Source organism: Bradyrhizobium erythrophlei, assembly GCF_042430365.1.
In the GTDB taxonomy this organism is placed as follows: Bacteria; Pseudomonadota; Alphaproteobacteria; order Rhizobiales; family Xanthobacteraceae; genus Bradyrhizobium; species Bradyrhizobium erythrophlei.
Genome location: NZ_JBHMET010000185.1, coordinates 57,499 through 110,503 on the forward strand (window position 1 = coordinate 57,499; position 53,005 = coordinate 110,503).

Annotated in this window: 38 protein-coding genes; 16 read left to right on the plus strand and 22 right to left on the minus strand. The window is 59.0% G+C overall.

The features are described 5' to 3' along the window. Positions 1–51 precede the first annotated feature (51 nt). Entirely contained in the window at positions 52–402 is a 351-nt protein-coding gene (locus ACFFWD_RS26195) for a hypothetical protein (protein ID WP_376970024.1), read from the plus strand. 248 nt (positions 403–650) lie between these two features. Here the strand turns inward: ACFFWD_RS26195 and ACFFWD_RS26200 are convergent, their stop codons facing one another. Beyond that, positions 651–1,136, minus strand: coding sequence for a hypothetical protein (locus ACFFWD_RS26200; protein ID WP_376970026.1), 486 nt, complete (start codon positions 1,134–1,136; stop codon positions 651–653). Between the two features lie 175 nt (positions 1,137–1,311). On the opposite strand from ACFFWD_RS26200, the gene ACFFWD_RS26205 reads away from it, so the two are divergent. Together ACFFWD_RS26205 and ACFFWD_RS26210 are read left to right on the plus strand one after the other, a co-directional pair. Further along, positions 1,312–1,833, plus strand: coding sequence for a DUF4189 domain-containing protein (locus tag ACFFWD_RS26205; protein ID WP_376970028.1), 522 nt, complete (start codon positions 1,312–1,314; stop codon positions 1,831–1,833). Positions 1,834–2,405: 572 nt separating this feature from the next. Next, on the plus strand, positions 2,406–3,707 hold the full coding sequence (locus ACFFWD_RS26210) for a hypothetical protein (RefSeq protein WP_376970030.1): 1,302 nt from the start codon (positions 2,406–2,408) through the stop codon (positions 3,705–3,707). A gap of 1,554 nt (positions 3,708–5,261) precedes the next feature. Here the strand turns inward: ACFFWD_RS26210 and ACFFWD_RS26215 are convergent. From ACFFWD_RS26215 to ACFFWD_RS26235, 5 genes are all read right to left on the minus strand, one after another. Then, positions 5,262–6,035 (minus strand): metallophosphoesterase family protein, encoded by a 774-nt coding sequence (locus tag ACFFWD_RS26215; protein ID WP_376970032.1) that lies wholly within the window; start codon positions 6,033–6,035, stop codon positions 5,262–5,264. After that, entirely contained in the window at positions 6,014–6,961 is a 948-nt protein-coding gene (locus ACFFWD_RS26220; RefSeq protein WP_376970034.1) for a hypothetical protein, read from the minus strand. Before ACFFWD_RS26220 ends, ACFFWD_RS26215 begins: the two co-directional genes overlap by 22 nt. Before the next feature lie 988 nt (positions 6,962–7,949). After that, positions 7,950–11,216: a hypothetical protein gene (locus tag ACFFWD_RS26225; protein ID WP_376970036.1), complete on the minus strand. Its 3,267-nt coding sequence runs from the start codon at positions 11,214–11,216 to the stop codon at positions 7,950–7,952. Further along, a complete protein-coding gene (locus ACFFWD_RS26230; RefSeq protein WP_376970038.1) occupies positions 11,216–16,543 on the minus strand; it encodes a hypothetical protein in 5,328 nt (1,775 codons plus the stop codon). The genes ACFFWD_RS26225 and ACFFWD_RS26230 overlap by 1 nt, the downstream gene beginning before the upstream one ends. A gap of 859 nt (positions 16,544–17,402) precedes the next feature. Next, the gene (locus ACFFWD_RS26235) at positions 17,403–17,687 is read right to left on the minus strand and encodes a hypothetical protein (protein ID WP_376970040.1); all 285 of its coding nucleotides are present in this window, start codon (positions 17,685–17,687) and stop codon (positions 17,403–17,405) included. Between the two features lie 342 nt (positions 17,688–18,029). Between ACFFWD_RS26235 and ACFFWD_RS26240 the strand changes: the two genes are divergently transcribed. The 4 genes from ACFFWD_RS26240 to ACFFWD_RS26255 all read left to right on the plus strand — a co-directional run bounded on the left by ACFFWD_RS26240 (position 18,030) and on the right by ACFFWD_RS26255 (position 22,446). After that, positions 18,030–18,452 carry a MarR family winged helix-turn-helix transcriptional regulator gene (locus ACFFWD_RS26240; protein WP_376970042.1) on the plus strand — a complete coding sequence of 141 codons (423 nt, stop codon included), beginning with the start codon at positions 18,030–18,032 and terminating at the stop codon, positions 18,450–18,452. 53 nt (positions 18,453–18,505) lie between these two features. Further along, a complete protein-coding gene (locus tag ACFFWD_RS26245; protein ID WP_376970103.1) occupies positions 18,506–19,690 on the plus strand; it encodes an ABC transporter substrate-binding protein in 1,185 nt (394 codons plus the stop codon). A 102-nt stretch (positions 19,691–19,792) separates the two neighbouring features. After that, positions 19,793–20,788 (plus strand): methyltransferase, encoded by a 996-nt coding sequence (locus ACFFWD_RS26250; protein ID WP_376970043.1) that lies wholly within the window; start codon positions 19,793–19,795, stop codon positions 20,786–20,788. A 650-nt stretch (positions 20,789–21,438) separates the two neighbouring features. Then, a complete protein-coding gene (locus ACFFWD_RS26255) occupies positions 21,439–22,446 on the plus strand; it encodes an NAD-dependent epimerase (RefSeq protein ID WP_376970045.1) in 1,008 nt (335 codons plus the stop codon). A 10-nt stretch (positions 22,447–22,456) separates the two neighbouring features. On the opposite strand, the gene ACFFWD_RS26260 is transcribed toward ACFFWD_RS26255, so the two are convergent. The 12 genes from ACFFWD_RS26260 to ACFFWD_RS26315 form a co-directional block, all read right to left on the minus strand. Next, positions 22,457–22,792, minus strand: coding sequence for a lipid-A-disaccharide synthase N-terminal domain-containing protein (locus ACFFWD_RS26260; RefSeq protein ID WP_376970047.1), 336 nt, complete (start codon positions 22,790–22,792; stop codon positions 22,457–22,459). A gap of 152 nt (positions 22,793–22,944) precedes the next feature. Next, positions 22,945–23,913 (minus strand): glycosyltransferase family 2 protein, encoded by a 969-nt coding sequence (locus ACFFWD_RS26265; RefSeq protein ID WP_376970049.1) that lies wholly within the window; start codon positions 23,911–23,913, stop codon positions 22,945–22,947. Then, complete coding sequence (locus ACFFWD_RS26270) at positions 23,873–24,775, minus strand: carbohydrate deacetylase (RefSeq protein WP_376970051.1); 903 nt, start codon at positions 24,773–24,775, stop codon at positions 23,873–23,875. Before ACFFWD_RS26270 ends, ACFFWD_RS26265 begins: the two co-directional genes overlap by 41 nt. A gap of 13 nt (positions 24,776–24,788) precedes the next feature. Then, positions 24,789–26,414 carry a glycosyltransferase family 39 protein gene (locus tag ACFFWD_RS26275; RefSeq protein ID WP_376970053.1) on the minus strand — a complete coding sequence of 542 codons (1,626 nt, stop codon included), beginning with the start codon at positions 26,412–26,414 and terminating at the stop codon, positions 24,789–24,791. Positions 26,415–26,693: 279 nt separating this feature from the next. Then, positions 26,694–27,743 carry a phosphotransferase gene (locus ACFFWD_RS26280; RefSeq protein WP_376970055.1) on the minus strand — a complete coding sequence of 350 codons (1,050 nt, stop codon included), beginning with the start codon at positions 27,741–27,743 and terminating at the stop codon, positions 26,694–26,696. A 117-nt stretch (positions 27,744–27,860) separates the two neighbouring features. After that, positions 27,861–28,607, minus strand: a complete 747-nt coding sequence (locus tag ACFFWD_RS26285; RefSeq protein WP_376970057.1) for a polysaccharide deacetylase family protein — start codon at positions 28,605–28,607, stop codon at positions 27,861–27,863. Positions 28,608–28,629: 22 nt separating this feature from the next. Then, positions 28,630–29,721 (minus strand): hypothetical protein, encoded by a 1,092-nt coding sequence (locus ACFFWD_RS26290; RefSeq protein ID WP_376970059.1) that lies wholly within the window; start codon positions 29,719–29,721, stop codon positions 28,630–28,632. A gap of 310 nt (positions 29,722–30,031) precedes the next feature. Then, on the minus strand, positions 30,032–31,804 hold the full coding sequence (locus ACFFWD_RS26295) for an ABC transporter ATP-binding protein (protein ID WP_376970061.1): 1,773 nt from the start codon (positions 31,802–31,804) through the stop codon (positions 30,032–30,034). 48 nt (positions 31,805–31,852) lie between these two features. After that, entirely contained in the window at positions 31,853–34,390 is a 2,538-nt protein-coding gene (locus ACFFWD_RS26300) for a glycosyltransferase (protein ID WP_376970063.1), read from the minus strand. 77 nt (positions 34,391–34,467) lie between these two features. Then, entirely contained in the window at positions 34,468–35,523 is a 1,056-nt protein-coding gene (gene galE / locus ACFFWD_RS26305; protein WP_376970065.1) for a UDP-glucose 4-epimerase GalE, read from the minus strand. 110 nt (positions 35,524–35,633) lie between these two features. Next, positions 35,634–36,608 carry a UDP-glucuronic acid decarboxylase family protein gene (locus ACFFWD_RS26310; protein ID WP_376970067.1) on the minus strand — a complete coding sequence of 325 codons (975 nt, stop codon included), beginning with the start codon at positions 36,606–36,608 and terminating at the stop codon, positions 35,634–35,636. A 937-nt stretch (positions 36,609–37,545) separates the two neighbouring features. Beyond that, positions 37,546–37,668 (minus strand): hypothetical protein, encoded by a 123-nt coding sequence (locus ACFFWD_RS26315; RefSeq protein WP_376970069.1) that lies wholly within the window; start codon positions 37,666–37,668, stop codon positions 37,546–37,548. A gap of 465 nt (positions 37,669–38,133) precedes the next feature. Between ACFFWD_RS26315 and ACFFWD_RS26320 the strand changes: the two genes are divergently transcribed. From ACFFWD_RS26320 to ACFFWD_RS26335, 4 genes are all read left to right on the plus strand, one after another. Beyond that, positions 38,134–39,462, plus strand: a complete 1,329-nt coding sequence (locus ACFFWD_RS26320; RefSeq protein WP_376970071.1) for an efflux RND transporter periplasmic adaptor subunit — start codon at positions 38,134–38,136, stop codon at positions 39,460–39,462. A gap of 10 nt (positions 39,463–39,472) precedes the next feature. Next, positions 39,473–40,207, plus strand: coding sequence for an ABC transporter ATP-binding protein (locus ACFFWD_RS26325; RefSeq protein WP_376970073.1), 735 nt, complete (start codon positions 39,473–39,475; stop codon positions 40,205–40,207). After that, positions 40,204–41,505, plus strand: coding sequence for an ABC transporter permease (locus ACFFWD_RS26330; RefSeq protein ID WP_376970075.1), 1,302 nt, complete (start codon positions 40,204–40,206; stop codon positions 41,503–41,505). The genes ACFFWD_RS26325 and ACFFWD_RS26330 overlap by 4 nt, the downstream gene beginning before the upstream one ends. A 152-nt stretch (positions 41,506–41,657) precedes the next feature. Then, positions 41,658–42,935 carry a nucleotide sugar dehydrogenase gene (locus ACFFWD_RS26335; protein WP_376970077.1) on the plus strand — a complete coding sequence of 426 codons (1,278 nt, stop codon included), beginning with the start codon at positions 41,658–41,660 and terminating at the stop codon, positions 42,933–42,935. Between the two features lie 365 nt (positions 42,936–43,300). Here ACFFWD_RS26335 and ACFFWD_RS26340 read toward each other — a convergent pair whose 3' ends face one another. Further along, complete coding sequence (locus ACFFWD_RS26340) at positions 43,301–44,698, minus strand: efflux transporter outer membrane subunit (protein WP_376970079.1); 1,398 nt, start codon at positions 44,696–44,698, stop codon at positions 43,301–43,303. Positions 44,699–45,286: 588 nt separating this feature from the next. On the opposite strand from ACFFWD_RS26340, the gene ACFFWD_RS26345 reads away from it, so the two are divergent. From ACFFWD_RS26345 to ACFFWD_RS26355, 3 genes are all read left to right on the plus strand, one after another. After that, a complete protein-coding gene (locus ACFFWD_RS26345) occupies positions 45,287–45,541 on the plus strand; it encodes a helix-turn-helix domain-containing protein (RefSeq protein ID WP_376970081.1) in 255 nt (84 codons plus the stop codon). Continuing rightward, positions 45,541–46,851: a type II toxin-antitoxin system HipA family toxin gene (locus ACFFWD_RS26350; RefSeq protein ID WP_376970083.1), complete on the plus strand. Its 1,311-nt coding sequence runs from the start codon at positions 45,541–45,543 to the stop codon at positions 46,849–46,851. The genes ACFFWD_RS26345 and ACFFWD_RS26350 overlap by 1 nt, the downstream gene beginning before the upstream one ends. A 751-nt stretch (positions 46,852–47,602) precedes the next feature. Beyond that, entirely contained in the window at positions 47,603–48,067 is a 465-nt protein-coding gene (locus ACFFWD_RS26355; RefSeq protein ID WP_376970105.1) for a c-type cytochrome, read from the plus strand. Between the two features lie 159 nt (positions 48,068–48,226). Here the strand turns inward: ACFFWD_RS26355 and ACFFWD_RS26360 are convergent, their stop codons facing one another. From ACFFWD_RS26360 to ACFFWD_RS26370, 3 genes are all read right to left on the minus strand, one after another. Next, on the minus strand, positions 48,227–48,472 hold the full coding sequence (locus tag ACFFWD_RS26360) for a hypothetical protein (protein ID WP_376970085.1): 246 nt from the start codon (positions 48,470–48,472) through the stop codon (positions 48,227–48,229). Positions 48,473–48,501: 29 nt separating this feature from the next. Beyond that, positions 48,502–48,795 (minus strand): hypothetical protein, encoded by a 294-nt coding sequence (locus ACFFWD_RS26365; RefSeq protein WP_376970087.1) that lies wholly within the window; start codon positions 48,793–48,795, stop codon positions 48,502–48,504. 245 nt (positions 48,796–49,040) lie between these two features. Next, positions 49,041–49,724, minus strand: coding sequence for a Crp/Fnr family transcriptional regulator (locus ACFFWD_RS26370; protein WP_376970089.1), 684 nt, complete (start codon positions 49,722–49,724; stop codon positions 49,041–49,043). A gap of 504 nt (positions 49,725–50,228) precedes the next feature. Between ACFFWD_RS26370 and ACFFWD_RS26375 the strand changes: the two genes are divergently transcribed. Beyond that, entirely contained in the window at positions 50,229–51,554 is a 1,326-nt protein-coding gene (locus ACFFWD_RS26375) for an MFS transporter (RefSeq protein WP_376970091.1), read from the plus strand. A gap of 180 nt (positions 51,555–51,734) precedes the next feature. Further along, positions 51,735–52,904: a YncE family protein gene (locus ACFFWD_RS26380; RefSeq protein WP_376970093.1), complete on the plus strand. Its 1,170-nt coding sequence runs from the start codon at positions 51,735–51,737 to the stop codon at positions 52,902–52,904. The last annotated feature ends 101 nt before the right edge of the window (positions 52,905–53,005 follow it).

A 53,005-nucleotide genomic window follows, 5' to 3' on the forward strand; every position in this document is an offset into this window, starting at 1 on the left:
CATGACCGCGAAATCCGCGCCTGGCGATGCCCAAGTATGGGGAGGTGTGCCTTGAAACGACTTGCGGGAGTCACGTCGATAATCTTCTGGTTAGCCCTTTCGTTGAGGCCGATCTTAGCGCAAGAGCTGCGGATTTGCCCTCCCTGCTCCGGCCGGTATTGTCAGGCGATCCGGCAAAAGCTGATCTCGATCAACAGATGCTGGCAAAACGCGGAAACAGCACAGCTCCAGAGCCGACTAAGCGATGCAGGCTATTTCTACTGCACGAGGAAGCAGCAGTTCCGCGAGACCCCTGCCGCTGCGATACGTGGCTTTGAAACGATAAGACCTCCGCGCGACGCGACCGAAGCCGATCTCGACCAGTTCGCCGTCGAAGCTGCGGTACAAATGCTTTGCCCTTGACCAAAAAAAACATTCACGTTCACGAACCCTGATGCGTCACATCCAATCATCGGCTTGATCTTAGGCGCCGCCGTAACGAGTGGAGCTGTCGTATGAAAACGTTTCGCCCCCGATCGTGGGTAGCGACATGCACGGTCTTTGTAGTTTTCCTAACCGCCGATGCGGCCTTCGCCCAGAACATCCAATTCCAGCCACGTCCGCAGTTTCAGAACCAACCGACCAGTCCATGCAGCCGAGGACTAATCAACCTAAGCGAATGGACGCCGCTCGGAAGCGCCTTCGCGCAGGGCGCCGATCGCCTCGAGGTGTACGTCAACGATACGACCATCCAGGCTATGAACTACTTTACGCGCGCGGCCAATCGTCCGGTTTTGTACCTGAAGATTGACATTCAACTCCGCGGCGCGGCCGGTGCGCTGGCCCGCGAGAGGATCATGCTGGATGGACGGGGTCGATTCGCTCCGATTTCTGGCGCCGGTGGGCTCGTTACGGAAGGCGAGTTGCGACAGAACGTCGACAACTATCTTGAGCCCATTCCGCCGCGAAGCGCCTACGCCCTTGTAGAGCAGCATCTGCGCGATAGGCGCTGTTTCGGATAGAGCAGACGGCGGGCGAAGGTCAGGTAGGAGCGTTTTATCCCAGCGCTTGGCCCCGCCGGCGTCGATTGCCAGAATGCTCAACTCGGATTTGGTGAACGCGCGCTCGCTAGCGATAGCTACCGTTTCACCCAGCAATGCATTTGCGTTTCTCGTTGTACAACGCACTCCTAACCCACACCGTACGGGCGATTAAGGGTCAAGTGGCCGATCTCCTCTCCAAGGACTGAAAGAAAGCCAGGCCAGCAGGGATCGCGCGGGTAGTAAAATTCTGCTGTCTGTGGTTTCGTATGACAACCGGCGGGGAATGGCCATGCGGCTCGCACATCGCCTCACATTGACTTTCCTGATCGTCTCGTGCGGCATCGTTGAGTTACGGCCTGTCGCGCGAGCAGCTTGTAATAGCGTTTACGACAGTTCATGCCTCCCGGAGGAGCGCCAGCGTTTGCAAGAACGCAATCGGGAGGAACAACAAAGGGAGGAAGATTGGCGTCTGCGGCGTGATCAGGAGCAGAAAGATATCGAGCGTAGAAGCGCCTGGGGCGCCATTGCTTACAGTCCGAGCTCTGGCAGAGTGGGACGCTCTTGGAACCATTATTTCGAAAAGCAAGCGGAGCGAGATGCTCTCTCAACGTGTGGTCGTGACGACTGTGAGGCGGTCACGTTCTTTAATTCCTGTCGCGGAGTTGCGGTTGGAGACAATCCGGCACTGAATGGATGGTACGACGGCGAAGGAGAAACCGAAGAGGATGCGGAAGCTAGCGCTCGGGAAACCTGTGTGAAGAGCGGTCAGCGAAATTGCCGACCGGTCGCATCCATCTGCTCTCCGCGTTGAACAAGCGCCTTGCGAACGACGAGGAGGCGCGTCATCGATTTCGATAGGTCGCTGTGCATTCGACCCTCCGTTATCGTCTAAGACGAACGATCGAGACCCATAGCTGTGCGAATTACCGGATTCCGCGAGTGTACCTACCCTAGGCAACCGACACGCACATGAGAACAATTGTAAGCGCAGCATTCATCGTCATCGGACTACATACGCTGATCACGGGGACCCACGCACAATCCCTGAACCGACCAGAATCAGTTGATCGTTTCAACGTGAACCCTCAAGGGCCTATTCTTGCAACTCCTAAGGTTGACAATATCGACCCGGTCCGTTGCTTTGACCATGTACTGCGTGACGCGATCAACGCGACTCAAGCGTACCAGATCGTGTATGCGCCCGGCTGGACTCAGGAGGCCGAGTGCCACGGAAAAGCTTCTCATATTTCGGAGCTGGAGCCATGCTGGGTGCCTCTCCTACAGGCACGACCTCTAATCGAGCAGGCCGCTCGCTCGTTTGAGTCCGCGCGCCGGGAGCGAGCGCCAATGAGTAGCCAACTGGTTCGGGAGGGAAACGCGCTCATGAAGCAGGCCGGAGACCTGCTTGTGCAGGCACGACGATGTTTCCAGCCGGTCTTTGCTAAATGGCAGCAGAACGGCGGGCGCATTTCCGATTCGTCAGTCACCGCGCCGGTGACCCCGCAATCTGTTAACCCCACCAGCCCGACAGCACCGGCAGCGAGTGCTTCCATGGCGGATGTCTATAATGCGGCCAAGCGAGCTGCTGAAGCAATAAAGGCTGGTGACACCGGACCAAATGTGCTGGAGCCAGTTCAGAAGGCGCACCGCAATCTGCCATCCGAGCTGCCGCGCCCAATCGCCTGTTACGATTTGCTCGTTGACGCTCTCTCGAAACGCCGAATCCAGTCCGATTATGCAAGCAAAAGAGCCGACCAGGCCGTCGCTTGCTATGCAGGCGCAACTGATACTCAACAAAAGGTAACGAGTGCACCGCCAGGTACTGACCCGTTTCTGGCAGGAGTCCAGGATGGGACCAGAACGTGTGCCCAGTCCTTCGAAAATCTCGTGGGTGGGGTGCTTGCCTTTGTTCAAGGCGACTTCGTGCGGTCGCAGCAATTGCTCGGCATCGAGCACACTGACGTAGCCACCCAATTCTTGACCGCCATCGCGAATGATCTGACGACACCAGTCGCAACAGAACCGCTAACACCTTATGCGAATGGCTATCGGATTTCTCGACGTATTTGCATGTATGCGACCCTGTGGCGCCCGCGCGGTCCAAAGTCGCCTGCCGAGGCAGCCTCGCCACTGAACAATTTTCCGGCTTCGCCGGCACGTAGCTGGGAGCGTGGATTGGAATCCGGAGGGGCCAACGTCTGGAATGGACCTTATCACATCGATCCCTTCACGGGAAAGCGCTTCCCAATTATGGGACGATCACGCGTTCCGAGCTCTCATGCAACCTCAACCTATTCAAACAAAGGCGAGAGCCTCGCGTACCACGAGGCACGATTCACGCACGAAGAAATCGGCTTGCAGGCGCCCGCGGGGGCAAACGTGCCCGGCGCCGATTTCATCACGGCAGCTCGATCTAAGACAACTGCGCTGATGGAAATCATCGTCACCGACGTCAAAACCAGTATGAAGGGAAATTTCCCTGCGCCCAAGACGACCATTCCAGGATCGTGGCGCACCGAGGTTCTTGATGCCGTTGGAAGGCTTCAACTCAGCGACGCGGAGCTTGAAGCTGAAATCGCCGACGCAGTGATAAGTAACCGCATCCGGCTTCGCCAACTGAATGTCGACCTGGGGACTACGACTCAGGACATAACGCGGCAATCGGTGAATATTTCCGGATGGTAAGTATTCACCACTATCAGCCGGCAGGCTGCCGCGCGGCAATCAAGGTGGCACGGAGCATGCCAGGTCGCTGGCTTCCTCCCGAATCCGATCGGCGCTGGCCGATGCGGAATAACGCTTCTCGTCCGTTTCTCATTTAGGGTAGCTTTGCTCTCCCGCGCGCTCCAAGTTTTACTTTGAAAGTAGCGCGAGCAAGACGACGATTCCGATTATTAACCACACCAAGCGGGGATCGATAGTTGACTCGGTATCGGTGGGCGGCCGAAGACCAGGCGGGACACAGGCATGATGGTAGTATTCGGTCGCGCGTGAGGGCGCGATGTCGTGAGAAACCGTTAACCCCTCGTTTGCGATCACGCCCAATTTACACGCGGGGCAAGTATGCGTGTTGCGATACGTGTAACGGCAGACAGGACACGACTGCTCGGGCGTGGCAAGCCTGCGTGGCATCTCAATCCCGACGTGATGATAGACGAAAGGAAAGCTCTCCGGTGTGAAGCGGTGACCGCAACCCGGACAGGAGAATTCGTCGGGATCGGCAGGACGGTGCGAAGCTTCAGGGTCAGCAGGGCGGTGCGGAGCTTGGGTATCATCAGATAATTGGGGGCACTGCTCCGCCATCGGCGGCGGCTTTCCGGTCGTCTTGCACTCAAAACCGAATTTCTTTGCCGCGCGCTCACTTACGCCGCAACGTGTGCAGATCCTTTTCTCGTCAAATTCGTGAGACACCGTGGATGCATGCCTCGCAGCGATAAAGCGTTGGCGACGGCTCATGAACCGGTCGAGCAAGCTGCCGACATCCGCTTGGGGAGGCCCAAGAGGCCGCCTCGATTAGCGGCCGCAGGGCGCAATCAAATGGTTATAGAGACAGGCCTTCCACCGCGAAAGATCGGAATTTCGCATATTTGTCGCCGACTTCCCGGAGGGCAACACACTCAGGGTTGGCCGGCCAAGCCTTGATTTGCTCCATGCTATCCCAGACTAGAAAGAAAGTGGCGGAGAGTGTCAGTCAATCTCCATTGAAAGATAAAGCATTTTCGACCTTCCTACACCAAAACCCACCGTTTGAGCTAACGGAGTTCGCCCTCGACAAAAGCCTGTCCCGCCCAATGGCCGAGAAAAGACATGTCTTCCTTGGCCTGCTGTGGGTTGGTGATGCTGGGAGAGCGCCGGAGGGTACATATCAACTCGGCGGAGTGCCCTTTCAACTTTCGAAAGGTGCGGCGTGACGCGCGTACTCATGTATCATCCTCAGAATTTAAGGCTCACGACCTTTGAGTCTGGGTTGCACGGCTACGATCTTTTGGCATGTTTCGCCGGGCGCTCGTCTGGCAAATCCGAAGCATGACCCGAAGTGGACAGCCCTGGGCCACGACGGTCTGGAGCGCCGGATCGCGTCGAAACTCCGGCGCGCCTAGGTGGCGCTACGGGTCGCCGCGCGTTTGAACGAAGCCATGACTTGATCTGCAGTCGGCTACGACGGACCGGTAATTGCTGCAGAGCAGTCGGCTTAGGTGTGGTCGGTGTGTCGGTCCGGCAGCCCTTATCCCCGTTCACTCACGAACGGCCGAGGAGCATGCGGCGAAAGCGGTAGTACCGATCACGCAAAAAACCGATACGGTATCCGGCCATGGCGGCCTTCGCTTCCGTCAGAGCGTCATCATACGACACGCGCAGGAACTCGATGGTCAGCAGGACGCTGTCGAATAGTGCAAACTCCGCCAATTTCGGTTGAGGCTTGCGCGACGCGTCCAGCGATCCCGGGTTGATGAAATATTCGCGATCGGGATTCAATTTCACGACCAAGTTCGCGGGAAGCTCACGGATGTCTCTACCCTCCCCGATCTCGAAGATTCTTTGCTCGTGCACATGACCGTAGAAGCAAATCTTGCGACCCGGAAGATCCGCGCGAAGGTAAGCAACGTTCTCCGCGATATGGTGGATGCCGGTCATATACTGCTGGACGTCGCGCACGCCGCCATGAACCAAGACTGCACGATCCTCGACAGGAAGGCTTCGCGGCAGCGAACGCAGGTACTCGACGGTGCCGGGCCGGAGCGAGCGGCGCGTGCGCTTGAGAGCATGCATTGCCTTATTCGAGCAGCGCTCAAAACCAAGAATGCCGATGCCGATGAGATCGTGATTGCCCGCGATCGAGACTACCCCGCGCTCGCGCAAGATAGCAGTGCATTCGTCGGAGGCTGCGTTATAGCCAATGATGTCGCCGATACAAAGGAGCCGTTCGGGACCGTAAAGGTCGAGCGCCGTAAGAGCCGCGATCAGGGCCTCGCGATTGCCTTGGATGTCGCCTAGGATGCCGTAGAGAGCCATTGGCGCCACCATGCCATCATCAGTCTGAACAACTTGCGAACCTTCCGCACGAACGCCCGCACGAACGCCATTGCAAGCGGCGCGGGATCGCTCCACGCGAACACGTTGTAGACGGTTCGCGAGAAGAGGATCGAGGAAACCCAGTCCACGAGGGTCAACTGCCCTTGCCGCGAAAGCGCGCGATAGGCGCGCCAATCGAGCGGCAGGTAGAGCCAGCGCGTGTCGGTGCGGTAGGAAAGGCGTGGCGGCCGCCTCCCGGCCACGACGTAATTATAGGCGACCTCCATGAGGTTGAGGCCGTTCGCCGCGCCGAGGCAATGCCAGAGATTGAATCGCGCATTCACCTCCAGAGCGAAGTGCCGACCGGATAGGGCATCGGTCTTGAAGTCTATCTTGAAGGGGCCTTTCAGAGGCATCTGCTCGGCCAGTCGCCGTCCGAACGCCGCAAGTTCTTCGTCCTCGACCATCTCGATAAACGAGCTCTCGCCCGTGAGCGGCGGCGAGGTCCGCAACTTCCTGCCGACGAAGGAAGCAAGAACCTTGCCCTGCTCGTCGGAGACGCCATGGAATGACCATAGCTGGCGATCATCTCCCCGGATGTATTCCTGGAACACGAGCTGCTCCCGAAGGGGCGCAATGGAAGGATGGGCCATCGCCGCGCCGCCGTTCTCGAAAACGAGGGCCTTGCTGTGGTCGCCGAACAACCGAACCTGCAGGGGCGAATGGTGCCAATCGGACTTCGAGCGCGGCTTCGCGAGCACCGGGCCGTCGATCTGGGAAAGCATATCCCAGTCAAAGCTGCGCGGCACGGGAACTCCTCTGGCGCGCGCGAGTTCGTCAAACCGATCCTTCGTCAGCAACCCGATCGCGACGCCCGGATCGCACAGAAGCAGCAGAAACTTCTCCTGCAAGCGCTCGCGATGCATGTAGATGAGCTCGAGGAAGTAATCATCGCCATACATCAGAGGGACACGGCGGCCGAGACGGCTCGATAGTCGCTCGCCGGCGTCAAGCAGCGCATCGACCAGCGCAGTTGGTTCGCTGCGCGGCGGAAGAATGCAGCGGCCGCCGCAATAGCGTGAGGCGAATGTCGGATCATCGCCTTCGCTTGAGGCGACGATCGCCGGAATGCCCGCCATTCCCAGTGGCCGAAGCAAGACGGGGCCGGCCGCGAGCAGAACCGGTGGCCGCTTCGCGATATGGCGATCCCTCACCTCGAGCATGCTGGCCATTGCTCCTGCCCGACCACGCCGGCCAAAGCGTGTTGACCCGGCCGAGAGACCGCTAGTCCGCGCTGCGTCGCAGCATGGCCGAACGGCGGGCTTAAACTCAAACGTACTTTAAATTATGAGGAGCTTAAATTTAAATTGTGAGTTAGTTTTTGACACATATGTCAGCTTTCAGACTACCGCCGTGTCATTGGATCTCCGGATCTCCAGAAAACAGGCATTCTACCCTCGATTTCGGGCGTAAAGCCACCAAAGCCCGCGGTTGCTGGCTCGAGTTCTGCCGGCACGCTCCGAAATGGTGAGCATTCTGATCGCGCAGATGTCCGATTTGCTCGTCCCAATATCCAAATCTACGACGCGCACTTAGTCGACCTGTATCAACGGATCTTTGCGCGGTACCTCGTTGGTGTGAAGGGTGCAGAACAAAGGAAAGGGCGATTTAGCTCGGCTCTCAACCGAATTTCAGAACGGATCACGCTCGCTTTCCGAACGCTGTCCTGTCCAGAAGGAATCCTGGAGGTCAACCATCGAAAAGCAACAATTTACCTTTATATTCAATTGGATATGGCGGAGGCAGAGAATCTAGAAAGAAACTTGCTCCACCTGCTGCCTCTCAGGTCCTCTCGGTCAGGAAGAAAGCAGGAAGCAAACATTCTCCGGAGGGCCGGGACCGCTTCATTTGCGTCTAGGGCACGGGTACCAAAGCGATCTCACTCATACGCGCTAGGGGGTCCACGACAGCGAGATGCAGGGTCAGGGGGCCACTGGGATTAATACCTGCTGGGACGACGATCGAAAGCACCAGTGGCTGTCCCAGTGGCGGGAAGCTGCCATCAAGACTTTCACCGTTCACGATCCGGACAGGCTCGATCGGTTGGCCCGCCCATTGCGACCACGCCGCGAGGCAAAATTGCGCGACGGCCTTGGCATGCGCCTGCGGCGGGTTCGCAACGGTCACGGTGACGCTACAAGCTCCGCCAATGATCGTGCGGACTGCGGTGACGTTGGCCGGCGCCAGGGCCTGGGGTGGGTCGGGCGGCACGCGCATCAGAATGCGCGGAGCCGAGGGCAGGCTCACCGGTCGCGGATGGTTCGGAGGACTTGCAGGATCCAGGGCCGTCACGCCACCGGGCGGCGCGAGCGGCACGACGCCTGCCGGCAGATTGCGTTCGGGCGGCAAGCGCACTTCGGCCCAATAGGCATAGCGGACAAAGGGGACGAGGCCAGCGCCACCGTTGTCATCAGTGATATCGGCAGAAAACGCGCCATCCTTCAGTTCGAGTGGACCGGCAGCAATCTCCCGCGCGTAGATTGGATCGGGTACAACACCCGCGGCGCGGCGCATGCGGAATTTTGGCGGCTCGTTGCCCGGCGCGGCAGCATCGAACAGTCCGGGTTCGTCGCGCCGCAGGGTCACGAGGTCAAAGCCCTCGGTGCGCACGGTCAGGCTTGCGATACCGGTCACAGTATCGATCGATCCATCAATCCCTGGCGCGACCGGGCGACGGCTGTCGGGCACCGCAATCGGGACAATGCCGCAACTATCGAACGGCGCTTCGATGCCAGCGTCGGAGAGTGGGACGATCCTGAGAAACTGCACGGTCGATAAGCTGCGGGGCAGCTCAATCGTCGCAACGGCGCCGGTAGGGCCAGCCTTGATTGGCGGATCGGTCAGCAGGCGGAAGACTGTTTTGCTGACGACGGCACCTGACACAACCTTCTTCGCGCCGACTGCGCCGACCCGGCCACGAGACGGCGTGACGTCGGCCGGCGTGCCAGGTTGATGCAGGTCGGAAGCTGCAAGCCCCAGACCTTGCTGGTCAGTGAGATAGACCCGATGAAGCGAGCCATTTGCCGCCGGCCATGTCAGCTTGAGCTCGACATTTGGCGCCGGGCCTGGAGCGCTGGTCCAGAACAGACCAATACCGCTTGGAATGACTTTTGGTGGCCGTGGATCGGCAAAAGGTATGCCGACCTCTGCGGTCGCGGATTGGGCGCCGCTGTCGTCGACAAAGCGCGCCGACAAATTGAATGCCGCAGATTGCTGCGGCGACAACGCTGGCAAGGGAAGCGAGACGGATTGAAGACCAGGCGTCGAGAGATCGATCACAAGCCCGCCGAGCTCGATATGATCGATCCGGAACGCACCAGCCGCGAGGTCGTCCAATCGCGGCACCAGGATTGCTGATGCAAGACTGGGCTCCTCTGCGGCGGTGAACCGCTCCGCCGGCGGAAGACGCGGCACGGCCAGGGTGATACGGATATCACCAGGCGAAACATTCGCCGCCGAGTTCGGATCGACCGCGGCGGGCTCCACGTTGAAGCGCAGGATAGGCGGAGGCGGAACGGGACGGGCCGGAGGAGCGATCACGGCTTCGATGGTCGAGCCGAAGCGGCCGAAGAAATCGGACACCGCAAAGCGGAAGTTGCGCGTCGCTGTTTCGGCCGAAATATGCTGCTCGGAAATGATGCCGGCCGACGCGATCGTTCCGCCACCGCCGCCATAGAGCCGGATGCGCGACAGCGCTTCCATTTCATGTCCGAACGTTCGCGGTGTCGCGCGCTGCGCCGGCACATGATTGCCGACCTCGATAAAGGTATGACGTGACCTCCATAAGCCAGCCTCCTCCTCCGCAACGGCCGTCAGAAAGGCCAGCGGCGGATGCTGGAATGCAAAGCCTGCGCGGTAGCGCGAGCTGGGTGTCGTCGCGCTGCCTCTTTCCCAGCGCAGTTCAGTTGGTTGTGGTTTGGGCAGCGATGGCGGCAACCAAGGCGGTACGGGTGCGATCGCCGCCACGAAGGTTCGGACCACGAACTGCGCTCGCTGGACGCGATCGACGACTTTCTTAAGCCCATCCTCCGCCTTCCCGGTCCCGTCGTCCAAGGCGAGAAGCTGAACTTTGAACAAAGCCGATTCGCCTGGGGCCGTCGTCAACAGGTCCTTGCCGCGTTTGCCACCCTGCTCGAAGGCCTTTGGATCGATCGCGAATGTCCCAATGACGGCGAGGCAGTCCCATCCGCCGCGATCATCGAGGTCGGGCAGATCGTCAATCGTTCCGGCAAAGCCCAGGAACCGGGCAAGGCCGGGATCCATGGCCGCGAACTGCAGGCTGCTGAGGCGCGGTGTGTTGGCAAACTGCATGACCCCGGATTCGGATAGCTGCTGGTGCTTGTCGATCTGCTTCCACGGGGCCGCGCCATCGTTGACCAGCCTGGAAACCATTGCTTCGACGCCTCCGCCAGGTTGCGGTGCTGCCAGGAGCGCGTTGACTCGCGCAAGCTCATCGTCTGGTCCGACCGGATCGAACGGGCCGTCAGGCTGATCCATCACGTTCAGCCGTTGCGGCGCTCCTCGTTCGACCTGCTTCAGACCGGCGTTCCGCGTCAGCGTGCCAAAGTACCAGGGGAATACGCCCTGAATCGGAAGGCCGAAAATGCCCCCGAGCTCACCCGGCTTTTCGCGGCCGGAAACGTCTGAAATTTCAATACGCCTGGTGCTGATGCCGACGCTCGCGGCTATCCCCTCGAGCCGCAGCCTGTGCATGACTGGCGCCGAGAACATCCATCTCGGATGAGCCCGCTCGGCGATGGTCCGGCTCCGCTGGTCCAAAAGCGCCGCCCGCTTCAAGCGGTCGTCCGCATCGGGATGAAGATCGACACGGACCGTGCGCTGCTGGTCGGTATCGGCTGTCACCAGCGTCACGTTGGCGACTCCAAGATTGCCCAGGTCGAGTCCGCCCACAACATTGCCACCGCGATCGGAGACGACGATGCGCCGCGGTTCAGACTGCCTGCTCCTGATCTTGAAAACGACGAACGGCGCCAGTGGAAAACTTCCGCCTGTCCCGGCAAAAATCCTCAGATGCGTTCCCTTGGGCAGATCCTCATCGCTGCCGTCCACCGCAAAAGAATAGCCGGACATGATTTCGGGGGGAGCGAACAGCGTCGGCATTATGGCTCCTCCGCAAACGCAGGCATGGATGGAAGCGCGAGCGTGCCCTTCAGCGGGACAGCGGAAGGACCATCGTTCAAAGCAAGGATCAGGGACGGCTTGATCGTCACGAACCGAGCCCCGGGAAGGTGCAAGCCGCCGCCGATCAGCTCCCGCGTGATGACACGGAAGGGTTTGGAGGTAAGGAATATGCAGCGCGAGCCGGAGCGATCTCGGATCTGCACCTCGAATGCGACGCCGCTGCCACTGTGCCCCATGGCAAGCGCGAGCCCCTGAAGCTCCAGCCGACCCGGACGATGGATCGGTTCGGGCGACTCGACCATCAGGCCGGCGAAGAACCATGAGCCCGGTGCGTGCAAGGACCACAGCCGGCTGACACGCGGCGTGGTGGCGAGCGGCCATCCGTCCAGGCCCAGGGAGAGAAGTGCGGATTGGTACGAGGTATCACCGACTTCGCTCTGTGGGGCGCCAAAGGATGAGACGTCGCAGCGCAAATCGCCGATAATCACCGGCGGCGTCACCTGGCCGGCGACCGTGAACCCGAGGCCCGCCAGCATGTCGGTCGGGGCGCGCCAGCGCGAGGTGCGGAAGGTGACACCGGACAAACGGCCGTCCGCAACGCCTGCGTCACTGGCCTTCGCGAGCACATAGATCTCGTAGAGAGCCTGCGGCTCGAGCGGCTCGAGCACGGTGCCCGTCGTGCCCGGTTTCGGAACGGAGCAGTCCGATGCCGTCGCATAGGACAAGCGAAGCTTGTCAGTGTCCTTGAGGAAGGCGGCATCCAGATTGAAACTCCAGATCGGCGTCAGCAGCTTCGGAAGCGCATAGGCCGGACCGGGACGATCGACACGCCTGATCGCGACCTTCAGATCGAATCCATACGCTTTCGCCAGCGCAACGACATGATCCTGCGTGAAATGCGCCCGCAGCGGATCATCGCAAAAGCGGAATTCCTCGCTCTGCGCCGGCTGATAGCCGGCCAGATAGCGCTGCACCATTTCGGGCTGGAAGTTGTCCTGCTTGACGTGCAGCCATTGCGTAAATCCGGCATGACCATAAGGCAGCTTGGTGGCCCCGGCCGGAGGCTTGGGCGTGGTCTTGAAGAACAACTGCCGTTTGGATGGCGGCGCCGCGCCGCCTTTCGGGGTGTAGCCGACCTGGTCGGACTTGCTGTCTACCAACACACGCTGTCCGGTCTTGTCCTGCTTGTACAGCTCGCCCGACCAAGTCATGTCGATATCGAGACGATAGAGTTTGCCTGGTTCAAGGATTGTGCGTTGATAGGATGTGTTCGCCTGGGGATCAGTCTTGGGACCGGCCGCAGCAGCGGCGGCGGCCGCTGCGGCCGCGGCTGCGATGGCCGCATTCTCGGCGGCAGCGGCATCGAGTGCGCTCTTGGTCATTCCGCCGAGGCCGACAACGCCGAGCGCCTCACCGAGGGGCCAGGCGACGCTGACTTCGCTTGCGGGCTGGCCGGGTGGCGCCCGGAAAATCCCGGCAACCTCGCCCGTCCCCAGTGGCGCCGTGAAGGCCAGAGGCCAATTGTGTCCGCCATCATCAATTACCCGCAGACCGGCGCTACGTTCGCCTTGAGCGAAGAGCCGTCGATCGGCAACCAGAATGATCTCGCCGTCAAGAATCGCTTCGAGAAGAATTAGATCGATCCGCTGGGCAATGTATTGAATAGCCACGTCGCTGTTCAGCACCTCGGAGACCGCCGCGCCAGGGATCCACGACAGGTCGGGCACATTGAGATGACCGCGAAATTCACGTTCGATCTTGAGCGGACCAGGCCAAGCCACAAGCTGAGCCGGCGACAAGGAATAAGGTGGCGGCAGGAAGGACGGGTGATCCGGCATGATTGCCTCGCCCGTGACCGTGACGCCGAAGTGCTCCATCTCGGCCTCGACGTGGCTGTCGAGGACACCGGGCCCTGCCGGGTCGGGCGGAATCTGGAATCCGTCGCGCAGTGGCACGGCAAGATATCCGATGGCCCAGCCGCGCTTCGCCGAGACGGAGTGATGGCAAACATCCGCCGCACCAGGCAAGGGGTTGTTCGGGAGCTTTGCAGGATCTGCGACGCGATTGACCCAGAGGTCAGAGGATGCCGAGAACAGGACGAGTTCGTCGACATCCGCGCCGGGCGAGGTCGTGGTGCGTGGTGTCTGCCAGCGCGCCGCGAGCTTGGTGCCCACCTTCTTGCCCGCGCCTGCGAAGGGATCGGCTTCGCCCGTCACATCGAACAGTTCCACGCGATCCAGTCGCCAGACGTACCGCAACATGTCGTTGCCGGTTGCGGGTGCGGCCGGCAATGCACCTGGCCCCGCGATAAGCGGAAATTGCGTGGCGGCGGACGGAGCGATCTTTGGCGAAATCGAAAATGGCAGGGAGATCATGGCGTCGGGCCAGACCCGCATCTCGTCGGTGATCTGCGACGGGTCCTCAACCAGCCTCGCCACGACCCGATACGTATCGTCCGTGAGCGTTCCGAGCGAACCGAGGCGGTTGCTATTTGAGTCAAGTAGATCGAGCGGATGGCGATCCGGGTTGGGCAGAGCCAGCGCTGGCTCCGATCCGAAGGAAATGGTCACCGTTCCCTCGACGTCGAAGAAGAGGAGCTCAATCTTTCCGGTCACCTCGGCGAAGAAGTATTTTTGCGCCTGCATGACGATGAAGGCGACTTGGGCCTGCACGCCGAGCGAGAAGGGTCCGAGATTGAGGCTGCCGCCGGCGCGGCCGAACCCGGCCAGGATTGGGGGCTTGGAGCCTACGAGAATATCGACACTCGCGTAGAGCTCAGCCCATGCAATCGGTTTTGGACCGAACTCGTTCTGCAGGGCGAAGCCGAAGGCGACAACGAAGCCATCGGGCCGCGTGATCGGACCGGAAGGCATCGGTCGCTGGTACGGCCAGCTCTCGATGCCCTTGCCGCGCATCATCACATAGGCGTCGGCGCTGACATCAAGAATGCCCGGGAGGACGACCGCGGAGATCGGCCCGATGCCGCGGCCCTGGTTCGGAGCTCCACCCGGATAGCCGTCGGCGCCGAGATAGAGATACCAATCCGACGTGTCTGGCTTGAACGGAAAGTGGCCGGCGAGCGGAACCTGAATGGATAGCAGGGGCAGCAGATCCACCTGCCCAAGAACGCCAAACGACAGGGCCGCGCTGTCTACGCCGATGAATCCGAGGAAACTGATCCCGGGGCTCGGCGGATAACTGGGATCACTGATCTTGACCGCGGGCTGCAGCACGCGGCCGTTGAGCGCGCCGCGTATTGCGATATCGGGAGCGGTCACTAGGATTCCCGCTTTGGCGGAGAACGAGAAGCCAAAGTCCGGCAGTGTGCCGACCACGCCACTCAGTCCGAAGGAGAACTCGCCTTCGCGAGACGAGAACCGGCCAGGCCCATCCGGTGTCCACTGAAGTTGGCGTCGCACCGGATCAGGGTCGTCGCCGTAATTGGGCACGGCGGCGATGCCAAAAAGGCCACCGATCCCGAACAGCCCAAATCCCGAATTGGCCAGCGGAATAGGCGCGGGAAGGTCGACGCCGAGCTGCAGCAGAATCATCGGCGGCGCATACACCACGCTGGCATCGGCTGCGATGTTGAGAGGAACGACCTTTGCAGCGAGATTGGCCGCAAATCCGTTCGCAAGCAGTTGCAGGCCGCCAGTCCCATCGATCGCTCCGGGAATGCCGATGCCCGCCGATAGGCCGCGGATCGACGCGCTGATCGACCCATCATTATTATTGAGCTCGGCACGGATCGTTGCACCGGATACTTTGATCGGACCGAGGTTCAGCTTGAACCTGAGATCGACCTCAATCCAGCTCGAGCCGCGTCCCGACCGGCTTCCGAGCACATCAAAGAGCTGCTCGAGTCCCTCGACATTCCACGCACCGGGGTTTTCGACCTCCATGGTTGCGCGATCGAAATCAAGCCCGACCATCGCGAGCCCGCTCTTGCTCGGGTCGACGCTCATCCGCGCGTTTCGGATACGGATACGCATTGGTTGGTTAGGGCTCATCGAGACCGAGAGCACGCCGATGCCCACTTTGGTCACTCGTATCGCAACAGAGTAATCGAGCGTCACCACGACCGGGCCGCCAATGGGCGAGCCATGGCCGTCCGCCTCGATTTCGGCGCCGTGCAGAACGAACTTGCTGTCATCGGAGAATAGTGAGGAAAGCACGCCTCCGGCCGCGAGCAGGCCATAGAGGACAACACCCTTGGTGTCTCCGACCTGAGCGTTGCGCGCGACGTCCTTGTCGGCGATCAGGGCGGTCGCGAGCGCCGCCGTGGTGTTGAATATCTTGGCGCCCCCCATCGAATTGGCGGTAACCGACAGAATTCCGTCCTCCCCCTGCGCTGCCACGCCCAGCGTGATCCGGAATATGTCCTCGTGATTGACCGGGTTTCGTGCGAAGGCCGCACGCGTAGTCACCGGTTTTCCTGCCGCGATCGCAAAGCTCTTGCTCGCACCGTCGTTGAATATCCCCTGTGTGCCGTCGAGAGGCAGTTCCATGCTTGCGGCAATCAGCGTGGGCACAAGCCCGGACAACCCTCTCGCCGTTGGATCGCGACATTCGATCCGAATGCTGTAGCCGAGCTTCGCGGGCTGGCTGCCGGCGGCGGCTTGTGCCGGCACCTTGCTTTCGACCACCAGTTCAACGCCAGCCGCGCCAAACGAAAGCTCAAAATATCCTTTGATCGCGCGGCCGCCGAATAGCGGTACACCCGCCGGAAGATAGAAATCGAGCTCGCGGGCGACGATGCCGCGCCAGGCATTGTCATCTGCGGGAATTGCAGCCAGAGGAGGATCGAGTCCGGGAGCTCCAGCGCCTGGGGCCTTGGCGTTCTCGCTGTCGTCGATCACGAGCGCCGGGATATTGATGCCGATCCCCGAGCTGCCGAACACAACCGTGCTTGGCTCAAGTCCAAAAGCCACGACGCCTTCGGTCGAATCCGTGTCGGGCGTAAATCGCATCGATGCCGGTCCCGTGCCGTCGCCCTGGATCAGCAATGATGGGGCAAGCTGTGATCCTGCTTCGTCCGAACGGCTGACCAGGATTGGCTTTTGCAGGGGATCGCCGTTGGGACGCGGCTGAAGCGTGACCGTCCCGTCGGCATTGTTGACCAGACTGGCGCCAGTCAGGGCAAGAGCCGGCAGAGCATCCACGAATTTGTAGATGAAGAACAGCTGGCCTTGCTGAGAGACCACCAACCAGAACTTGAACGCGGTCGGGGCACCGGCAGGATCGAGCTTTAACTTGAACGGAGCAGAGGCAACTATGCCGCTGGGCAGGCCAAGTGAGAAGTCCAAGCCTGGCAAAGGGCTCTTGCTTAAGTCGCTCGTTAGCTTGACGTTTCCTGTCGTTATGCCGGCGGCTGTATTGGTCGGTCCATCGGTCTCCAGGGCGGACAGGAGTATTTCGATGTCAGACGGCAGAACAACGTGTTGGAGAACTCCGGCGCTCGCAAGCAACGACTTGATGGTTGCCATGGCCTTGCCCCTCCGCCGCACCTCTCGTGCGGCTGTAAAGAAAGAGTAGCCATCGGCGAACGAAAGAAAAAACTGTCTTAAGAACGCAATTTACGACCTGTGACGCCGACGCCTATGAATTGACTAACTCTTTTTCCTTCTTGACATAAAACGTGATGCTTCTGGACGAGCTTGATGGCATTTGTTTGATGCATTGGGAGCTTAGTTGCAATCATACACCCATACAATCAACTGTCATCAGGAAAGAGAAATGAAAGTCGCAAAAGATTGCAGATCTCGTGAGCGCTGACTCAACTACCGCGCCCGATGCGACCGCACTACCGCGCCCGATGCGACCGCGTGTTCAGTCGAACTGCCGTGTCGTAAAACCGATGTTATGGAAGAACACGGGCTTTGGCTGACTAAGCGAGTACTCGAGATTCCACCGCGCGCAGGCGCGCGACGTTCGCATCGACCTCAAAACCAGACATCCGGGCCGCCCATCGACAGGTCCACGAATGGCCACTCGGTGACCTTGCAGGCTTGGCCTTGGTCGTCCCGACGATCTATCGGGTGATCTGGCGAAAGCTGCCAATGGGCAGGACTATCCGAGCCACGCGCAGGATGGCCCTTGACAGCAAATATAATAAGTATTCTAATCATATATATTCTTACTAATACACAGAGCGAAATTCTGCATCTACAGCGGGAAATCGACCACGGGCACTCGAACCTTCAAGAAAGGAAAATCGTCATGCCAGATTCCAGCTTCAATTTCGGTCATTTTGTCAGCGATTTCGTCCACTCGCTCCCCCAGGACCCAATCACACCCCAGGGCCTGCTGGTCAGCAGCTTCGTCCATGACCTCCATCTCCACATTCCCCCAAATCCAGTATCGCCCGCTCACCTCGTCAGCGATTTCGTCCACTCGATCCCCCCGGACCCAATCACCCCCCAGGGCCAGATCGTCAACGACTTCGTCCACGAGCTGCACCACCCGACCACGACCTTGTTTGGAGTTGGCGCCGACCCCGGCTTCTTGATTACCTAGAGGTCCACCAAGGCGACCGCGCGTTGCGCATTTCAGCGCGCGGACGCCTGTTGGCACTTCTCGGACTTTGCGCGAATTCTGACTTGAGACCGCAATCTGCCTCGACGCAGATCATATCTAGCTAGCTTTCCGCTGGGGAATTTCATGCACGAGCCTCGCCCGGGACCAAAGGGCCCAAAGGCAAAGTCACCACAGGTGCTGCCGTCGCACAGAGTGCCCGCGCATCTGGCACGCCGCTTTCACCAGATCTGCCTTGGGGTAACGGCGGAGATTCTCGTGCATGAGGATCTGACACCGATGCTCTATGGGGTCATGGCCGCCATTCTGGAGGAACCCGGGAGCGGCCAGCGACAACTCGCAAACCGCCTCGGCGTCGACGCGGTCACCCTCGGCCAAATGATCGAGTTTCTCGAGCGAAAGGGGCTGGTCAAACGACAGGTGGATCCCGACGACCGGCGGGCCCGCCAGCTCTATCTGACCCGGCGCGGCACGGATTTGCGCCATCGGTTGCGCCCCTCCTTGCTCGCTGCGCAGGAGCGGATTCTGGCGCCGCTGGCGAAAGCGGAGCGCGCCGCCCTCCTCGACATGCTGGCCCGCGTGATCGAAGCCAACGACTCTTATGCCCGTCCGGGCCACGGACGGCGAAAGCCGCGACCCAAAACCGATCTGCCAATCGATGGAATAGGGAGGCGACAATGACGTTCCTGCGACAGCTGACCGCCTTAGTTCCGTGCGCCCGCTCCGGAACGTCGATGCTGGCTCGATGGTGCTGCATCGGCCTGGCCAGCCTAATGCTGGCGACGCCTTTGCCGGCGCAAACCGGTGCCGGCGAAATCAAGATCGGCAACACGATGCCCTACAGCGGCGCCGCATCCGCTTACGGTACGATCGGGCGCATGGAAGCGGCTTACTTCAAGATGCTCAATGAACGGGGCGGCATCAACGGTCGCAAGATCAATTTCATCTCACTCGATGACGGCTACAACCCGTCGAAGACCGTCGAACAAACCCGTCGACTGGTCGAGAGCGACGGCGTGCTCCTGATGTTCAGCGCGTTCGGGACAGCGACGGTCACAGCCGTACAGAAATATCTCTCGGATCAAAAGGTGCCGCAGCTGTTTTTCGTTACCGGCGCCAGCAAGTGGGAAGATCGCAAGCAACATGGCTGGATGATCGGATGGCAACCTACCTACCATGCCGAAGGAATGATTTTCGCAAGCTATCTGTTGCGCTCCAGACCGGACGCGAGAATCGGCGTACTTTACCAGAACGACGACTATGGCAAGGACTACCTGCAGGGATTGAAAGATGGTTTGGGCGCCAAAGCCTCCGCGATGATCGTCAGCGAGCTGACCTATCAGGTCAGCGATCCAACGATCGACTCGCAGATTGTCGCCTTGAAGGCCTCCGGCGCAGACGTCTTCTTCAACGTGACGACGGCAAAATTCGCGGCTCAGGCGATCCGGAAAAGCGACGAGATCGGATGGAAGCCGCTGCATCTCATCAACTCGATCTCATCGGCGGTCGCATCCGTGCTCGAACCGGCCGGTCTCGACAAATCGGTCGGCCTGATCACCGCGGCGTACGGCAAGGACCCAACCGATCCTCAATTCAAAGATGACCCCGGCGTCCGCGACTATTTCGATTTCATGCGCACATATTTCCCCGAAGGTGATGCCGTCAATATGCAGAATGCCATCGCCTACAGCCGGACCATGACGCTGGTGCAGGTGCTGCGGCAATGCGGCGATGACCTCTCGCGCGACAACATCGTGCGGCAAGCCAACAAGCTTGATCTCGAGCTGCCGATGTTGTTGCCGGGCATCAGGGTTCGCACCGGGATCGATCGCCCCTCGGCCATCGCCGAAATGCAGTTGCAGCAATTCAGCGGCCGCAGTTGGGAGCGATTTGGCGGGCTGGTTGGAATGCGGAACTAGCGTGCGACGCGTTGGAATGAAACCGCCCGCAGGGTTGTGATCAACATCATGGAGGCGACAGTGTCCAAGCCACCAGGCCCAGTGCCCGAAGCCTCGTCGCTGATGCCGATGATTACCGGCGCGTGGGCCTCGCAGGCGATCTGCGTCGCGGCGAAGCTTGGCCTTGCCGACCTGCTGCACGACAAGGCGCGCCACGTCGCCGACCTCGCCGTCGCGACAGAGACGGACCCCTCCGCGCTTGCCCGCCTGTTGCGCGCGCTGTCGGCGTTTGATGTGTTTTCGGAAATCCAACCGGACGTTTTCGCCTGCGCCGCGCTCGGCGAGCAATTGCGGACCCGCGTCCCAGGCTCATTGCGCAATTTTGCAATTTTCGTCGGCTCCGAAGATACCCGCAGTGCCTGGAGTGATCTGGCCTACAGCGTTCGCACCGGCAAGTCCGCCTTCCGCAAGGTTTTCGGGACCAACACGTTCGAGCATCGCGCAAGCCAACCGGAAGAGGCCAGAATTTTCAATGAGGCGATGGCGGAGATGACCCGTCAGGTGGGCAAGGCAGCAGTCACTGCTTACGATTTCAACCGCTTCAAGACGATCGTCGATGTCGGCGGCGGCAACGGAGCATTGTTGTCCGTCGTTCTGTCACGGTGTCCGGGCCTGAACGGTACGATCTTCGACCTCCCATCGGGCACGTCGGACGCCTCCAAGGCTCTCACCGCGGCGGGCCTCAGCGACCGCTGCCGGATCGTGCATGGAGATTTCTTCAAGACCGTGCCGCCGGGCGCCGATGCCTACATCCTAAAAAGCGTGATTCACGATTGGGATGATGCCAGCAGCCGGGACATTCTGACGAACTGCGCCGCGGCCATGACCGCCGACAGCCGACTGCTGCTGATCGAACAGGTGCTGCCGGCGCGGGTCGAGGCCATCCCTGCACACCGACGGGCCTGTCTGACGGATCTCAACATGCTGGTCATGACAACGGGTTGCGAGCGCACCGACGCCCAATATCGCGACCTGCTGGCCTTGAGCGGCCTCTCGGTTGAGACTATTGTCGCAACCGCGTCGCCCTTCAGCCTGATCGAAGCGCGCCGCATTAGCTGAATTGTCGTGGGTGGCTGGAACAAGGCAATCTTAGGCTTTGCCGCCATAGCGAAGTCAAGCTGGCACAGAACCGGGCCGCTGAGCGCGGTTCACAGCGCGACGACGCGATGTCTGCCTCGGGTCTTGGTTGCGCGAAAACGCCCTGGCAGAAGCAATGACGACTCGCGATTTCGGCGAAGTAGCGGTGTTTGGTCATCTTGCCGTGTTGGCGTCCTTTTCTGTCTGGAACGGCTCCTGATGCGGATTTCGGCCGTCTTGAGTGGCTAGGCGACCGGATACGGGCACATGTCTGCGACGACTATGCCCGCATCGCCGTAGAGAGCGAGGACTTCTGGTAGCGAATGCAGAGATAGCGGAACGATTTATGAGCCGCCATGAATTCGTGCCCGGGACGCGTACACAGAGACGGACATTGCGGCGGCGGTCTCGATCCTCGACTAAATTCTTGAACCGGATTCGCATTTGGATCATCCTTACTGCAGCTTAGGCTCCGGTTCATCGGGTTCAGGCAGCGCAGAGTGGACGTTTCAAACGGAGTTCTGTACGGCATCAAGCAGGTCTTTCCGATCGAAGCCAGCGACGCGCGAGTCTGATCTGCGACGTTGACGGAGTTCTCCGGAACCAATTCCCTCGCTTAGGAGACCGGCCGCATGAAAGTTCTTGTAACCGGTGCAGCTGGCTTTATCGGCTCGCAAACAGCAAATGCTCTGCTTGAGCGCGGTGATGAAGTCGTCGGGATCGACAATCTTAACGACTATTACGATGTTAGTCTCAAGCGGGCTCGCTTAGCGCGCTTGGAGAAGCATGCAAAGTTTCAATTTGTGCGGGCTGAGCTGGCGCACCGCGATCAAGTTGATCGGGTGTTTGCGCACAAGCCTGATCGTGTCGTCCATCTGGCGGCACAGGCGGGCGTACGTTACGCATTCAAGAACCCCCATGCATACGTCGATGCAAATCTTGCTGGCTTCCTGCATATTCTGGAGGGGTGCCGCCATCACGAGATCGAGCATCTGGTCTATGCCTCATCCAGCTCTGTTTATGGAGCCAATACAAACCTACCGTTCAGTGTTCACGACAATGTCGATCATCCGCTTAGCCTCTATGCTGCGACCAAGAAGGCCAATGAGTTGATGGCTCATTCGTACTCTCACCTCTATGGTATACCCGTCACAGGTTTGCGATTCTTTACGGTCTATGGGCCTTGGGGACGGCCAGATATGTCCCTCTTTCTGTTTACCAAGAAGATCATTGCTGGCGAGCCGATTGATGTCTTCAATTTCGGCCATCATGCTCGTGACTTTACTTTCATCGCTGACGTCGTTGAAGGTATCGTTAGGATCGTCGACAGGGTGGCAGCCCCAAGTCTTGCCTGGAATAGCGAGTGTCCAGATCCAGGAACGTCTGCTGCACCCTACCGGCTGTATAACCTCGGGAACAGCCACCCAGTCGAGCTGCTCTACGTAATCGAGTGTATTGAGACCGCAGTCGGTCGGAAGGCGCTTAAGAACATGCTGCCTCTGCAACCCGGAGATGTGCCGAGGACTTTCGCAAACATCGACGCACTGGTGGACGACATTGGGTTTCGGCCGCGGACACCAATTGAGGAGGGTATTCGGCGATTTGTCGATTGGTACAAAGATTTTTATGGCCATGCATGAGTGGTGGGGATCAGGCTGTTTTCGCCGCCTGATCGCGCCTCTCGCGATAGACAAAATACAGATTTCGCAAATAGACGAGGACGCCGAAGCCCTGGCCGAGGATGAAGACCGGATCCCTGATCAACAGCGCGTAGCAGAACAGAAGCAGGCCGCCGCCGATCGAGAAGAACCAGAAGGCGACGGGGATCACGCTCTTGCGCGCGCGCTCGGTCGCGATCCACTGCACGACGAAGCGTGTGGCGAACAGCGCTTGGCCGGCATAACCCACGAGCACGAGCCAGGTGAGCTTGACCACGAACACATTGTAAAGAAACTCTCTAACCTCGCTTGGGAAATCAACGAGCATCGCCAGAACCCTCCGAAATCTGCGGTACGCGCCTCTTGCGTCTGATCAGCCAGCGCTGGCGAGATCGAGAATCCCGGCCCGCAGCCGGTCTCACGTCCTATAGTTCGAAACGTCCTGCCGCCGTGCGCATACGCGATCTTGCAACCTAGCCGTCACGCCACCTTGTCGTGTCGGGTTGAGCAGATTTCCCTGACTGCATAGATCTTCCAGCCCTTCACCGTATGATAAATACGAGCGCTCAATTCGGCCTCCAGGCCGGCCGCGACCAGCTGGATTCCGAGGAGGAGGAGAAGCATGCCCAGGAGCAGAGAGCCCAGGTATTGATAGATGGATACGTTATAGAAGAGCTTAAGCACGGTGATGCCAGCCAGCAGCAAGAAACCCACGCCCGACATGAGCAGTCCCCACAGTCCAAAGAATTGGAGCGGTCGTTGCACATAGTGAATGAGGAACTTTACCGTCAACAGGTCAAACAGCACATGGAATGTCCTGGAGATTCCGTAATTCGAAGAGCCACGCTTCCGCAGCGTATCCTTGATAGGCACTTCGGCGATGGCTACGCCTTGCATGCTCGCTAATGCAGGGATGAAACGGTGCAGCTCCCCGAACAACTCGATGTTTTTGATCACCTCTCGCCTGTATGCCTTAAAGGTTGTCCCAAAGTCGTGGAGCGGTAGCCTCGACAGGCGGGCCATTAGCGCGTTGGCAACCAGGGACGGAAGGCGCCTTAGCAAATAATTGTCGACGCGTTTTTCCCGCCATCCACTGACGACGTCGTACCCTTCGGCTAACTTCGCCAGGAGAGAGGGGATATCCTCAGGTGAGTGTTGGAGGTCGCCATCCATCGAGACAATAACGTCGCCTTCCGCGAAATCGAAGCCGGCAGCGAGCGCACCGGTCTGCCCAAAGTTCCGCCGCAATCGGATCACATGGACCTTATCGTCCTTTGCCTGAAGCTGCGCGAGGAGATTGAACGTCCGATCGCGGCTCCCGTCATCGACGAATATCAGCTCGTAACGTTTGCCGAGGTCGACGAGAACCGGCGTTAGTCTCGTATACAGCTCCTCGATGTTGTCCTCTTCATTGTAGAGAGGAACGACGATGGACAATTCGGGATTCATCGATGCCTCCATGGTGGATGAGCTGCACCCCAAGGGTGCGAATATGCGCCCGTAGGCTGGGATCGATTAAGGCTTCCAGCTCCATTGCCCGAGAAGCCACCAGAGAAGACGTGCCCATCGTCCGGAAGGCCTCTTGGAGATCTTGGCCAACATATCCGGGATGGCACATGATCTCGGTTACGCCATCCCTGAGTTGCGGCAGGATGCCTCTAAGGACCCCTGTCGTGAGTGAGCCGGTTTCGATCAGTCCATAGAAATAGTCATTGGACATGACCACACGCCCATCGAGTTGTTTCCGGCAAAGGCTGGCGCAGGCGTTCACCAAAAGATCCTTATAAGACCGTCGGCTCCAATGGATCAGGTCGGCGGCACGCGGATACTGCCCGGTCCAACGCACGGCGTTGATCCCGTACGTTTCCGCTAGCTCCAGCACGCGTGCGAAAATAGGCGGGTACATATGGACATGCTGCTCGCTGTTCACATGCGTTGGGTGGAGGCCTGCCGCGAATGCCCGTTCTATCTGCGCCGAGAACTCGCGGCTGAGGTGATCGAGATCGACACGCTTGCGGAGAAGGTCACAACACAGGCCTATGGGTGTCCGCAGAAATCGTCCAACGGAATCCACCAAGCTCGGGATCTCGGTAGGCGGGAGAATGGCCTTGCCGCGCACGACATTGAGATGGACGCCAATTCCCAGGCCTTCGTGTGCGTGCGCAAGTTTCACCGCGTCTTCGAAGGCCGGAGCATTCACCATGATGGAAGCACTGGTGAGGATGCCCTTTTCGAACGCCTCAATGATGCCAGCGTTGACCCCCGGCGAGAGACCAAAATCATCGGCATTCACAATGAGCAATTTTGCCATCGGATGACGACCGTTATCCACGCGTGATCTTTGACACCGTCGGCTGGAGCGGATACGCAGGCAGTCGAAAAATCATGCCGTCCTCGTCGTCGACATGAAGTTCAAAATTGTTGCGTATAAAGCTCCATATTTTTCTTTCTCGTCCCCGCTTCAAGTCGTCTGCATTCAGGTAGTCATCATTGCTATTGGATATTACGAGCCATTTCGCACCCTGTGCCCAGAGCGATTTCATCGACTCGATATCAAGGTCCCCATAATCCCAGCCGAGCGCAGTGTGCCAAACCTCTGTGGGTGGAAAGGTCCAACCCCGGAGCCCGCTATAGTAAATAGTACAAGGATTCAATCCAACGGAGACAACCAAGTCGTCGGCCTTCGCTATTTTGCTGAGCGTCGACCCTATGTGATACGAAGGCGCATAAGCTGGCCTATAGGGGGTTTCTAATTTCTGTCGTCCTACAGCGCCGATAACCACAATAATCGCAACCGTCGCCGTAATCCGAAGATATTCAAAATCACGTCTCCGAAGCCATTGCGTCATCGACGCAATTGCGTGCCCGCCCATGGCTGCCGCAAACGGATTCCATAGATGCATGTTATTGGGATCCTCAACGAGGTGCTGGGCCTCTATGAGATATTGAACAACCAGGGCCGCTCCGTACCAGTGAAATAGCCAGGGTGCGGCTTTTCTTTCTGGCTCAGCTTTTTCCTGTTTTGATGGAGAACAGCACAAACCTATCAAGACCAAAACTGCCGGCGGCCATGTCCATAGCCACCCAAACAATTGACGACCGAGCTCTGGCAAAAAATACGAGCTCTTTATCCAGCGGCCGATCTTGTCAGGTGACACAAACTGATTTGCCCCCGCAAAGTGGTGGGGCGGATAAGCTAAGCTCAGGTATCTGGCCCAGAGATAATATCCTGCTGCTGTGGCGAGAATTGACGTGGCTGCCGCAAGCAAACCAAGCAATTGTTTTCGCTCCAGGGAGCGTCGGTCAAGGATGGCGTATATTGCGTAGGCAGCTGGTATACCGAGAATGATGCCAGGTAATTTAGTCAGGAGTCCCAGGGACCCAACCACCACCGAGAGAACGAGATACTGCATCTTCTCGGTCTGGCAATACGCGACCAACAGCCAAAGACTGGTGATCACCAACGCCACCATTGCTGGATCAGGTAAAAAGGAGCGTTCGATAAAAACAGCGCCGGGAAGCACCGACATCAATGCTGCACTGACCAATGCTTTTTCGTGGTCCCAAACCCGTCGCGTCAGCTGATAAAGAGCGAAAATCCCCCACAGACCGAAAGCGACGGCGACACAGCGACCCACCCAATCGTGCTGCCCAAACATCTTGTATAGAAGCGCGGCGATATAAGTGACTGTTTGAAATTCGCGTCCCTGATAGTTCGGGCCGGGGCCACCCCAGTCAACTTCCGGATACAGAATGTTCCATTGACCGCGATAGAAATTCTGCGCCATCATCGCCGTGCTGGCTTCTCGCCAGCTAAACTTATCGGCAAATGGTTGCGTAACGTGTTCAAGCCGTAGTCCAGCACCAACTAATAATATCAGGACTATCAGAGCCGCCCGCCCCAATCTCCTTTTCTCTGCATGCGGCGAAGAACTTGGAGCAGCGGTCATCGTTCATTGACTCCACTACTTCGTGATATCGCCCCTTCTCTGGGGCTTCTTTCCTTGCGCTTTGCGCCGTAGTTAAGCGTAGCCTTCGGTCGGCCTGCGACAGATCAACGTGGGATCACTGCGCGCACACCGATTATGAATTAAGTCGACCCACGCGATGAGGGGCAAAGATGAATGGCATATTTGTACTGGCCGATCTCAGGCACAATCAAATGTCAGCGCCACCACCGATGTCTCAAGGGTTACCGCTTTAGGAGAAGTCGACGCGATTTGGCTTGCTCATCTTGCTCGTCCGGGTCCCTCCACAGTTCGCAGCCAGTTGGCAAGCCCCTGCTCGTACCAACTCACCTCCTCGATGTACCAATCCGGTTCGAGGGCACGGTAACCCTCGTTAGCCCACCCCAGAGAGCTGATCAGCCGGAACATTCGACCAATCTCTGCCAGACGCTGCAGGTCTGCCGGCCGTAGACCGGGCCACGTCGCGCTCACAACTGAATGATAGGCGCCTAGATCTGGGCTCAACGACCCACCGACAAACTGGGCAAGATCAGGGGCGGGACTGCCCCAGCCGGCTCCTTCCCAATCCATGAGCAATAAATTGATGCCGGTCGAGCCGCTTCGAACCCTGGCGTTCTGAACGGCGAAATCGCCGTGGACTAGCGTTTGCGGCATCCGGTTGCAAAACTGCTCGATCCTCTCCCATTGCCGCTCCACAGCATCACAGTGGGAAATCAGCGCCCGAAGCAGGGTCGAGCCGCGGTCGCAAAAAGTGGACTTTTCGGCGATTTCCCGAATCGTCTCGCGGGATGCGAGAAGCAGCTTGCTATAAAAGCCGGGACCCCGATCCGGCAGACAGCTTGCGGCTCGAAGCTGCCGGGCCGCGACATTCATCACACCAAGCCAACGCCCGGCGAGGACCCGATGCTCTTCAACATCCAGCAAATATGGCTCTTCGCCGGCATCCTCGAGAAACAACCAGCAGAATTGAGGGTCATCATCAGCCACGAGGCCGCAATAACGAAGTGCGCTGACCGGCAGATGCGGGAGCACATTCTGGTAGATTGAGCATTCTGTCGAGGCAGCAGCAGAGTCACACCGTTTGGCAATTACGTTGCTCCCGTTAGGTCCGACACCGGTCAGCCTGTACACAAACGGCTTGCTGGTCGTACGGTAGATTTCCTCAGCCCGGTGCCCCCGTTCCTGAATTATCTCGATGCTGGGAACTGCTTGGCGATTTGTGAGCTTCCGCCAAGCCCGCGCCACGGGGCGCAGCGCTATCGCGGTGACGTCCCCCGCTTCTTCATGATCGCGCATCGGGATTGATTTCACTGGCAACTCACCTATTCAAGTGCGCTCTACTCAGTGTTTCAAACGTCGCCTCTCGCTTAACGCTGCGTTATCCGCCAAGTTTGCTCGAAATGGACACTTCCTGACGAAAGCATCCATTTAGCCTTCCCCAAGCACTGCCCCCAAATCGATATTTGGCCCCATCGCCACGCGGGATAGGCTGTAATAACTCTTAAGGGGCACTCGCTCGCGTCCGCCCCCATACGAGAACGCGGCGCGATAGCCTGCCTGGCAAAGCTCAGCAGCCGTTGTTTCCAGGCTTGAACCACCGTCGCCGTACGGAAACGAGAAGAGTGTGACGGATTGTCCCGTTCTGGCCTCGAGTGCGGACTTGGAAGCCCGTAGTTCATGCCTCAGTTCATCGAGGCCAAGCTCGGAGAGATGCCGGTGGGTAACGCCATGAGATTGGAGAGATACTCCCCTTCGCTGTATTTCTAGCAGGTCATCCCAGTCACAAATTGGTTCCTCCGGCTCAACGCCTTGATCAAAGCGATTGGTCCCACCGATAAAGCTCGTCGGGACAAAAAGCACAGAGGGGAAGCCATAGTCAGATAAGAGCGGGACCGCAGCGTGGCGCATGGAGCGGTAGCCGTCGTCGAAAGTGAGCAAGGCGGAACGTGGCGGCAAAATCTCCGGATGCGTGAGGCCTGCGACGAAGGTGTCGGCGTCGATCACCCGCCACGAGCTGTCACGCAGCCGTTTGAGGTATCCTTCAAACATGGATATGGGGATATAGAACCAGGTGTGACTGTGGCCCCCGGGCGGAACGCCGATCTTGTGAAATGCCAGAACCAAGAGCTCGCGGCTGGATTCATCGGCATGAACTTCCGGATCGATGGCATCCATTGGCTAGTCCCTCCAAAATATTTCAAGAGAGCGCCCGTTCCAGCAGTTTCTTGATGACGTTTTTCGCATCGAAATGCTCCTCCACCAATGAACGAGCGAGACGTGAATGCTTCCCGTAATCAGTCGATACTGCTTCGAGGCATTCCTGCGCCGTCTTAAAGTCTGTAAAGCGGAGTAGGCCAGCGTGGTCCGGGAGGAAACGGCTGGCGCCCGTGTGCTCAATGATGGCGGGCTTGCCACTCGCCAGATAGCAGAGGGTCCGATCACTGATCCATGCGTTCTGGAATCGTACGCACGATGGTTTGACGCAACTGAATTCACCAAGCGACTGTCGCACATATGCTTGATACTCCCATGGGGTGCCCGCGACCATCCAGGCGTCTTGCACCCGCCAGCCGTGCTTGCGCAGCAGGGTCCGATCAGCTTCGTCTTCGGGCCGAAGCTGCAATGCAAGTTCGAGGATCTGCGATGTGTGCCGCGGCAGGTCCAGGTAAGGTATAAAGCCAGTGCGTTTTTCGTTCGACCACAGCTGTCCCGTTTCATCTCTCAACCAATTGTCCGAAACCCAATGCGATACCGTAGTCAGCGGTGCCGTCTCCGTGGTTGGCACCGGGGGCCACCATGAAAGAGCAACGCAGGGCGGGGTATAGTGCCATTCGATTCCTACGTCGGGGATCTTCGTGTCGGGTTGGCCGACTGTTTCTCCGATCGTAAACAGCACGTCGTGCAGTGGGATTGCAAAGTTGTAGGATCGATCGCTCAGCCACGTTTGCAGGAGACCTGGATCGATGTCGATCAGGGCTGAGCGTCGAAACCGCTCAATGACCGCCGCTGGCGTCTGGTAATTCACGTTGACGAGTAAATCGGCATCTCCTGCAGCTTCCAACCCAATGCATTGCTCCGCCACGTGGCGGGGGACGAGTTGGTCGTCGTTGGACCAAAGGGCGATACGGTCGCTAAATCCATAAGGAGACAAACGCGTCTTCAGATCAGCCAGGCGCTGTGAAACTTCCGCGTGTCCCGGCGTCCACCCGCCTTTGACGATGCCCTCAAGCCAAACGACATCGCACCCGAGTTCCCGGAGCCCGAGAGCCCAGTTGAGAAACACCCACATGTGACCGCCGCCTTGCGGATAGTGCAATGTGTTGGCGGATAGCCATACGCTTACACTCATCGCTGCCTCACTCCCGCGATTACACCCATGCTGCTCACTCCTACAAACTGGGTGATCTCGTCGTTGCGCCAGCTGACAGTGCCATGCATTTCTCCCTCACGCCTCCAGTGCGAGCCTGATGAACGCTCAGAGTGTGCTGCGAGGTTTCGCAATGATGCCACGACCTTGGTGGGTCGGAACGGCCGCGACGCATCGCGCGCGAGCAAGCTCATCAATCGAGCATCGGAAGGCACGGGTTCAGCATCCCTTTTTAGCTTCGGCTCCACATCAACAGATGACCGTTCTCCAACTGCAGCCGAAGGTCGCAGTTCTCGAGCGTACTTAGACGGTGGGCGATCATGAATGTAGTGCGCCCGCACATGAGACGTTCCATCGCCTCGATAATTGCGGCTTCAGTTCCGACATCCACGGCACTCGTGGGTTCGTCCAGGATCAGAATCGGCGCGTCCTTGATGAAAGCGCGCGCCAGCGAAATCCGTTGGCGCTCGCCTCCCGAAAGGCGCATACCCCGTTCGCCAACCAGCGTCTGGTATCCGTCCGGCAGGCTCGCGATGAAATCATGCACGTTGGCGAGTTTGGCGCCTTTGATGATTTCCTCCTCGCTCGCCCGGGGCCGGGCGTATCTGATATTCTCGGCAATACTGGTGGAGAAAAGTACCGGCTCCTGGAGCACGATCGAAAACTGGTTGCGAAGGTCGTCGAGCTTGTACTCACGTACATCCCGGCCGTCCAACAGGATCTGGCCGGTGGTGACGTCGTGGAAACGAGGCAGGAGGCTGACCAGCGTGCTCTTGCCCGCGCCAGTGTGGCCTGCGATCCCGACCCGGGCGCCGGGAGAGATCTCAAGACAAAGGTTCTGAAGCACGGGCCGCTCGTCCTGGTATTGAAAGGAGACGTTTCGAAACTCGATGGCTCCCAGGGCGCGCGCCAACGGCCGAGCATTCGAGCGCTCAAACACCTTTGGAGGTTCATCGAGAAGAAAGAAGGCGCGCTCGGCGCTGGCAAGATGAGCTTGGAGGCTACCGACTTTCCTTCCAATGATTTTTAGTGGTTCGTACAGCTGCCCGAGGTAGGCCATCACCAAGAGCAGGCTGCCGAGAGTCAATGTGTTGGCCTGGACGTGACTTACGCCTATCCACACTACGGTCGCTGTTCCCAATGCCGTGGTCAATCCGACCAGGAGACCATAGCCGCCTTGTGCGACCGCAAGTCTCAGTCGGGCGCGCATACCTTCGGCCGAGCGATCAATGTAGCGTTCTTGTTCAAGCTTCTCTCTTCCAAACGCCTGCACGACACGCAGAGATGACAAGATCTCCTGCAGCACGGACAGCGTTGAGGTTTCCACCTTCTTGATGTGGTAGGATTGATCGCGCAACAGAGGGCGATAGATCTTGGAAAGAGCAAAGAGCACCGGCGATACCGCGAGCGCAACCAAAGATAACTGCCAATCGATCCGGGCGGTGACCCAGATCATTCCGAGCAAGGTGAGGCTTGCGGATACCATCGGTATAAAGCCGTCCACAGTGAGATACTGCAAGGCCATCGCATCGGTTTGGATGCGATAAATGGAATCGGCGGAGCCTTTTGCGTCATGATAGGAAAATGACAGACGCTGCGCGTGCGCGACCAGGCGAGCGCGGAAATCCAGGACGATCTTTTCCCCTGCATAACTGGCCAGTAACGAGGCGACGAGATCCTGTAGCTGCAGCAGTAAGCTGATCGCGATCAGAAGCGTGACGCTAAGCATCAAGATAGCGGTGGGGGAGCGAAACGCGAAGTCCGGCAGCAGCGCCGTCAGGAACGGGGGCAGCGGATGATTTGAAATCGCGCTATCGACTGCAATTTTGAGAGGCAGAGGCACAAGCAGATTGATAGCACTGCCCAGGGTGCCTAGCAGGAACAACGCGAGCAGATGCGGCCAGTACGGCTGGATTTGCTGAAAGATCCGCGCATACAGCCTCGAAGTAAGACGCCGGCGTTGCCCAGCATCCGACATGATCGATCCCTCGAGAGTTCTGTTCATGTCGTCTCCACAGAGACTTCAAACTCAACTTCAGACGGCGCGTTTGCCTCAGCCGCGCACTTGCATAGTTTGTTGCTTCGCTGTTGCGATGCCATGCGCTGCGATACTGTCCAGCATCACGGCGGATGCACGACCACATTCGAGAACTGCCTTACAAACAGAGAGAAGCGCTCCTAGAGCAAGCGGAATGGACGCCGTCACTGCTCCATCCATACCTGCGCCGGCCGATAGCAGAGCCAGCGTGAGAGAGAGGACTAGTCCTGGGGCGAAGCACTTGGGCCAGACGCGACTGCGCACGTATTGATTTCCGGCGCCGGGGTCTTCGACGGCCATGAGCAGGCGGGCACCGCCCCAAAGTCCAGCTCGAACCTGCAGGTCCCACAAGTCGCATTGCCCGCCCCGTTGGACAGGGACCCCCCTATCGCGAAGGTAGCCTTCAATGCTTTCCAACCTCGCTCGCGGAGCCTGCCACCGATCCGTCCAGATGGCCCTGCTGCGTGGCACAGGTATTGCAAAGCCGGCAGGAACGCGGCTTCGCCAAATGTTGAGGCCATGCCTTAGTCGGCCATAAAGTCGCGCCGCCGGCTGAAGCATGTGCAGGAGTGCAGTCAAGGCTCTTAGCGGGAGCTGAAACCCCTCACCTGCAAACCGGCTCCGCGCCGCGCTCGCGCAGGCATTTGCGATTGGAATGCCCGCCGAAATCGCCAGTAGAGGCAAAAAGAAAAACAAGGGACGCCAGAATATCCCCAACGCACCGATCACGACCAAGGCCAGATTCGCCAAGTACCACTCCGGCATAAGCAACAGAGATTGGACGCGTCCTGCCCCTTCGTAGAGACGTTGAAAAGGAGCGCTCCCCCACTGTCCGAAATAGACCCTTGTGACTGTTCCAAGGACACGGGGCACGCCGTAGACATGGCCAAGCCAGCTCAGATGTCCAAGGGCATTGTATTTTTGCGGCCATTTCTCCTCCAAAAGGGCTTCCGCCTTCCCATACCCCTTCTGCTGCCGCAAATAGGCGCGCACTGAGTTTCGACGATGATGCCATACCTGCGCGGAGGGACTGAGGCCAAGCTTCCATCCACGTTCTTGTATGCGCCAACAAATATCGACGTCGTCGCCGGCGACCCGGAAGCGCTCGTCAAAGCCGCCCACTGAACACAGCGCGGTTCGCAGAAAGGCCATGTTGCAGCCCGGAATGTGCTCTGCTTCTGTATCGGTGAGCAGAACATGCCGCGGCCCGCCTGGTGAGTTGTCAACGCATGCGGCGATTGGGCCATCATTCGGTGGCAGGATGTTGGGCCCGCCAACTCCCGCATAGTTACCGTCGCGGAATGTCGCGGCAATGTAAGTGAGCCAGTCCGGATCGGGATATGCATCGTCGTCGATATAGGCGATGATTTCGCCCTTCGCCGCCTGCCATCCGACGTTTCGAGCATGGCTCAAACCGTGGTTTGGGGTACGAATGAGGGTCGTGTCATACTGAGCCGCAATCGCGGCCGTATCATCTGTGGAACCGTCGTCGACAACGATCACCTCGAATGCGGGATAGCGGATTTCGCCGATAGCCTCCAAACATTCCCCGATGGTACGGCTTCCGTTGAAGCTGCAGACAACCACCGAAACGAGAGGCCAACGCAAATCAGCAGGAAACGGCACCTCGGCGAATGCCGTCCCAAGCACCGACAGGGCCGGTTTGGGCGTCCGATCACGACGGGTAATCCCGAATTCCCAGTCATCAACTTCGGCGCCGGCGCGGTGCCACTCGTCAGTCCAGGAAAACACAAACACGCCCGCACATCCTGATGCAAATGCGGCCCGTACCTGCCAGTCCAGCACCTCGGCCTGTCTGGCCTCGCTATTGCGCAAGGCGTCCAATCCGACTTCGGTCATGATGAGGGGCCTATCTCCGGCAATATTCTGCAGACGCGCGAGATAGGCCTTAAGCGGCTCCTCCGATTCCAGATAGAGGTTAAAGGACACGAGATCGAGAAACGGCAGGTCGAGGTATTCGGTCGTCGGGTAGTTGACGTAGGTGACGAGGCCGCGCGGATCTGCCTGCTTAATGACGCGATAGATCCGGTGAAGATAGCGCTCCACCCGTCGTCGCCCAAGCCATCGAGCCACAGGGGCCGGGATCTCATTGCCAATCGCGTAACAGAGCAGTGCCGGATGTCCGCGTATCGCCTGCACCTTGCTTCGAATTTCTTGCTCGATATCGGGGGATTTTTTGCGGTCGATCAGATAACCGATGAACTGTTCCGCGGACAGGCCGACCATGACACGCAGGCCGTGGCGCAGTGCGGCATCAAGGAGCGAACGTGGCGGGGTGGTATGAGGAATTCGGACGGCATTGAAGCCGTTCGCAGCCATCTGAGCGAAATCAGCCTCAATCCTGCGATGATCCTGATACTCTCTTCCTTGGTCGTCCGGCCGGAATGCTCCGTAAGTTACGCCTTTGACGTACACCTTCTCATCGCCCTCAAAGAGGAACTTTCCGCGCGCCTCAAGGCGAACATGGCTGGTGCCGGTTTCTGCTTCCGGGGTGACCGCGGGACTTTTGATGTTTGCTTCGGCTTCCAGCATGATCCGCACCCGCTTCGATCCCTCGAATGTCGAAAGTCCCCGGCCCGGAGCGGCGTCGCAGTCTCAGAGCCCCTTAGTTATGACGAAATCGCAGCGTTTCGGCTGCGCTGCTTGGCTGACGCGCGCGCGCTCTCAAGGCCGGAGGGAGGGCCGCAAGGGCGTGTTTTCTGGTGCCAGTCCCAAGCCGTCCGCACGATCGTCGACAGATCGGATCTCGAGGGCGCCCAACCCAGCACCGATCGGCCAAGTTGTGGATCGGCAATCAGCGCCGGCGGGTCGCCCGGCCGGCGAGCGCACTCCAAAACAGGAACAGTCCTGCCACTGATTTTTTCGACGGTAGAAATGACATCACGGATAGAGTAACCGCGCCCCGTGCCCAGATTGATGCTAGCGCTGGAGGCATCCGCGAGGAGCCGATCGACAGCTTTGACATGCGCATCCGCCAGATCACAGACGTGCACGTAATCCCGCACGGCCGTGCCATCGGGGGTGTCGTAATCGTTCCCAAAGACTTCGACTGCCGGATTGCTCCCCTGCGCCGCGGCGATGACAAGCGGGATCAGGTGCGTCTCGGGTGTGTGGTCCTCGCCGAGTTCGCCATCGGGATCGGCACCGGCTGCATTGAAATAGCGCAGACAAGTGTAACGAAGCCCATACGCCCGCTCGTACCAATGCAGGACGTTTTCTAAGAACAGTTTCGACGCGCCATACGGATTGATTGGCAGCTGCGGATGATGCTCGGCAATGGGCAGCTCCCGGGGGATACCGTAAGTTGCGCAGGAGGAGGAGAATACAAATTTGTCCGCGCCGGCATCGAGCAGGGCATCCAGAAGCGCGAGTGCCTTGCTGACATTATTGTCGAAGTACTTACGCGGCTCTTCGATCGATTCGCCGACATAGGCGTGAGCCGCAAAATGCACAGTCAGCCGAATCTCGAAGCGTTTGATCGCCTCTCTCACGAGGGCCCGATCGCCGATATCGCCCACCAGCAGGGGACCCCATTTCACTGCCCAGCGGTGACCGGTACTTAGATCGTCGAGTACAATCGGATTGTAGCCTGCCGCGGCAAGAGCCTTGCATGTATGCGAGCCGATATAGCCGCCTCCGCCTGTGACCAGGATGTTCAATCGCATGGGCCAATTCCCCGCTCGGCGATTTGAACTCTGACATCACTTTTGCATGACGAGGTGACCGAAATCGGAAAAGCATACACACGAAGCGAGTCCGACATGGCCAGTTCCGATCAATGCGATACGCGCAACATTAGTTCAGATACGATTTCGCCAGCGAGAACCTTTCGGAAGTATCGAATCGTCTCCTTCAGGCCCTCTTCGAGCGGCACCCTCGGCTCCCATCCGAGAAGCGACTTGGCACGCGAGATGTCAGGCCGGCGTCGTTTGGGATCGTCTTCTGGTAAGGGCTCCAATACGAGGCGAGAGGAGGAGTTGGTCAGACGCAGCACCATCTCGGCGAGTTCAAGTACAGTGAACTCGCCGGGATTGCCGAGATTAAGCGGGCCCGGGTCGACCGGCCGCGCATTCATGAAAAGGATCAGAGCATCGACCAGATCGTTGACATAGCAAAAGGATCGCGTTTGCGAACCATCACCGTAGATTGTGATCGGCTCGCCCGAGAGCGCCTGCACGATGAAGTTCGATACGACCCGACCGTCCTTCGGATGCATGCGCGGCCCATAGGTGTTGAACACCCGTGCGACGCGGACATCTAGGGCGAACTGTCGGTGATAGTCGAAGAATAGGGTTTCTGCGCAACGCTTGCTTTCATCATAACAAGACCGGAGGCCGATCGGATTGACATTTCCCCAGTAGTCCTCGTTCTGCGGATGAACGAGGGGGTCGCCATAAACTTCGCTCGTGGACGTTTGCAAGACCCTCGCCCCCAGCCGCACCGCCAGGTCCAATATGTTGATTGCACCGTGCACACTCGTCTTCGTGGTCTGTATGGGCTGCCGTTGATAGTGAACCGGCGAAGCCGCACAGGCCAGATTGTAAATCTCATCAACTTCAAGATGGAGCGGGAAAATCACATCGTGTTGTACCGGCTTAAACCCCGGGTCTGATAAGAGCCCCGCGATGTTCTCTTGCGTGCCGGTATAAAAATTGTCTACGCAGAAAACTTCGTGCCCCTCTTGGAGAAGCCGCTCGCACAAATGCGAGCCGATAAAACCCGCGCCTCCAGTTACCAGAACTGCTCTCATTGATCTGTTTCCGTCAGCAATTACGCGAAAAATTGCCATCGGCGCGACGCAACTCAAGCAGAACTATTGTGCCAGAACTATTGTGCTCTAACGTTCAAGCTAAAGTCGCCCGCACTTGATCATCGAAGAATGACAGCGTTCCGTCCTTTGAGGACGCAACAGGTTTATTTCAAGAGGCCCGTCGGAGCTTATGGAAATGCTGCTCCTTCATTGATCCTTCATGGATCGTTCATTCATTGTTCATAATGATAAACTGCTTTTACGCGCGGCATAAGTCCGGCTGCAATGGTGTTCGTCTAACTCTTAAGAGTTACCTTCAAAGTATGGACGCGTACGCATTCTACGCTGTGATGATTCGAGGTCGGCAACATGTTACCGCATTGACCAGCCCGACGATCTCGCCTGATTGTGGCAGAGATGATGCCGTCGGAGATTCCGAGATGATCTCGCCCAGCATTGCGTGATGATCTCGCCCGGCAAGAAGGCGTTCTAGCAGTCGTCTTCTGGCACAAGCCGCGGTCAATTGCGATTGCCGGCTAGCCTTGCTGCTTTAGCGCGCGCTTGCACGAACGTTAGAAGCAAAGGGACACTAGCAAGCGTGATATTCTAATGCGGTGTGGATTTGACGTTCGCGCGGAGGACTCGTAGTGAAGCTGGCGCGGAACATCGAACCACACCAGTACGTCATGCTCACCCTCACGCCGTCTCGCTCGCCTTGACGATTCGCCGCCCACGCTTCGGGCGTCGGCGCACAGGGACCCGTGGCGGAGGCGTGAAAGCGCCGCTACAGCGACGGCATCGCAAGAGTCGAGACCATCACGATCCTGACCGGCAGCGCGGCGAGCGGATCGCCGTTGAGCTGCGTCAATTCCTTGATTGCGCCGGCATGGACGGCCGTGCCCACGCGTTCCCTGTTCGCGCGCGGCGCCGATCACGGTCAGCAGCTACTGCCGCGAGCGCAGGCCGCTGCGCCCTCCCCGGCCTCGGCTTGCAGATGCGCGCCGGAGGCGAGATCGAGCATCAAGCGCACGAGATCGACGCCCGCGAGCAGGGCATTCATGAGCTCGACGACGTGCGGATTGACGTCGACGACAAGCGGCCCCGCTTCGGTGACAATGAGCCGCCACAGCGCCCCGTGCCAATCAGAGCGCCTCGGTGAGCCGCCGCAGCTGTTTCGACAGGGTTAGCAGCGGCACGCTCTCCTTCTGTAGGACTCCACTCAAAGGTATTACCCCGCATGGGTAGTTGCAACTACGCCAAGCGACAGAATGAGTTCCATGCAATCGCCAACCAGGTTCCGGCGTTCTGCAATTCAGACGCAACACCACCTTGTCGATGCTTATCGTCAAGCATAGCGTTGCGCCTTCCAAGTCGTCATCAATGATCGCATTGCCAAAGCTGGATCGATGAGCAACATCGGCGTGGAATCTCCCATAGTAGTAACTGGGACTGCAGCGACGAAACGGCGTATGGCGCCTCCGCCCAACTAGGGATTATCGTCAAACTAATAAGGCGATGGGCTCTAATGAGAATATTTGCTGGGGCCTTGCTTTTGATTGTGTTCGCCGCCATCGCGGGCTTCCTTGATGGCGGAAAAATGCAGCACGTCTATATCACCGTTCCGGTCGAGCGCGGGACCGTAAAGACGGTGATCAAGGCGACTGGGGTGCTAAACCCGGTAGTTATGATTGAGGTCGGCTCGCAGCTCTCCGGACGAATCTCGGAGGTTCTTGTCAATTTCAATGATGTTGTGAAAGCCGGTCAGGTGATCGCACGAGTGGATCCCGAGGCGTACATCGCCGCCGTCAAGAAAGCCAAGGCGGCGCTCAAGATTGCGAAGGCGACCGCCGAATTGCAGCAAGCCTCGCTGCAGAGGGCGAGGGCTGCAGTAGAGAACGCCCGCATCGCGAGCCAGGCGGGAGAGGCCGATTTGGCCGCTGCGCAGGCTAAGCAGGAAGAAGCGGAACGAGATGTCCAACGCAACACTGTGCTATCGAGAAAATTGGCCATCTCGGATCGCGAGTTCACGGCATCGCGCGCCGTTCGCGATGCCGGCGCCGCAGGCGTTACCTCCTTGCGAGCGCAACTGAGGATGAAGAACGAGGCGATCGCAATCGCCGAAGCAGAATTATCGATGGCCGAAGCCAATGTCGCGAATGCTGAGGGTGTCGTCGAGCAAAATCAAGCTGCTCTTGAGCAGGCCGAAGTTGATCTGCAATACACGCAAATTCGGTCGCCCATTGATGGCGTCGTGATCACTCGCGTGATCAATTCCGGCCAGACCGTCGCGGTAAGCCTGGTATCGAAGATGCTGTTCAAGATCGCAGACGACTTGAGGGTGATGCAGGTCGAGGGCAAGATCGACGAGGCGGATATCGGACAAGTGAAAGAAGGACAGCCTGCGACCTTTACGGTCGACGCCTATCCCGACCAGACTTTCTCTGGTCGCGTCGCTCAGGTTCGCAAATCACCGGAGCTCAGCCAGAGCGTCGTGACGTACACAGCGGTGATCTCTGCGCCGAATCGAGATTACCTGTTGTTTCCGGGGATGACGGCACGGTTGAGCATTGTGGTTGGGGAGACAGGAGCTGCGCTCAAAGTCCCCAACGCGGCGCTCCGGTTTCGTCCCCAGAGCCATGCATCCGACGGCACGCAGAGCACAGGGTTTCGCTCAGAAACCAAGACGGTATGGGTGGAACGCAAATCCGGAGAAGTCCAGCCGGTCACAGTGACCATCGGGAAGAGCGACGACTCGGGAACACAGATTCTTTCCGGCGGCCTGACCCAAGGTGATCCCGTGATCATCGGTACTTCGGACCGCGGTCAGAGCAGCATTCTCCCGACTTCGCAGTGAGGAGGTTCGCATGAACGATCCTCTGGTTTTCGCAGAGGGCCTGGGCAAGCGTTACGACATCGGCGGCGCAACCATCCAGGCGCTCGCGAATGTTTCGTTCAGCATCGCGGCGGGCGAGTTGCTGGGCGTCGTCGGCCGGTCCGGATCTGGCAAATCAACACTCATGAGCATACTGGGCCTCCTAGATCGCCCAGACGACGGGCGCTACTATCTTAAAGGCCGCGAGGTTGCGAATCTCAGTGAAGATGAACGCGCCTTCATCAGGAATCGAGAAATCGGTTTTGTGTTCCAGATGGCCTCGCTGCTCTCCCGCAGCAGTGCGATTGAAAATGTGGAATTGCCATTGATCTATGCGGGCCTCGGATCATCCGAACGACAACGACGCGCTCGCAACGCGCTCGAACGAGTTGGGCTCTCGGGTCGCATGGAGCACAGGCCTCAACAACTCTCGGGCGGAGAGCAGCAACGCGTCGCGATTGCCCGCGCGCTGGTCAATGATCCGCTTTTGATTTTGGCAGACGAACCGACCGGCGCTTTGGACAGCAAGACCGCCGACTCCGTCCTCTCATTATTCGAAGACCTCAACCGGGATGGCAGGACGATTGTGATAGTCACCCACGCTCCCGAAGTGGCCAAGCGCGTGAGCCGGCGAATTACACTTCTTGACGGCCGTGTCATAACTGATGACGGAGCTGTCAACAGCCAGAAGCTCTCCGCACACCATCGCCGGTTCGTAAATCGATGAATCTTCTCGAGACCATCCGCCTTGCGATTCAATCGCTCCGAGTCAATCGGATGCGAAGTGCGCTCACCACGCTGGGAATTGTGCTGGGCGTTGCGGCTCTCGTGTGCATGGTCGCCGTCGGAGAAGGCGCAAGGTCGCAGATCAGCAAAAAAATCGACAAATTGGGGACCAACCTGTTATTCATCGAGCCCTACTCCTACGTTGCTGGGGCGCGGCACGCTCTCACTGAAGATGAGGCGGCGGCCATGTTGCGCGATGTACCGGGGGTTGAGGTCTCGGCGCCAATCATCTGGGGCAAGGTCCAGTCGATTGCCGGTAATCGGCATTGGGGCACCACGGTCTGGGGCAACGATGGGGATTACCTGGTCGCGCGCGATTGGTCGCTGATCTCCGGTCGGTTGTTCAATCGCGAAGAGATCGGGTCCGGAGCGAAGATTGCGATCATTGGACAAGTGATCGCTGACAAATTATTCGATGGCGAGCCGCGCATGGGTGCGACCATGCGTATCAACGACGTCCCATTCACGGTAATCGGCGTTCTCGAAAGGAAAGGTGAGAGCGGATCAGGAAAGCCCATGGACGACATCATAATTATTCCATTGCGGGCGGCGAGAAGCCGGGTGCTGGGCGCTCAGCAGGAGATCGATCCCGACGAGAACCAGCTGAAATTGACCAGCGATTTGAACAACGAGAAGAAGCCAGTGCGGCCCCTCAGCTATCCACATCAGGTGAACTATCAGGCTCTTGACTACCTGGTCATGAAATATGGCACGTCTGCCTCACCGCGGCAGGTGAAGCAAGCCGTCGAAGACGCTCTCAGGGCCAGGCGCGGCATTGCACCGGGAATGAAAAACGATTTCGGCATATTCGACCCGGCGGAGGCGCTTGCGGTTCAGGAGGCGACTGCCAAGAGCTTCAGCTGGCTTCTTGCGGCTATTGCTTCGATCTCGCTCGCCGTCGGGGGGATCAGCATCATGAATACAATGCTCGTTTCGGTGACCGAACGCACGCGCGAAATCGGCTTGCGGATGGCGGTAGGCGCACGAAGGCGTGACATTCGCAATCAGTTTCTGATCGAAGCCGTGGCTCTGGCTGTACTTGGCGCGATCGCTGGGACGATCGTCGGAGGCATAACAGCGGCGATTATTGCGCGCTACGGCGGATGGCCTGTCCTGATCAGTCCGAGCGTGGTTCTGCTTGCAAGTTTTGTCACGGGGCTCGTCGGTGTCGCTTTCGGCTCGCTGCCGGCTTTCCGAGCCTCACGGCTGGATCCTATGGTAGCGCTGCGGACGGAATAGCCGGGCGGCCGTGTCCGAGATCGGCGACGGTCGAATGGGTGTTGGGAATGCGATGAGCAAGCTCGGCCGCATTTTCGTTATGCTTCATGTGGCCTCTACCAGCTCATCGCAATAGCTCTTGTACTCAATAAGGCAGAGACAGGAGGTCGGTTGTGCGACACAGGCGAAAACTTGCTGTCATCGGTCTTGGCTATGTCGGACTGCCTGTCGCCGTCGCTTTCGGCCGGCAGGGCGCGCCGGTCATCGGCTTCGATGTCGATGCCCGACGCATATCTGAACTCAAAGCCGGCTGCGATCGTACGCGCGAGGTCGATCCCCACGATCTCCGTCATCCGCGTCTATGCTTCACCTCGAATCCCGAGGAGCTTTCTCACGCGGACTTCTTCATCGTGACAGTGCCGACGCCGATTGATCAGGCGCGGCGACCAGACCTGACCGCCTTGCTGGGCGCCTCGAAGATGGTGGGTCAGGCCCTGAAGAAAGGCGATATCGTCGTCTACGAATCCACCGTCTATCCCGGTGCGACCGAGGAGGATTGCGTGCCGGTACTCGAGCAGGCTTCGGGTCTCTCGGCAGGACGTGATTTCACGGTCGGCTATTCGCCCGAAAGGATCAATCCTGGTGACAAGGGCCATCGCTTCGAGACGATCACAAAAATCGTGTCTGGCCAGGATGCGCGGACGCTCGACATCATCGCCGCGGTCTACGGCTCGGTAGTCGCCGCGGGACTGCACCGGGCACCATCGATCAAGGTCGCGGAAGCAGCCAAGGTGATCGAGAATACGCAGCGCGATCTCAACATCGCATTCATGAACGAGCTGTCGGCCATCTTTCACGAACTTGGCATCGACACGATGGATGTGCTGGCAGCAGCCAACACGAAATGGAACTTCCTCAATTTCATGCCTGGCCTGGTCGGCGGGCACTGCATAGGGATCGATCCGTATTACCTGACCTATCGGGCCGAAAAAGCTGGGTACCACCCCGACGTGATTCTTGCGGGTCGGCGCATCAATGACTCTATTGGGGTGTGGGTTGCCCGCGAGTGTCTACGCTGTCTCTTGCGAGCCGGTTTGCAGGCGGAGCGAGTGACACTGTTGGGACTGACGTTCAAAGAAAACGTTGTCGACATACGCAATTCCCGCGCCATTGATATTGTTCGAGAGTTTCAATCGTTTGGGATAAGCGTGCAGGTTCAAGACCCGATTGCCGATCCTGCGGTGGTTGTGGAGGAATACGGGCTCGTGTTGCAAAGCGACCCCCTCCCTGCCGATGCAGTCGTGATCGCGGTGGCTCACGACTGTTACCGGGTGTCGGGCTGGCCGCTGGTTACCAGACTGCTCAAAAACGGTCGCGGTCTCGTCATGGACGTCAAGGGCATGCTCGATCCACTGAAGAAACCTGCGTCCATCGAGCTGTGGCGGCTTTGATCGCCCGACATAGGCACCTTGTCCCACGGTAAAACCACGCGCTCATGTCTTGGGATGATTGCGGTTGTGCCGATTGTCTGCGGAAGCGTGAACGTCTCATACCAGAAGTGTTGGATCCTGGCTCGTGGGAGACTGCCACGGCTTATCGGCGTGGTTCGGTTGCGCTTCCAGATTCGCGGAGGAGGAAATATGGCGGCGGCGGTTGCGATGACGTGAAAGGATTACACTGCAGTGGATCCTCGCCCTGAGGCAAGGAGGGCTGACGACGCTGATGCTGCTCGACCAATGTTGGCCTTGGCGCCTGTGAGTCGAGAGCTACGTAATGCTGGGTTCGGGTGGATTTGAGCAGGGTATGTTTGGGAAGTTCACCGTGCATTCATGGCTTCCGCGGGTTTTGGCGACCAGCCCCCGCCCAGCGCCTGATACAAACTGACAACCGCCTGAAAACGCGTGAGCCGTGCCTGCACCAGTTGATCTTCTGCGGTGTAGAGCGTTTGCTGCGTCTGCAGCACCGACAGGAGATCGATGGTGCCTTCGCGCAAGCGCGTCTCGGATATGTCGAAGGCGCGGCGCGATTCCGTGACCACGTCACGTTGTAGCTGCTCCAGCTCCGCTGCCTTACGGATGCCAGTCAAGGCGGTGTCCACATCGGAGAAGGCAGAGATCACCGCCTTGCGATAGGTCTGCAATAACTCGTCCTGTTTGCCCCTTTGTAGATCGACGTTGCCTAACAGCCTGCCGCCCTCGAAAATCGGTTGCACGAGCCCGGCGGCGAGCGTGTAGAAAGCAGACTCCGGCCGCAGCAGCGTCGTGAGCAGCGCGCTCTGATAGCCGCCTGCACCGGCTAAAGCGATGCTAGGCAGAAGCTGCGCGCGCGCATTTGCGACATTGGCATTGGCGGCCGCGAGTTGGGCTTCCGCCTCGCGGATGTCGGGCCGTTGCGTCAGCAATTCGGATGGCAAGCCGGGCGTTACGCGCGGCACGGCGATGGAATTGAGCGCGCCGCCGCGAATGCGCACTTGCTCGGGCGTGCGCGCCATCAGGATAGCAAGTCCATTGCGAAATTGCGCGAGCGTCCGTTCGAGCGGCGGGATGGTGGCGCGCTGGGTTGCGACCAGGCTTTTCTGCTGTGCAATTTCCAGCGGGGAGGCCGTGCCCGCTTCGGCACGCTGCTGGATCACGTTGAGCACGCGTTGTGCGCTCTCATAGTTGTTGTGCGCGACGCGCAGCCGGTCCTGCGCCGCCAGCACCTGGAAGTAGAAATTAGCCGTCGCCACCACCGTCGACAGCGCCACCACCTCGCGGTCGAAACGGCTGGCGACAGCGGTCTCCTCCAAGGCGAGCAGCGCCGCGCGGTTCTTGCCCCAGAAGTCGATTTCATACGTGGCGGTAAGAAAAACCGAGAAATTGTTTTGCTCCGAGGCGCCGCCGCCGCAGCCGGCGCAGCTTTGCGAGGAGCGCGAATGGCTGGCGCTCGCGTTGAGATTCGCGGTCGGTAACAGCGCCGCGCCGCCAATCCGCGCATTGGCGTCGGCCTGAACGATGCGCGCGACCGCGGCGGCGATGTCGAGATTGACCTTGAGTGTTTCCTCGATGATCTCGGTCAGCTCACGCGAACGAAACGAGCGCCACCAGTCGAGCGACGGCAAGGCAGCTTCAGCTGCCTTCGGATTCTTCGGTCCGGCGCTATAAGCCTGAGGAATGTACAGCCCCGGCTCTGGTTTGTCGCCCGAGAGCAGGCAGCCGCCGAGGGGCAACGTCACTATCACACCTCGAAGCATGACCAAAATCGGATGTGCGCCCCGTTTTACTCCCGTCCCGGTTGCTCCCGCTCCGACTCGCATGGACCTCCCGCTCCGATTTGCGTGGACGACTTCCCATTGACTGAAAAGAACTTTAGCCGGTGCGATTACGGCTTGCTTGCGGATTTTTGGCTCGGCGGCCGGTCAGCGAGCGGGTGAGGTCCGGAGGGTGACATTTTTGTCGCAGCCGCGGCGAACGCGCCTTGCAAAATCCGATCGAAGCTCAGCCGCGCTGCGCGCGAACCATCACCCCCTCCTCCCGCGCCCAAGTCGAAGGGATTGGCGCGAACGCACGCCTGCGGTGAAGGCGCTATGATATCGGCCATTCCTTTACAGGGCAGGATAGCGAAGCTCCCCCGTTCAAAGACGACATGGACCAAGGTCGGGCGGGTCCGCCATAGGCTAGCAACCGACATTGCAATCTGGCGCGCAAATCCGCGGTCGCGTATATACTCATTATACTCGATTGAGTATATTTACAGTTTATACGCGATCGCGAATATTGACTATTTATACTTGAGCGCGTATATTCTGTCGCGGAGGTGGGCCATGACCCAACAGATTGCACGAACGGAGAAACAGCTCGGTGCCATCCTGCGCCGAGCTCGAAAAAAGGCCGGACTGACGCAATCCGACCTCGGGAAGAACATCCATCTGCGGCAGGCGACTGTGTCACGGCTGGAAGGTGGAGCCCCGGCCATCCAGCTTCGCACGGTCATGGAAGCACTGGCCGCGCTTGATCTCGAGCTAGTGGTCCGCCCACGGAGCAAGGCCAGCGCAGCCGAGATTGAGGATATCTTCTGATGGCCCGTCCGAGAGCCAACGCGCCATTGAACGTATTCGTGAACGGACGCCACGCAGGGGTGCTAAACCGCGAGTCCAGCGGGGCTATCGATTTCAGATACGATCCAACCTGGCTTGCCTGGCAATCGACATTCCCGATTTCGCTGTCACTACCGCTTCGTGAGGACCGCTACATTGGCGCCCCGGTGGTCAATGTCTTTGACAATCTGTTGCCGGACAGCGAGCCGATACGCAGGCTCCTCGCCGAGCGCGTTGGGACAAACGGTAGCGATGCCTACAGCATGCTCTCGGCCCTCGGCCACGACTGCGTCGGCGCGCTCCAATTCTTGCCAGAAGGCGTCGACCCGGGGCCGGCGGGAAAGACAGACGGCAAACGCGTCAGCGACGAGGACATTACCAATATCATCCAAAACCTCGCCGCAGCGCCGCTCGGCGTCGGCGAGGACGACGATTTTCGTATCTCGCTCGCCGGCGCTCAGGAAAAGACGGCTCTGCTGCGCCGTGACGGCAAATGGTACAAACCGTCCGGTACAACGGCCACAACCCACATTCTGAAGCCGCAAATCGGACGCCTGCCCAACGGCGTCGATCTCTCAAACAGTGTCGAGAACGAGTATTTCTGTCTCAAGCTGATCGCGGCTCTTGGTGTACCTGCCGCCAATGCCAAAATTGCCGACTTCGGCGGACGCCGTACGCTTGTCGTTGAACGTTTTGACCGCCGCTGGACCCAAGACAAGCGGTTGCTCCGCCTGCCACAAGAGGATTTCTGCCAGGCGTTGTCCATCCCGCCGACACGAAAATATCAATCCGACGGCGGTCCCGGCATGAAGGAGATTCTGGAGCTGCTTAAAGGCAGCGATGCACCCGCGGAGGATATCGCGGTCTTCATGCGCGCGGGTGTCGTGTTTTGGCTGATCGGCGCCACGGATGCTCATGCCAAGAACTTCAGTGTCTTCCTGAATCCCGGCGGACGTTTCCGCCTCACGCCCCTTTATGATGTGCTGAGCGCGCAACCCAGTCTGGACGCAAAGAAAATTCAGCCCAAGGCGTTCAAGCTCGCCCTGTCAATCGGCAAGAGCCGCCACTACACGGTGAATGAGATCCTGCCGCGCCATTTCATTCAGACGGCCGAGATGTCGGGTGTCGGGATTCCCGTCGTGCGCACGATCTTTGAGGATCTGGCAGCGTCCTTTGAAATGAACTTCGAAAAGGTCGTCAAAGCTTTGCCTAAAGGCTTCCCGAAAAGCCTCACGGAATCCATCCGGACCGCCGCTCTGCACCGCATCGAGCTTATCAACGGAACAAATTAGGGTGGCCGATTGCAGGGAAGCGACCCGCGTTCCACCGAACGGAGGTCGGCGGGAGCCCCTACGACATTCTAGCTCCTGCAAACGACCTTGCCTGCGGTAGATGCGCGCTTCGCGTTTTGCGCCTCTAGCCAATGTGGACCGCGAAGTCCTTGCGACCGCGGTTGTCGAAAAGCTCAAGCAGGAATTCGATCAAAAGGTGAGCACTCTCCAAAGCCGCATCGATTCCCTCGAGCGCCGGGTCGCCAAGTTGGAGAGCGAAAGCAAAACCAAATCCGCGGCTGCCCGATAATCACTCGCTCACGACAGGCAGCAATCTGCGAGGGTTGCCAAGGCTGATTGCCCAGGTCAGAGTGACCGGCCAATAAAGGGGCGCGTTCGATATTTCTGGTTGATGGCGAGGCCAGCCACTTCGTTCGCCTATCCGACGTTACGGAAGAACTCAGCCTTTGGCTGACTAAGCGAGTACTTGAGATTCCACCGCGCGCACGCAAGCGCGCGAGGTTCGCATCGACCTCAGAACCAGACATCAGGGCCGCCTATCGACAGGTCCGCGAAGGGCCAGGAGCCGACAACGACTGTTCGGCTCCAAGTACCACACTAGTCCGCTTGGCTCTCGCATTGAAGGACGTAAATTGCGTAGGAGATCCGCAAGCAAGAGAAAGATCCGGACTCTACGCCCAATCGTCGTTCACCCGAGCGGGAGTCAAGCCTGCCAGCAGACGGCAATTGAGGGAGGCGGTGTAAATTGATTGTGTCGCTCAGCGAAGTAGCGACGGATGGGCCGCCGGTTGCAAAAGTGAAGCGCGAGGCTCGACCTCGTTGGCTTGCGGCGTTAATCGGCATTATGTCCATCGTTCTATCGTCCTCTGCCACATCTCAGGAGTCGATCAACCGACGCGCAGATGTCGAATTGGGAGAACAGGTGTTCAACAGTGCCTGCCGAACCTGTCACACGACCAGAGAGGGCGACAATCGACTCGGGCCTAACCTGCACAACATCGTCGGAAGGAAAGCCGGCGCGGTACCAAACTACGGCTATTCCAGCGCCATGAAGGGCGCGGGTTTTATTTGGGACGAGGCAATGCTCGATCGCTTCATCGCGAACCCGGATGAGACAGTGCCCGGCAATGGCATGAGGCCGTATGGGGGACTGGCATCGGCCGACACCAGAGCGAAACTGCTTCTTTTCTTGCGATCACTCGAGAAAAGACAATAATCATCGCTTCGAGCTGGCACCGCGATTTCAAGGAGCGGCATAGACCTCTGCTTGCGCACCGGATCATAAACTCAGCTCCGACCAATCGAGGCGGCGGGGCTGAAGTTGAATCCAGGCCGATGCGACGCGCATGACCTCGCGGCCAGAGAGACTGCTCGCTCATTGACCCGGCGTGGCGGCGATGAGGCTTTCGCGCGGCACGCAGATAATCCTGACCCGCTCGTTGGCATCGAGGTCCCGTCCGATCGAGCTCCCCGCCAGATAGGCCTGCGCATGCATGAAGCACGTCGCGGGATTGCCGAACTCCGCCGGCACGCGCATCACCGTGTTCGCGTTGTTGCGCGTGCAGTCATGGGCATCGGCCGCGACCGCGGCCGAGCAAATGAGCACCAATGCTGTCAGCACCCCCAGCCCTCCCCCGATCAGCCGCGAGACTATCTATATTCAGCCGCGAGACCAACAGTGGTTGGCCTCACGGCCGTTGCCTTCGCCGTCATACTGGGCCGCGGCGTCAGGACGGCGATCTGGTGCGGAGACGCCGGCATCCCGCCGTACGTCAGCGTTGGGGTCGCCGACTGCTCCTGAACATCTTGCGCTCCCATCACCGCGACCTGATGTCGCGTGATCGGAACGCCTTTCAATTCAAAGCTTGGCAGCTCTGCAGCCCCTGCCCCGGAGCCAACTACCGTCATTGCCGCAACAGCGGCCACCAAGAACATTTTCTTCATGGCAATTCTCCTCCGCAAAACAGAATATTCGCACCACGACTTCCAAAATGACTTGATCCAATTCGCCGGCGCGTGATGTGGGCCCCTTCATGAGACATGATGGTCGTCGCCGTAGTGAGGCGAAGCTACACCCAGGAACCGCACCGGGCGTTGAGTTTTGCCAACGTATGAAAAGAATCTGAGCGGCGGGGATCGGCCGATCGCCGGCATCGCATGCCACGTCGCACCAGGAAGCCAGGGGTGGGCTACTCGCCCTTGATGTCGCGCACGAGCTTCTCTAGACGGCCGATGTCGGTGACCCGCAGGTTGCGTCCCTCGCGACGCAACAGACCGATCGAAGTGAGACGGCTCACCTCGCGAGAAACTGCTTCTCTATGAGTGCTAACACGGTTGGCGATGTCGGAAAGCGATGGGGCCGGCGACAACAACGGTTGCGCTCCCTCTCTATCAGCGTCAGCCGCCAGACGGAGCAATTCCGCCTGAATTCGGTTTTGCACAACAAGTGTGCTGAACTCGAGCACGCGTTGCGACAATCTTCTCAGTTCGCCCGCGATGTGGCGCAGCGTTGCCAGCGCGACGCGCGGCTCCTTGAGCAGCAGGTTTTCAAACTGGCTAAAGGTCAGGGTCGCGACGGTGGCCGCCTCCAGTGCCTCGACAGATGCTGATCGTGGACTCCGGTCGATGGCAGCAATTTCACCAAAAATGTCGCCCGTCCTAAGGTCCCTAAGGATGACAACTTTCCCGCGTGCCGAGTGGATCATTGCGCGGACCCTGCCGGAGACAAGAAAGAACACATTGTTCGAAGGATCGCGATACCCGAGTATTTCTTCACCGCGTTTGTAGGTATGCCAACTGCACGTCTTGGCGAGCTCCTCCAAAGATACCTGCGATAAACCAGCCAGGATTTGGACGCGCTTTAGAAACTCCAACTGCCGACCAGGGTGCATGGGGCTCGCTGCCTCGGATAGGACTCAATCCGCCGACGGGAATCTGGACCCCAACCATCCCGCGTTACGAGCACTGCTTCCAAAAAGCAGAACAATCGAGGCAAATACTCCGGCTCTCCCCTCGCCGAGCAGTCGTCATATTAAATTACACCGTAGCCATCGCGACGGCGAGACAGCACTGACCAGAGCCAAGGTCCGAATCGACCCATAAGGCTCAGATTGAGAAGATGTTTTTCCGGTCGCCCCGACACCTGACATCAGGGAAGCGCACCGAATCTTCCGGGTCGTGCCAGTTTGAGACCTGAGCAAGTGCAGCGAAGTGCGCGCGCTGAAGTCGGTCCTACTCGATCAACTCGTCAGCGAGGGCGAGCAGCGAGGGCGGGATGGTAGCCGAGTGCATTGGCCTGCGGCCAATGCTATCGTCGGCCGGCAACGACAACGGGCTACCGGCCTCGGCCGGCCGATGCCCGCACGGGAGGATTGTCAATGACCGCTCCCGAAATCACCGCCGTACCGGTGTCCGACCTCGAGCACCGCACCCAGCTGCGCCGGGCGGTCATCGCCAGCACGGTCGGCACGACGATCGAATGGTACGATTTCCTGCTGTATGGCCAGATGGCCGCGATCATCTTCGCGAAACTGTATTTTCCGTTGTCCGAGCCGCTCACCGGGACGCTGCAGGCGTTCGCCACTTTCGCGGTCGGCTTTGTCGCCCGACCGATCGGCGCGGCGATCTTCGGCCATTACGGCGATCGCATCGGCCGCAAGGCGGCGCTGATCGCGACGCTATTGCTGACTGGCTTGTCGACGTTCCTGGTCGGCTGCGTCCCGACCTATGAGCAGATCGGCGTCTGGGGCGCGGTCTTGCTGGTCGTCCTGCGGTTTATTCAGGGCATCGGCGTCGGCGGTGAATGGGGCGGCTCGGTCCTGTTGTCGATGGAGTGGGCGCGCACCAACCGGAATCGCGGGCTCATCGCAGCCTGGCCGCAATTCGGCGGGCCGGCCGGGTTCTTCCTGGCGACCCTGGCGATCCTGGCGTTCAGCCAGATGTCGGGAGAAGAATTCCTAAGCTGGGGCTGGCGCGTCCCGTTCTGGCTGAGCATTGTCATGTTCGCGATCGGCTTGTGGATCCGTCTCGGCGTCCTCGAGACGCCGATCTTCCAGCGGGTGATCGCCGAGGAGCGGGTGGCGCGCGCGCCCGTCTTCGAGGTTTTCAAACGCCAGCCGAGGGAGATCGCCCTCACCGCCCTCGTGCGCATGGGCCAGATGGCGCCGATCTTCGTCTACATCGCCTTCATCTTCCCCTACGGCACACAGGTCGTTCACCTGTCTCGCGACTTCATTCTGATGGCGCTGCTGATCGGCTCGTTCATATCGTTCTTCACGATCCCGTTATCCGGCTATCTGTCTGACCGGCTCGGCCGCAAGCGGGTGTATGTTTTCGGCGCGGCCGCCACGGGGCTCTTCGCGTTTGTCTATTACGCGATGCTCAACAGCGCTGTGCCCGGACTGGTGATCCTGGCGACCATCGTCGCATTCTTTTTCCACGACCTGATGTGGGGGCCGCTGGCGGCGCTGACTGCCGAAGTATTCACGCCGCGCCTGCGCTACAGCGGCGCCTCGATCGGCTTTCAACTGGCCGCGGTGGTCGCCGGCGGGCCGGCGCCGATGATCGCGACAGCGCTCTTGGCCGCCACCGGTTCGGGCTATGTCATCGCGCTCTACATCTTCGGCTGCGCGATCGTCAGCATTGTCACCACAGCGCTCCTGCCGGACGTCAAGGATCGCGATTTCGCACGCGATCACCTCTGACGAGACACCAGATAACCCATACCGTTGATGACTAAGACGATGCTCCTCCGCCGCCATTCCAATGTGGCTTGCCGGTACAGCGCAAAGCGCGCATCCTGATGCCGAGCTGTCGGCTTCGGGCGCTAATCAGACTCGCTAGGGACACAACGCAGGTCGACGCCCGCAAGGAAGGAGGGAATCATGAAGCAGAGGCATTTAGGTATCGCTGTGCTCGTCGGTGCAGCCTTGCTTACGCTGCCGATGACCGGTGGCGCACAGATTCTCGTGTCGGGCAACGACGAGAAGGTCTTGTGGGACGACGCCGGCAAGGCCGTCTACCTGCCGCCCGGCAAGGACACGATCTCCTTCATCGACATCGGCGACCGCGAGAACCCGAAGATCCTGACAAGCATTGCACTCGAGAACAGCATCTTTGGGCCGCCTACCAATCTTGCCGTGCATCCAAGCGGCGAGATTGCGCTGGTCGCGAACTCGGTGACCCAGATAAAGGATGGCGAAAGCTGGAAGCCGGTGCCCGACGACAAAGTCTACATCTTCGACCTGAAGGCGAGCCCGCCTACGCACATCGGCACCGTCAAGGTCGGTAGGCAGCCATCAGGGCTTGATATTAGCAAGAAAGGTGACCTCGCGCTCGTCACGAATCGCGCCGACAATTCGATCAGCGTCCTCAGCATCTCCGGCAAGGAGGTGAAGGTCACAGACACGATTGCGATGGGCGATAGCGTCGCGCATGTCGCAATCTCCGCCGACGGCACCAAGGGGCTGGCTGTTAAGCCAGTCGTCAACAAGGTCGCGTTCTTGAAGATCGACGGTCAAAAGGTCCTCTACGAGAAGTACGATATGCCTACCGGTGTTTTCCCGTATAACGTCGATATCGCACCGAACGGCAAGGTCGCGCTCGTCGCCAACAACGGGGGAGCCGGCTACGCCGATGGCAATGTCGATACGGTGAGCGTCATCGACCTTGAGCAAAACCCGCCGCGCGTCATCGACCACATCGTCGTGGGCGATGCGCCGGAAGGTTTTGCCATTAGCCCAAAGGGCGACCTGGCGCTTGCAATTCTTGTCGGAGGCAACTCCGATAAGAAAGCGTTCTTCTCACGCAAAGGAGGCGCGGCCGTGGTGCTGAAGATCGATGACAAGAAGGTGACGAAAGTAAGCGACGAGATCGAGGTCGGTGGGCTTGCCGAGGGCGTCGCCTTTTCGCCGGACGGCAGCTACGCCTATATCGGAAACTTCCTGGATAGCGACATGTCGATCATGAGGATAAACGGGACGCAACTCATCGACACCGGAAAGAAACTGAAATTGCCAGGTCATCCGGCCTCGCTCCGCGGTGCGCCGAAGTAGTGGGATACTTGAAAAAATAGAACTTCCACGCTGTGCAATGGCCGCTAGACTGTATGTCCCCTCCACAAAATGAGGCGACTCACCCTCGATGTTGCAACGAG

Bases quoted from the DNA above. Each gene is read 5' to 3' on its own strand.
- ACFFWD_RS26205 (WP_376970028.1), top strand. From the start codon at position 1,312: ATGCGGCTCGCACATCGCCTCACATTGACTTTCCTGATCGTCTCGTGC.
- ACFFWD_RS26210 (WP_376970030.1), top strand. From the start codon at position 2,406: ATGAAGCAGGCCGGAGACCTGCTTGTGCAGGCACGACGATGTTTCCAG.
- ACFFWD_RS26215 (WP_376970032.1), bottom strand. From the start codon at position 6,035: ATGGCTCTCTACGGCATCCTAGGCGACATCCAAGGCAATCGCGAGGCC.
- ACFFWD_RS26220 (WP_376970034.1), bottom strand. From the start codon at position 6,961: ATGCATCGCGAGCGCTTGCAGGAGAAGTTTCTGCTGCTTCTGTGCGAT.
- ACFFWD_RS26225 (WP_376970036.1), bottom strand. From the start codon at position 11,216: ATGCCGACGCTGTTCGCTCCCCCCGAAATCATGTCCGGCTATTCTTTT.
- ACFFWD_RS26245 (WP_376970103.1), top strand. From the start codon at position 18,506: ATGCTGGCTCGATGGTGCTGCATCGGCCTGGCCAGCCTAATGCTGGCG.
- ACFFWD_RS26250 (WP_376970043.1), top strand. From the start codon at position 19,793: ATGCCGATGATTACCGGCGCGTGGGCCTCGCAGGCGATCTGCGTCGCG.
- ACFFWD_RS26255 (WP_376970045.1), top strand. From the start codon at position 21,439: ATGAAAGTTCTTGTAACCGGTGCAGCTGGCTTTATCGGCTCGCAAACA.
- ACFFWD_RS26260 (WP_376970047.1), bottom strand. From the start codon at position 22,792: ATGCTCGTTGATTTCCCAAGCGAGGTTAGAGAGTTTCTTTACAATGTG.
- ACFFWD_RS26265 (WP_376970049.1), bottom strand. From the start codon at position 23,913: ATGAATCCCGAATTGTCCATCGTCGTTCCTCTCTACAATGAAGAGGAC.
- ACFFWD_RS26270 (WP_376970051.1), bottom strand. From the start codon at position 24,775: ATGGCAAAATTGCTCATTGTGAATGCCGATGATTTTGGTCTCTCGCCG.
- ACFFWD_RS26275 (WP_376970053.1), bottom strand. From the start codon at position 26,414: ATGACCGCTGCTCCAAGTTCTTCGCCGCATGCAGAGAAAAGGAGATTG.
- ACFFWD_RS26285 (WP_376970057.1), bottom strand. From the start codon at position 28,607: ATGGATGCCATCGATCCGGAAGTTCATGCCGATGAATCCAGCCGCGAG.
- ACFFWD_RS26290 (WP_376970059.1), bottom strand. From the start codon at position 29,721: ATGTGGGTGTTTCTCAACTGGGCTCTCGGGCTCCGGGAACTCGGGTGC.
- ACFFWD_RS26295 (WP_376970061.1), bottom strand. From the start codon at position 31,804: ATGAACAGAACTCTCGAGGGATCGATCATGTCGGATGCTGGGCAACGC.
- ACFFWD_RS26300 (WP_376970063.1), bottom strand. From the start codon at position 34,390: ATGCTGGAAGCCGAAGCAAACATCAAAAGTCCCGCGGTCACCCCGGAA.
- galE (WP_376970065.1), bottom strand. From the start codon at position 35,523: ATGCGATTGAACATCCTGGTCACAGGCGGAGGCGGCTATATCGGCTCG.
- ACFFWD_RS26310 (WP_376970067.1), bottom strand. From the start codon at position 36,608: ATGAGAGCAGTTCTGGTAACTGGAGGCGCGGGTTTTATCGGCTCGCAT.
- ACFFWD_RS26315 (WP_376970069.1), bottom strand. From the start codon at position 37,668: ATGAATGCCCTGCTCGCGGGCGTCGATCTCGTGCGCTTGATGCTCGAT.
- ACFFWD_RS26320 (WP_376970071.1), top strand. From the start codon at position 38,134: ATGAGAATATTTGCTGGGGCCTTGCTTTTGATTGTGTTCGCCGCCATC.
- ACFFWD_RS26325 (WP_376970073.1), top strand. From the start codon at position 39,473: ATGAACGATCCTCTGGTTTTCGCAGAGGGCCTGGGCAAGCGTTACGAC.
- ACFFWD_RS26330 (WP_376970075.1), top strand. From the start codon at position 40,204: ATGAATCTTCTCGAGACCATCCGCCTTGCGATTCAATCGCTCCGAGTC.
- ACFFWD_RS26345 (WP_376970081.1), top strand. From the start codon at position 45,287: ATGACCCAACAGATTGCACGAACGGAGAAACAGCTCGGTGCCATCCTG.
- ACFFWD_RS26350 (WP_376970083.1), top strand. From the start codon at position 45,541: ATGGCCCGTCCGAGAGCCAACGCGCCATTGAACGTATTCGTGAACGGA.
- ACFFWD_RS26365 (WP_376970087.1), bottom strand. From the start codon at position 48,795: ATGAAGAAAATGTTCTTGGTGGCCGCTGTTGCGGCAATGACGGTAGTT.
- ACFFWD_RS26375 (WP_376970091.1), top strand. From the start codon at position 50,229: ATGACCGCTCCCGAAATCACCGCCGTACCGGTGTCCGACCTCGAGCAC.
- ACFFWD_RS26380 (WP_376970093.1), top strand. From the start codon at position 51,735: ATGAAGCAGAGGCATTTAGGTATCGCTGTGCTCGTCGGTGCAGCCTTG.